This is a genomic window from Neoroseomonas lacus (assembly GCF_014644535.1).
GTDB classification, from domain to species: Bacteria; Pseudomonadota; Alphaproteobacteria; order Acetobacterales; family Acetobacteraceae; genus Neoroseomonas; species Neoroseomonas lacus.
This window is the reverse complement of the sequence record NZ_BMKW01000013.1, coordinates 112,224-167,462: the sequence shown is the minus strand read 5'-3', so window position 1 is coordinate 167,462 and position 55,239 is coordinate 112,224. Positions and strand designations below refer to the sequence as shown.

Below are 55,239 nucleotides of genomic sequence, written 5' to 3'. Positions count from 1 at the left end.
TTCGCGCCGGCCGGCATCCTCGACCAGCTCGCGCGGCTGCTGGCGGAACCCATGGGGCAGCGGCTAGGCCAGCCCATCGTGGTCGAGAACCGGCCTGGCGCCGGGGGCAATGTCGGCACCGCGCTTGCCGCCAGGGCGCGTGGTGATGCGCATGTGATCCTGGTGGGCAGCACGGGTCCGCTCGCCGTCTCGCCCATCACCGAGGCGCAGCTAGGTTACGACCCGCAGGCGGACCTCATCCCCATCACGCTGCTGAACTCAACGCCGCTGGTGCTCGTGGTGCGCGCGCAATCGCCGCATCGCGACGTCGCCGGCTTGGTCGCGGCGCTGAAGGCGGAGGGGCGCGAAGTGCTGTATCCGACGCCTGGCGTCGGCTCCCCTCAATTGCTGGCGCAAGAGGCGTTCCGTCAGGCCGCCGGCTTCATCGCCGCGCCGGTCCACTACCCAGGTAGCGCGCCTGCCATCATGGGGCTGATCGCCGGGGAATTCCCCTTCACCATCGAGAACCTGGTGCTGGTCGCCCCGCATGTCTCGGGCGGCACGTTGCGGGCGCTGGCGGTCACCAGCCTGACGCGCGCGCAAATGATGCCCACGGTGCCGACCATGGCGGAGCAGGGCTTTCCGGGCTTTTCCGCCGGCGGCTGGTATGGGTTGCTCTCGCCCGCGGGCGTTCCGGAGGAAGCGGTGATGGTGATCAACCGCGCCGCCGTCGCCGCCCTTGCCGAGCCCAATGTCGCGACCCGAATCAGCGCCATGGGCGGCCCGCCCATCGGCAGCACCCCGGCCGAATTCCAGGCCCATATCCGCGCCGAGACGGAACGCTGGCGCGGTGTTCTGGCGCGCGCGGCACCGGCGGCCGCGACACGCTGAACGCTCAGCCCGGCGCGTCGAGCCCCTTGGCGCGCAGCGCTGCCGGCGTGCAGACGCGTGCCACGGCGTCGAGCAGTGCTGTGCCGTTCGCCGCGCCAGTGAAGGCCGCGCCGGAGAACACCGCCACCGTCTGGGCGCCCTCGGGCAACGCCCCGACGATCTCGATGCCCGGGACTTCCATCAATTCGCTGATCTGCTGGAAGGCGATGGCCGCCTCGCCGTTCACCAGTTTTTCCGCGGTGAAGCCCTGCGGGATGACGATGGCCTTGGCGTTCACCTCGGCGGCGATGCCGAGCCGTTCGATCAGCCCGGCGAAGAAGATGCCGCTGGCACCGGCGCGCGAATAGCACAGCGAGGGCACCGACAGCAGCGTGCGTCGCAAGGCCTCGACGCTGCCGATATCCGGATGCGGCGCGCCGGCCTTCACGGCGAGGCCGACGCGCGAATGCGCCAATGGCCGCGCCGTCATGCCATCCAGCACGCCCTCGGCCGAGAGGGCGGCGACGGCTTCAGCGGTCAATACCGCGGCATCGGCGTGTTCACCGGCGCGGATGCGGGCCTCCAGCGCCTTGGTCGGCGCGAGTTCCACCTCCAGGCGAGCGCCGAGCGCGGCTTCGAGCGCCGGCGCGGCCTCCCGCAGCAGGCCGGCGAGGGCGAGGGTGGACATCAATCGTGGCATGGTTTCCTCCGGATCCGCAGCGTGGCGGCAAGCGCGCGCCGCGTCCACCGCCGCGCTTGACCTGGCCCGCCCTCCCGCGCGAGGTGACGGATGAACCCCGACACCGCAGGCCCGCCGATGACCCTTCGCTTCACCGAGATCAGTGCCCCCCGTCCGGACAGCGACAGCCTCGCCGCGCAGCATGATGCGATCGATACGCTGCTGGATGACGGGGACCGCGCCGCGGCGCTCGCCGCCTGGGACAAGGCGCGGCGGGACTACGAGACCTGGTCGTCCCTGGTGCATCTGACCTTCGCGCAGGACACCACGGATAAGGAGGCCGTTGCCGCGCGCGAATATGCCGATGCGCTGGCGCCCGAGGCGGCGACGCACGAGACCGCGCTGAAGCGGCGGCTGTTGGCCAACCCCGATCGCGCCGGGCTGGAGGCGCTGGCAGGTGCCCATGCCGTCGCGTTGTGGGAGACCGACATCACCGCCTTCGACCCCGCGATCGCCGCGGAGACGGAGGAGGAATCACGCCTCGGCGCCCGTTACACGGCGCTGCTTGCCGGCGCGAAGGTGAGCGTGCAAGCCAAGGAGGTGAACCTTTCCGGCCTCGCTCCTTTTGCCGAGGACCCGGACCGCAGCATCCGTCACGAGGCCGAGACCGCGCGCTGGGACTTCTTCGCCAGGAACGGCGAGGAACTGGATTCGATCTACGACCAGCTGGTGGGCCTGCGCACCGGCATGGCGCGCAAGCTCGGCGATGCGACCTTCACGCCGCTCGCCTATCGCCGCATGCGCCGGCTCGACTATGGCCCGGCCGATGTGGCTCGGTATCGCGAGAGCGTGGCGCGGCACGTCACGCCCTTGGTCGCGCGTATCCTCGAGGCGCGCCGTGCCACGCATGGCTGGGACAAGCTGCGCTACTGGGATGAATCGCTGATCGACGCCGCAGGCAATCCGAAGCCGGCCGGCGACCACGACATGCTGGTGATGGCGGCGCAGGAGATGTTCGCGCGCATGGATCCGCGCCTGTCGGGCTTCTACGCCATGATGCGCGAGGGCGGATTCATCGATCTGAAGAACCGTCCCGGCAAGGCCGGCGGCGGCTTCTGCACGTCATTCCCGAGCGTCGGCGCGCCCTTCATCTTTGCCAACTTCAACGGCACCCACAACGATATCGGCGTCTTCACGCATGAGATGGGCCACGCCTTCCAATGCTGGGAAAGCCGCAACCAGCCGGGCGTCGACTATCTGTGGCCGACCATGGAAGCGGCCGAGATCCATTCCATGGGCCTCGAATACCTGACGCATCCGCATATGGGGTTGCTGGTGGGGGACGCCGCGGCGGACCGGTATCGCGCCATGCACCTGGTTTCGGCGCTGTCCTTCCTGCCTTATGGCGTCTGCGTCGATCATTTCCAGCACGAGGTCTATGCCAACCCCGAGGCGACGCCGGCGGAACGCCACGCGATGTGGCAGCGGCTGGAAAAATTCTACATGCCGTGGACGGATTACGGCGACCTGGCCTATCCGGCGAAGGGCGGCCGCTGGCAGGCCAAGCAGCACATCTACAATTCGCCCTTCTACTACATCGACTACACGCTGGCGCTGTGCGTCGCGCTGCAGTTCTGGGTGTGGTCGCGGCGCGATCCGAAGGGGGCGCTCGATGCCTATGTCGCCCTGTGCGGACGGGGTGGATCGATGCCGTTCCAGGGGCTGGTGGCCTCGGCGGGGCTGACCTCGCCTTTCGCCGAGGGCGCGCTGGAGGCGGCGGTGGCGGAAGCAGCCGCGGTGCTGGGCCTGTAGCAACGATTTCGCAGAAATCGTCCGAAGGTGCAGTAACCTTCGGTTCCTGCCGGGGTGTTCGAGGGGCAGCGCCCCTCGGCCTTCCCTCACTCCGCCCGGATGTTGTTCTCCCGCACCACCTGCGTCCATTTCGTCCAATCCTCGGCGAGAACCTCGGCGAAGCGCTCCCGCCCGCCGCCGACCGGCTCGGCCCCGAAGCCGCGCACCCGGTCCACGACGTCTGGCTGGCGCAGGATGATCGCGAGTTCTTGGTTCATGCGGTCCAGGATCGCATCCGGCGTGCCCCGAGGCGCGAACATCCCGCCCCAGAAGCCCACGGCGTAACCCGGCAGGGTCTCCCCGAAGGTCGGCACCGTCGGGTAGATCGGCGAACGTTCCGCGCTGGTCACCGCGATCGCCCGCAGCGTGCCGGCCTCGAGCTGCGCGCGCGGGGTGAACAGCCCGTCATGGGCGACATCCACCTCGCCGCGGATCAGCGCGGTGATCGAGGGTTGGTTGCCGGTATAGGGCACCAGAGTCACCTCGATGCCGGTCTGGCGCATCAACAGGACCATGGCCAGGTGATTGATCGCGCCGGTGCCGGGGTGGGAGACGGTCAGCCGCCCCTGCCTTTCCCGCGCCAGGGCAATGAATTCCGGCACGGTGCGCGCCGGGAAATCGGGCCGGCAGATCAATGCCAGTGGGGAGGACTGCGCCAGCACCACGGGGGCGAGCGACTGCACTTGCTCGACCACCGGGGACCGGTTGACCAGGCCGCTGATCAGGGTCGAGGGCGAGGTGTAGAAGAAGGTCGTTCCATCGGGCGCCGACCGCGCGACGTGGTCCGCTGCGACCAGGGTGCTGCCGCCGGGCCGGTTCTCGACGATGAAGGTGCTGCCGGGAATGCGTTCCGTCAGCTTCTGGGCGAGCAGGCGCGCCATGATGTCGTTGGCGCCGCCGGCGGCGAAGCCGACGACGATGCGCACCGACCGCGACGGCCAGGCCTGCGCCTTGGCGCCACGTGCCGCGAGGATGACCGGCGCGGCCGCCATGATTGCCCGTCGCCCGATGCCCTGGACCATGCCTGTTTCCTTCCCACGTGAACCTTGGCGAAAGGTTAGAGGGTTTTGTTCCGGCGCGAAAACCGCGGCAATGCTTCGGCGGGACGCTGGTTGGCGACTGTACCGTCTGGACGGTTGAAAAAACCGTCCGGACGGTACACATTGGTTCGTCATGGACGCTCATGGCCCCGTTGCCCCACCCGACACACACACCCGCATCCTCGATGCGGTGGAACGCATCATCGTGCAGAAGGGCGTCACAGGCCTGACGCTGGAAGCCGCGGCGCGCGAGGCCGGTGTCTCCAAGGGCGGATTGCTCTATCATTTCGGCTCGAAGGAAGCGCTGCTGACCGGGCTGATGCAGCGGCTGACGGCATTCATCACGCAGGAATACGAAGCCGGCGTCGCGCGCCAGCCGGAAGGACCCGGCCGCATCGCCCGCGCGCAGATCGCCTGGGCCTTCGGCGAAAGCGATTGCTGCCCCGGCGAGGATCGCCACGACCGCGCCGCCGCGGTCTTCCTGGCGGTGTTCCACCACGACCCGGCGCTGCTCGACCCGATGCGCGCCGTGGTGGCGCGGATGAAAGCGGAACTGCTCGCCGACGGCACGCCGCATGGTGCCGCGATGGCGGTGATGACGGCGACGGACGGGCTGTTCATGGCCCACCTGTTCGGCCTCTATCGTCCGACCGAGGCCGACATTGCCGCTCTGCGCGCCACGCTCGATGCGCTGGTGGAGCAACGTCCGTGACCCGGCCTGGCCGTCTGTTGGTCGGCCTGCTGGTGCTGGCAACCGCCGCCGGCGGCTACGCCTGGCATGCCGGCAGCGTGCAATCGCCGCCCACCACGCCCGCCGTTGCGGCGTCCCTGGGGCCGATCGGCGTCGGCGCGCTTGGCCGGGTCGAGCCCGCCTCGCGCATCCGCGTGCTGACCCAGCCGGGCGGCATGGCCGTGACGCGGCTCGACCGGCTGCTGGCTGCGGAAGGGGATGTCGTCGCCGAGGGGCAGCTTCTCGCCGAATTCGCCGATGCCGCGCAGAAGGATGCCGGGGTTGCCCAGGCCGTGGCGGCGGTGGCGGAATACCGGGCGAGCCTCGACCGCATCCGCGCCGCCGGCCGGCCTTCCGAGATCGAGGCGCAGCGCGCCCGCATCGCCGCGCTGACGGCGCAGGAGGAACTCGCCCTGCGTGAGGCCGGCCGCGCCGACCGCCTGGTACCGACCGGCGCCGGCGCCGTCGCCCAGGCGGACCGCAATCGCGCCGTCGCGGTGCGCCTGACCGCCGAGCGCCGCCAGGCCGAGGCCGACCTCGACAGCCTGTTGTCCTCCCGCCCCGAGGATATCGCGCTCGCCGAAGCGCGCCTCGCCGCCGCCGAGGCCGCCCTGGCCAAGGCGCGGGCCGATGCCGAATTGTCCCGCGTCCGGGCGCCCTTCGCCGGCACCATCCTGCGCATCATCGCGCGGCCGGGCGACCAGGTCGGCAGTGACGGACTGCTCGAAATCGGCGACCTCACGCGCATGGACATCGTCGCCGATGTCTATGAGACCGACCTGCCCCGGCTGCGCCTCGGTGCGCCGGCCGAGGTAGTCGTCCCCGGCGAGGAGCGTCGCTTCACCGCCACGCTGCGTGAGATCGGCTGGACCGTGCGCCGCCAGACCCAGGCGAATACCGACCCGGTCGCCGCGGTGGACAGCCGCACGGTGGAGGTGCGCCTCGCACTGGACGAAGCGGGGGCGGAGGTGTTGCGCCGGCGGTCGAATATGCAGGTGCAGGTGGCTATCCGGCCATGAACGCGTTGACCAAGACGTCGTTGCTGCCCTGGGCGCCGGAGAAGACCGGCGAGGCCCCGCCCGCGCCGTCGCGTGTCGTCACGCCGGGCAAGGCGCCGAGGCCGGGGTTGGTCGAGGCGCTTTTCCTGCCGGCACGCCTCGCCTGGCGGCAGTTGCGGGCCGAACGTGCGCGGCTGTTCTCGGCCATTGCCGGCGTGATGTTCGCCGCGGTGCTGGTCTTCATGCAACTCGGCTTCCGCTCGGCCCTGTTCGACAGCGCGACCCGGCTGCTCACGGCGATGGAGTCCGAGCTGTTCCTGATGAACCCGCTCACCATCGCGAGCTTCCGCCCCGAACCATTGCCCCGGGTGCGCGCGCATCAGGCGCTGGCGTTGCCCGAGGTCGCGCAGGCCGTGCCCGTCTATCTCGCGCAATCCTCCTGGCGGAATCCGGAGGATGGCTCGCGCCGCGCCATCCAGATGATCGGCTTCGATGTTGGGGCCGGCGCCATGCATTTCGAAGGGCTCGGCGACATCGCGCCGGCGCTGCGGCGTGTCGATGCGGTGGGATTCGATACGCGCTCGCGTCCGGAGTTCGGTGATGTGGCGCGGCTATTCGCCGAGCGCGGAGCCTTCGACGTGCAGGTTGGCAACCGCATGGTGCAGATGGTCGGGCTGGTCAGCATCGGCCCATCCTTCGGGGCCGACGGCAACCTGGTGATGAATGAGGTGAACTTCCGCCGCATGGTGCGCGACCGCCAGGCGAGCAATACCGACCTGGTCGCCATCCGGCTGCGTCCCGGTGCCGATATCGCCGCCGCGCAGCAGCGCCTGCGGCAGATCCTGCCTGGTGACGTGCTGGTCCTGACCCATGCCGAGCTGGTGGCCCATGAACGACATTACTGGGAAACCGCCACCCCCATCGGCTTCATCTTCGCCTTCGGCTCGGTGATGGGGCTGATCGTCGGCATGGTGATCGTCTACCAGATCCTGTTTTCCGACATCGCCAACCACCTGCGCGAATACGCGACGCTGAAGGCGATAGGCTATTCGAATTTCTACCTCGCGCGGGTGGTGATGGCGGCGGCACTGATCCTCGCGCTGATCGGCTTCGTGCCCGGCGCGGCGCTGTCCACCTGGCTGTATGGCATCGTCGCCGACGCCACCTTCCTGCCGCTGGCGATGACGGTGGAACGCGCCGCCATGGTCTTCGCGCTGATCTTCGGCATGTGCGCGCTCGCCGGGCTGCTGGCGATGCGCAAGCTGCGCGATGCCAGCCCCGCCGACATGTTCTGATGGATCCGATCCACATCGACGGCCTGACTTTCGCCTATGGCGAGGGCGAGTTGCGCCGGCCGGTGCTGCGCGACGTCGGGCTGCGCGTGCATGGTGGGGAAGTCGTGCTGCTCACCGGCCCATCGGGGTCGGGCAAGACCACGCTGCTGACGTTGATCGGCGCGCTGCGCGGCATGCAGGAAGGGTCGTGCCGCGTGCTGGGCCATGAGTTGCTCGGTTCGCCGGAATGGGAACGCGTGGTGCTGCGCCGGTCGATCGGCTTCATCTTCCAGAACCACAATCTGCTCGGTTTCCTGACCGCACGGCAGAATGTGGCGATGAGCCTCGAACTTGATTCGACCATCCCCGAGGCCGAGCGGCTGGAGCGCGCCGGCGCGATGCTCGCCGCCGTCGGCCTGGCGGGGCATGCGGACAAGCCGCCCTCCAAGCTGTCGGGCGGGCAGCGCCAGCGCGTCGCCATCGCCCGCGCCCTGGTTGGTCATCCGGGCCTGGTGCTGGCCGACGAGCCGACCGCGGCGCTGGACAAGGTCACGGGCGGGGAGGTGGCGCATCTGTTGCGCGACATCGCCAAGTCCCGCGGCACGCCGATCCTGATGGTGACGCACGACCCGCGCATCCTCGATATCGCTGACAGGATCGTGACAATGGAGGATGGGCGGATCGTCGACAGCGTCCCTGCCTGACCGAGTCTTGATGCGCGTCAACATGCGGCGGCCCCGGCCGCGGCATGGTGCCGGCACCTGATCCGGAACCGTCGCGGCATGTCCCTCTCCTTCATCTCGCCCCCCGAACCTGAGTCGAACCGCAAGCTCGCTTACCTCGGGCTGGCGATCCTGCTCTATGTCGGCATGCTGCTGCTGCCCACGCCGGCCGGGCTGACGACCTCCGGCCAGGTCGCGCTCGGGCTTCTCGTGCTCGTCATCGTGCTGTGGATCAGCGAATGCGTGTCACCGGCCAACAGCGCGATCGTGTTGACCGGGGCGGCCGTGCTCGGGCTGATGGGCCATCCGTTGCGCGCCGGCGGGCCGCCGATGAGCTCGACCGCCGCGCTGTCCACAATGTTGACTGGCTTCTCCTCGACCGCCGTGCTGCTGGTGGCCGCCGCGCTGTTCCTCGCCGTGGCGCTGAAGCTGACCGGACTCGACCGGCGCGTGGCGCTGCTGGTGATGAGCAAGGTCGGCATCTCGCCGTCCCGCCTGATCCTCGGCGCCATGCTGGTCGGCTTCGTGCTGGCGCTGTTCATTCCCTCCGCCACCGCCCGTGTCGGCGCGGTGATCCCGATCATGGTGGGGGTGACCGCAGCCCTTGGCCTGCCGGTCGCCAGCAGCCTGGGCGCGACGCTGATGATCGTCACCGCTTCCGCCTGTTCGATCTTCAATATGGCGGTCAAGACCGGAGCGGCGCAGAACCTGATCAGCCTGAACTTCATGGAGCAGGCCTTCGGCCACACCATCAGCTGGGGCGGCTGGTTCGTCACCACGCTGCCTTTCACCCTGGGCATGTGCGTGGTGCTGTACATCGCCGCGATCCTGGTGCTGCGCCCGCAGGTGCCAGCCAAGGCCGAGGCCGAGGCGCGCCTCGCCGAGGAAGTGTCCAAGCTCGGCCCCATCACCGCGGCCGAGAAGCGGCTGATGGCGGTGGCCGTGCTGCTGCTCGCGTTGTGGTCCACCGAAGGCACGCTGCATCCCTTCGATACCGCCACCACCACCCAGATCGGCATCGCGCTCCTGCTGATGCCGCGCATCGGCGTCATGCACTGGTCGCAGGCGGAGAAGCTGGTGCCCTGGGGGACCATCATCCTGTTCGCCGCCGGCATCTCGCTCGGCACGCTGATGGCGACCACCGGGGCGGCGGCTTGGCTTGCGCAGGTCACGCTCGGCCAGTTGGGCCTTGGAGCGCTGCCAGTCTTCATGGTGGTGGGCGCGCTCTCGCTGTTCAGCATCGTGCTGCATCTGGGCTTTGCCTCGGCGACGGGCCTCGCCAGCACGCTGATCCCGATCATGATCGCCTTCGCCCAGACCCTGCCGGTCGGCCGCGAGGTCGCCTTCGGCATCGTGCTGATCCAGAGCTTCGTCGTCTCCTTCGGCTTCATCCTGCCGACCAACGCTCCGCAGAACATGCTCTGCTACGGCACCGGAGCCTTTACCATCGCGCAATTCGCCAAGGTGGGCGTGATCGTCACCGTCGCGGGCTGGCTGCTGATCATGCTGCTGTCGGCGACGCTGTGGCCGATGATGGGCGTGCTGTGACGTGGCCGGGGTCGTCGGCATTGTCGGCACCGGACTGGTCGGTGCCGCGGCAGGGTATCTGCTCGCCCTGACGCCGGGCGTGCGAGAGGTGGTGCTGACCGACCTCGACACCGCCCGCGCCACCAGTGAGGCCGCCGATATCGCCCATGCCGCCGCCTTCGGCAGCACCGCGCTGGTGCGCGCGGGCGGCTATGCGGACCTTGCCGGGGCGGATGTCGTGGTCATCACCGCGGGGGTCAGCCTCAAGCCGGGGCAGACGCGGCTTGACCTGCTGGCGACCAATGCGCGCATCGTCAGCGGCATCATCGAGCGGGTGCTGGCCGTTGCGCCGGAGGCCGTGCTGCTCTTCGCGACGAACCCCGTCGACGTGATGCCGGCACTTGCCGTACGGCGCTTCGGCCTGCCGCCGGGGCGGGCCATCGGCACCGGCTGCGCGCTGGATTCGGCGCGCTTCCGCGACCGGTTGGCGCGCCAATTCGGGGTCGCGCCGCAATCCATGCATGCCTATGTCCTCGGCGAACACGGCGATTCCGAAGTGCTGCACTGGTCGGGCGTGCATGTCGCGGCGATGCCGCTGGCGCGCTTCGCCGAACAGGTCGGCGCGCCGATCACGCCGGCACTTCAGGCCAGGATCTCGAAGGAGGTCCGCAGCTCCGCCTATCGCATCAAGGAAGGCAAGGGCGTCTCCAATTTCGGCATCGGCGGCTGCATCGCGCGGCTGACCCAGGCCTTGGTGAATGGCGAGCAGACAATCTTCACCGTCTCCACCTTCATGGAGGAAGCGCTGGGCGTGCCGGACACCTGCATCTCGTTGCCGCATGTGCTGGGCGCGCGCGGCGCTTCGGCATCCATGATGCCGCCGCTGGATGCGGTGGAGACCGTCGCGCTGCGGCACAGCGCGACGGTGATCCGCGAGGCGATCGGCGCGGCGCTGGCGGGGTGATGATGTGGCGGAGGGGCGCCGACTGCCCCTCCGCCCTTACCGGAGCGCCTGCGGCAGGGTCAGCGCGATCTGCGGGAAGGCGATCAGCAGCGCGATCATCACCAGCAGCGTGCCGACGAAGGGCGCCGACCCGAGGATGACATCCTTCACCGGCCCTCGCTCCCGCACGCCCTGCACGACGAACAGGTTGAAGCCGACCGGCGGGGTGATCAGCGCGGTCTCCAGCAGCAGCATCATCATCACGCCGAACCACACCGGGTCGAGCCCGAGGCTGAGCACCACCGGCATCACCAGCGGCACGGTCGCGACCATCATGGACAGCGTCTCCATGAACATGCCGAGCACGAAGTAGAAGATGACGATGGCGATGATGGTCTGGGTTGGTGTCAGGCCCAGATTGCCGATCACCTCCGTCACCATCCGGCCCAGCCCGATCGAGCCGATGATGAAGTTGAGGAAATAGGCGGCGATCAGGATCAGCATGATCATCGCCGTGGTGCGCATGGTGCCTTCGAACACCGCGCGCAGCATCGCCCAGGACAGCGCATCGCGCCACCAGGCCAGCACGAAGGCCACCAGCACGCCGAGCGCCGCGCTTTCCGTCGCCGTGGCCAGGCCGGCATAGATCGACCCGATCACCGACCCGAACAGCAGCAGCGGTGGCACCAGGTCGGGCAGCGCGGCGATGCGCTCGCCCCAGGTCACGCGGCGCTTCTGCCCGCCCCAGGCTGGCCGCACCACACAGGCGATGACCACCGTCGCCATGAACAGCACCGCCAGGATCGCCCCGGGCAGGATGCCCGCCAGGTAGATCTGCGGGATCGAGGTGTCGGTCAGCGCCGCATAGATGATCATCGGGATCGATGGCGGGATCAGGATGCCGAGCGTCCCGCCCGCCGCGATGGTGCCGAGGAACAGGCGCTCATTGTATCCCTGCACCTTGATCTGGCCGACCGCGACGGTGCCGATCGTCGCCGCGGTGGCGACCGACGAGCCAGAGATCGCCGCGAACAGCGTACAGGTGCCGATATTGGCGTGCATCAGCCCGCCCGGCAGCCAGCCGAGCCAGCGCGCCATCGCGTCGTACATGCGCTCGGCGATGCCTGAGCGCAGCATCACCTCCCCCAGCATCACAAAGAGCGGGATGGAGAACAGCACGACGTCGGTCGACACGCCCCAGGCGCTGTCGCCCAGGACGCGGCGCAGCGGCAGGAAGGAATAGAGCACGTCGAGCGACAGCCCGAGCCCCATCAGCGCGGCGGCCACCGGCAGCGACAAGGCCAGCAGCCCGACCAGGATGCCGATTGCGACGCCGATCATGCGGCACCGCCGCCGGCGCGGATCGCCTGCTGGGCGGCGCGCTCGTCGGCGAGTTCCTCGGCCGCGGTCTTGGTGCCAAGCAAGTGCTGCACACCCATCGCGTCGCCCCGCACCATCAGGATAAGTGCCCGCAGCATCAGCAGGATCGAGACCAGCGCGAACCAGGCGAGCCCGGCGAACCACAGCCCCTGCGGATAGGAGAGCGGCGTGTTCAACTGCGTCAGCGCCCGCGCGCCGAGCGACCAGGACTGCGCGAAGACGCGCCAGCTCTGCATCGCCAGGAAGGAGGCGAGCGAGACCATCGCCGCCATCGCGAGCAGGTCGAAAGCCGCCGCCACGCGCACCGGCAGCAGCGTGTAGAGCGTGTCGATCCGCACATGCGCGCGGTCGAGCAGCGCCAGGGCGAAGGCGAAGGCGCTGGACACCGCCAGCGCATAGCCCGACAGCTCATCCGAGCCGCCGATGGTGAAGGAGAAGCCGGCGCGCAGGAGCACATCCACCGATACGATTACGGCGGCGAGCACGACGAGCCCGCCGCCGAACCAGGCCCCGGCACGGCTGATTGCCGTGGCGAGGACAATCAGCCCTTGCATGCGTCCACTGACCTCACAGACGGTCGAGCGGAATGCGCAGATTCACGATCGGCCCGACCGTGGCGTTCCAGCGCTCGGCGCAGGGGCGCCCGCAGCGACGGCCCCAGGCGGTCAGCACCGTCTCGTTCAGGATCTGGGTGCGGCGCGCCTGGTCGGAAGCGGGCACCGGTACCAGCGTCATGTGCCCCGGGCGACCCATGGTGCAGTCCGGCCGGCCGATGTTGCAGGCGATGCCCTGGTCCGTGGCGCGGTTCATCAGCGTCCACAGGTCGTTCTCCATCGTGCCGAACTGCGTCGTGAAGAACTGCTGCACCGCCGGTGGGAAGCGGTTCCAGGCATCGCGGTTCACCGCCTGGAAGGCGATCGACCAGCCGGCATTCAGCGTGAACAGATGCGTCGTCACCTCCGGCCAGCCGGCGGCGTTGCCTGACAGCGTGCCGGTCAGGCCGCAATCGACCACGCGACGCTGCATGGCGGGCACCACCTCGGGGAAGGGAATGGTGACGGCGGCCGCGCCCACCGCGCGAACGAAGTCGCCCTGGGTGATGTTGAAGACGCGCACGCGCTTGCCGCGCAGGTCCTCGAGGCTGGTGATCGGCGTGTTGCACCAGTAGACGATGGACGGGTTCGGGAACAGCGCCAGCAGACGCGCGTTGAACTTGCGCTCCATCGCTTCGGCCATCACCGGCCGCCAGGCCTCGCAGGCACGCCGGGCGGTCTCAATGTCATCGACCATGCCGGCCAGGTCGCAGCCTTCGAACACCGGATCGTCGCCGGCCATCTTCGAGATGTCGGAGGAGGCGAAATCCGTCACACCCTGCTGCAGCACGCGCAGGATCTGGAAGTCGCGGACGCCGACGGTGTCCTGATTGGCGTATTCGGCGGTGATGCGCCCGCCCGAGGCTTCCGGAATCCGTTGCGTCCAGAAGGGACGCTCAACCTCATGCACCTGCAGCAGGTTGGAGAAGTATCCGACGACGCGCACGCGCGTCTGCGGCAATTCCTGCGCCTCGGCGGGACGCGGCGCGATCAGGCTGGTGCCGGCCGCCAGGATGGCGGCGGCGAGAATTGGTCCCAGACGCATTGTTTCATCCTCCGTGACGCGCGATCTGACGCCGCACGCTTTTGCAGGTCACAAGAAGATCACGCGGCGCGCGACGAAGTCAAACCGCCCCCGGGTCAATTGCTGCCACCATCCACCACGAAGTGCTGGGCGGTCACCATCGCGCTGTCATCTGCGGCGAGCCACAGCACCATGCGCGCGATGTCGTCCGGCAACAGCCTTCCCTTCAGGCATTGGTTGGCCTGGCTGCGCGCCTCGGATTCCGGCGTGACCCACAGCGCGATCTGCCGCTCGGTGTAGATCCAGCCCGGCACGACCTCGTTCACTCGGATGCGGTCCGGGCCGAGGTCGCGGGCGAGACCGCGCGTCAGCCCGCGCACCGCCGCCTTCGCCGTGGTGTAGGCCGGCATGCCGCCGGTGCGGTTCATCCAGGAGATGGAGCCGAGATTGATGATCGACCCGCCGCCGGCGCGGCGCATCATCGGCACCACCGCCTGCGCGCAGAAGAACTGGTGGCGCAGGTTGGTCGCCATGCGTTCGTCCCAGTAGTCGGGCTCCACCGTTTCCAGGGCGTGGCGGTCGTCGCGCGCCGCGTTGTTGACCAGCACGGTGATGTCGCCGAGCCGCCCCGCCGCTTCGGCCACGGCCGCGCGCAGGGCGACGATGTCGCGCAGGTCGCAGGGGATGAACAGCGCGCCGGTCTCGGCGGCGACCTTCGCGCCGCCTGTCGCGTCGAAGTCGAGGAAGGCCACGCGCGCGCCCTGCTGTGCGAAGCGCGCAACGGTGACGGCACCGATGCCGCCGGCGCCCCCGGTGATGAGAACGACGCGGCCCATGAGGCTCGGGTAGCGGGCGAATTGCTCGGTCATGGCGTTTCTCTCTGTTGTGGCACCGACGAAGGCTGGGATGGACGTCAGGATGATTGACAGTGCTGCGGTGCAACAGCGACCATCACGGCGGGAGATCCATTAAACGGAGAGGCTTTCATCATGGTCAAACGAGGCCTTGCGGCCGCGTGCGCGATGCTGTGCGCAACTTTTGCGGGCAGCGCCCTGGCGCAGAACAGTATCCCGAGCCCGACGCTGGATGCCGTCCGTGCGCGGGGGCAACTGGTCTGCGGCATCAACACCGGCGTTGCCGGCTTTGCCCTGCCCGACAGCCGCGGCGTGTGGCAGGGGCTCGATGTCGAGATGTGCCGCGGCTTGGCCGTAGCCATCTTCAACGACGTCTCGAAGGTTCGCTTCGTGCCGCTGTCCTCGTCCACGCGCTTCACGGCGCTGGGCGCGGGGGAGGTCGACGTGCTGTTCCGCACCTCGACACAGACGATGCTGCGCGACACCACGCTCGGCCTGCGCCATGTCACTACCTATTTCTATGACGGCCACGGCTTCATGGTGCGCGCCGCCGCCGGCGTCACGCATGCGCGCGACATGAACGGCGCGACGATCTGCCTGCTCCAGGGCACGACGAACGAACAGGTGACGGCGGATTACTTCCGGTCGATCAACGTGCCATTCCAGCCGGTGATCTTCGAACGCGGCGACCAGGCCCAGGCGGCGCTGCTCGCCGGCCGCTGCGATGCCTATGGCACGGATGCCTCCTCGCTCGCGGCGATGCGATCCACCATGCCGACACCGGCGGATTGGACGGTGCTGCCTGAACGGTTCTCGAAGGAGCCGTACTCAGCCTATATCCGCCGGGGTGACGACAATTGGTTCGATATCGTGCGCTGGTACACCACCGCGGTGATCGAGGCGGAGGAACAGGGCCTGACGCGCGCCAATGTCGAGCAGATGCGCACCAGTTCCACCAACCCGAACACGCGCCGCCTGCTGGGCGTCACGCCGGAACTCGCCCAGTCCATCAAGCTGGACCCGGCCTGGGCGTTCAACGTGATCCGCACGGTCGGCAATTACGGCGAGATATACAACCGCACCATGGGCCCCGACACACCGGTCGGCCTGCCGCGCGGGCCGAACAATATCTGGACGCAGGGTGGGCTGCTCTACGCCCTGCCGATGCGTTGAAACGAAGGGCGGGGCCGTCTCGCGCGGCCCCACCCCCGTGACGCCGGGATGACGGCGTTGACAGAGCCCTGACCCTGCGGCGACGATCCGCTCCCAAAAGTCAGACAACAGGAAGGGCATGTCATCATGTTGAGACGGAGCGTTGCGGTCGCATTGGCCGCCTTCTGTGCGGCCTTCGCCGGTGCCGCGTCGGCGCAGACCAATATCCCGAGCCCGACACTCGATGCGGTTCGCGCCCGCGGTACGCTCAACTGCGGCATCCATACCGGCGTCGCCGGCTTCGCCTCGCCCGACAGCCGCGGCGTCTGGCAGGGCTTCGATGTCGACATGTGCCGCGGCCTTGCGGCGGCGATCTTCAATGATCCGGCGAAGGTGCGCTTCATCCCGCTGTCCTCGTCGACGCGCTTCACCGCGCTGGGGTCGGGCGAGATCGACGTGCTGTTCCGCACCTCGACCCAGACCATGCTGCGCGACACCACGCTCGGCCTGCGCCACGTCACGACGTACTTCTATGACGGCCACGGCTTCATGGTGCGCGCCAATGCGGGCGTGCAACGCGTGCGCGACATGGGCGGTGCCACCATCTGCCTGATCCAGGGCACGACGAATGAACAGGTGACGGCGGACTACTTCCGCTCGGTCAATGTGCCGTTCCAGCCGGTGGTGTTCGAGCGTACGGACCAGGCAGCCGCCGCGTTGGTCGCCGGGCGTTGCGACAGCTTCGGCACCGATGCCTCCCAGCTTGCCGGCGTGCGCGCCTCGATGCCCAATCCGAGCGAGTGGACCATCCTGTCGGAGCGTTTCTCCAAGGAACCCTACGGCGCCTATGTCCGCCGTGGCGACGACAACTGGTATGACATCGTCCGCTGGTACACGACGGCGATCATCGAGGCGGAGGAGCAGGGCGTCACCCGCGCCAATGCCGAACAGATGCGCGCCAGCTCGGTCAACCCGAATACGCGCCGCCTGCTGGGCGTGACGCCGGAACTCGGCCAGTCGATCAAGCTCGACCCGCTCTGGGCCTACAACGCGATCCGCGCGGTCGGCAATTATGGCGAGGTCTACGAACGCACCATGGGGGAAGCCACGCCGGTGTCGCTGCCGCGTGGTCCGAACAACCTTTGGACGAATGGTGGCCTGCTCTACGCGCTGCCGATGCGTTGACCGCATCGGGCGGGGGGTTACCCCTCCCGCCCCTTGCGCGGCTCCGGCCGCCAGTCGGGCGGTGCCAGCTCGAATCCCGCGAAGTCGAAGGCGGGGCTCACCGTGCACCCCACCAGCGTCCAGCGCCCGAGCGAGACCGCCGCCTGCCACCACCCCTTCGGCACCATCGCAAACGGACGCTGATGCTGTGTCATGTCGGGGCCGAGATGCACCGCCTGCGCATCATGCCCGTCCGCCGAGATCGACAGCGCCAGCGGCCCGCCGGCATACCAATGCCAGGCCTCCGCGGCATCGACGCGGTGCCAATGGCTGAACTCATCGGCCGCCAGTAGAAAGTAGATCGCCGTCCCGGCGCCGCGTGACCCGTCCGCCGGGGCATCGCGCCAGATCTCGCGAAAATGCCCGCCTTCCGGATGCGGCTGCAGCTCCAGCGCGGCAATGACCTGCGCGGCCGTCACCGATGGGTCGCGCAGGTCCAGCATCAGCCGACCGGCACCGTCTGCGCCAGCGGCGGCAGTTCGGACACCGCGGCGAACCAAGCGGCGAGCGCCGGACGCGTCTCCCGCCACGGCTCATGCGCGAAGCGGAAATCGAGATAGCCGAGCGCACAACCCACCGCGATCGCGCCGATATCCGACAGGCCCTGCGGTGGTGCCTTCTCCAGCACGTCGAGCGCACGATCGACCGCCGCCTTCTGCCGCACATCGACGGCGCGGCGCGCGTCATCCTGCGGATGCGGCATGTTCATCCGCCGCGTCAGCGCGGCATCGAGGATGCCGTCGGCGGCCGCATGCATGACCTGCGCGGCCAGCCGTGCCGCGCTGCCGGTTGGTGGGAAGAGCGGCGCCGCATCGCCCAGCGTGTCGAGATATTCGCAGATCACCGGGCTGTCATAGACCGCCACGCCGTCATCGGTGACCAGCGCCGGCACCTTGGACAGCGGATTGTCAGCCAGCAGTTCGGGCGACGAGGCATAGGGGTTGGCCGGGACCGTCTCGATCCGCCCGGCGATGCCACGCGCGATGGCGCAGGCCATCACCTTGCGGACATAGGGGCTGGTCGCGGCGTGGTGCAGCTTCATCGGGCATTCCTTGGCCGGGTGTTCAACGGAAATTGTCCTTGGCGCTGCGGATGCGCGCGAGGGCCTCGACATCCTTCGCCCGCAGGAAGGGATTGGTCTCGAGTTCCTGGCCAATCGTCGTCGGCACCGTGGCGCGGCCCTCGGCACGCTGCGCGGTGGCTTGCTCGGCCCGCGCCCGCAGCGCCGCATTCTCCGGCTCCACCGTCAGGGCGAAGCGGGCGTTGCTCACCGTGTATTCATGGCCGCAGCAGACTAGCGTCTCGGGCGGCAGCCCCGCGAGCAGCCGCAGGCTGGCGAACATGTCCGCTGCTGTACCTTCCAGCAATCGCCCGCAGCCGAGCGAGAACAGCGTGTCGCCGCACAGCAGAATGCCGCAGTCGGGGAAGTGATAGGCGATATGCCCGAGCGTATGCCCGTCGCTCGCCAACACCTTGACGGGCACGCCCAGCACATCGGCCGTCTGGCCGGGCTCCACCACGATGTCGAGGGCGGGGAGGCGATGCGCATCCGCCTTCGCCCCCATCACCTTCGACCCGTAGCGCGCCACCAACGCCGCCACGCCATCGACATGGTCGCCATGGTGATGCGTCAACAGGATCAGGTCGAGCTTGCTGCCCGCCGCCTCGACCGCCGCGACCACCGGACCTGCCTCCCCAGGGTCGCAGACCGCCAGCCGCCCATCGGGGGCGCGCAGCAACCAGATGTAGTTGTCGGACAGGGCGGGCAGGGCGGTAACGGTAAGTGGCATGGCCGGCATATCTCCTGGCAGGCGCGGCAGGGCATCCCACGCGGCGCTTCTCTCCCCTATATCCCCCGCATGACTGGAGAGGTCCACGGCTTCGCCGCCTTCTATGCGTCCCCCGCCGGGGCGGTGGCCGCGCGCCTGCTGGCCCAACGGCTGCGAGTGCTGTGGCCGTCGCTGCGTGGCCAGGCGGTGCTCGGCATTGGCCACACCGCGCCCTACCTGGCGCTGTGGTCGGTCGAGGCCAGCCGCAGCATCGCCCTCTCCCCCGCGCCTCTCGCCGGCGACGTCGCCCCCGGTATCGGTGCTCCGCTGGTCGCGGAAGAAGCTGCCATGCCCTTCCCGGACCTGTCCTTCGATCGGATCCTGCTGATCCACGGGCTCGAGATCACCGAGAACGCCCGCCGCCTGCTGCGCGAGGTCTGGCGTGTGCTCAAGGATGACGGGCGGCTGCTGGTGGTGGCGCCGAATCGGCGCGGGCTGTGGGCGCATGCCGAGCACACCCCCTTCGGCCACGGCCAGCCCTATTCCCCCGGCCAGGTGACGCGACTGCTGGAACGACACCTGTTCCGCGTCGAACGGCGCGATTCGGCGCTTTACATGCCACCCTACGCGCCCTTCCTGCGCGCCGGCGGGGCATGGGAGGCCGCGGGGCGGGCGGTCTGGCCGGCACGCCATGCCGGGCTCGCCATCGTCGAGGCGCGCAAGGACCTGTTGGCGGCGTCGCCGGCCGGGAAAGTGGCGGTGGGGCGGCAGGTGGTGCCGGCCTGACAGCGCGCACCGGAGAGAGGTCTTGCCCCGCCGGACGTCCTCCAAAGGTCGCCAGTCCTTGCCCGATCAGGCGCCCAGCAACGCCGCCGTTCGCCCCAACACCTTCGCCTCGTCGAACTTCTCCAGCGCCATCGCCTGCCCGGCCGCGCCCATCCTCGCCCGTAGCGCCGCGTCGCTGGCGAGCCGCGACAATGCCGCCGCCAGGGGTGCATCGGTCATCGGCGGCACCAGGAATCCGGTCTCCCCGTCCCGCACCTGTTCGCGCGGCCCGCGGATGTCTGTCGCCACTACGGGCAGGCCGGTCAGCATCGCCTCGATGATCGACATGGGCAGGCCCTCAAAATGCGAGGGCAGGCAGAACACGTCCGATGCCGCGAGGATCGCCGCGATGTCATGGCGGTAGCCCAGCCGCTTCACCCGGCGCGGCCCCAGCGTGGCCTCCGCCCGGGCGAAGTGGGGGTCGAGGTCCTCGCCGTGGTCGGAGGCGAGGCGTTCGCCCACCACCCAGAGCACGGCGTTGTCCGGGGTGGCTTCCATGGCGCGGAGCAGTTCGGGGTGGCCTTTGTGACGCACCAGGCGGGAGACGGCGGTGATGACGCAGTCGCCCTCCGAGGCGCCGAGTTCGGCGCGGATCGCGGCGCGGGCAGTCGGGTCGGGGTGGAAGATGGCCGGGCTGCGGCCGTTCAGCACGGCGGTCGCGTGGGGGTGGATGCCAAGGCGGCGGGCGTCGGCGGCTTCTTCCTCGCTGACGGTCAGGAAGGTTTCGGTGACACGACCGCCGAGGCGTTCGAGCTGCAGCGAGAGGGATTTCCGCCACCACGGCCCCGGCTGGTTGAACAGAAAGCCGTGGCAGGTATAGGCGATGTGCGGCACGCCGGCGGCGCGCGCCGCGAGCCGCCCGAGCAGCCCGCTGATCGGCATATGGGCGTGGACCAGGTCGAATTTCTCGCGCCGGAAGAAGTCGTACAGGGCGTGGAAGGCGCGTGCCTGCGGGATGGGGTTGAGGCTGCGGGCGAGCGGCAGGGCCTCAATGCGGAAGCCTTCGGCACGCGGTGCGTCGAGCAGCGGGCCCTCGGCGCAGACGCCGACGACCTCATGGCCGCGACCGCGCAGTTCGCGCATCAGCGGCAGCAGGAAGTGGCGCAGGGAGAAGTCCACATTCGTCAGTTCGCAGATTTTCACGCAGGTCCTCGCCGACGCCAGAGAGGGGCGGTGCCCCTGACCCCACCCAAGGCACAAGGCCCTTTGGAATCCCCTACCCGGTGTGCTGCACCAAGCGCCGCCTGCTTCGCCTCAATACAGGGTTGGCGCAAGGTCCCCGCTGTGGAGCGCCGGCACCAAGTCGAGGTGTCCAGAGGCCCTTAGGCCTTTGGTGGGGAGAGGTCCGGAGAGGGGCAAAGCCCCTCTCTGGCCCAGCCACCGCGTCAGCCAACCACCTCGATCGCCGTCATCCCCGCGCCCAACAGCCGCCGCAGATCGGCCTCCGGCAGCGCCACGCACCCTTCGGTCGGCGCCAGCCCAGGCCGCGCGAGATGCAGGAAGATCGCGCTGCCCCGTCCTCGCACCACTGGCGCGTCGTTCCAGCCGAGCACGCCGATGACGTCATACACCGCATCCTCGCGCCACAGCGTCTCGTGCCGGGCCTCGTGGGGCAGGCGGATGTGGGTGTTGTAGTCGCGATGCGTCGGGTCGTCGCACCAGCCGTCATTCGGGGCGATCGGTTCGGCCGGCAGGCTGGTCACGGGCCGCGCGCCACGATCGGCGCGCCACAGGATGCGCCGGATCGGCAGCAGGCCGGTTGGGGTCGCGCCGTCGCCTTCCTGCTTGTTGGCGCGGATGCCGCCCTGGCCGAGCGCGCAGCGCAGCGTCTGCCCCTGGAAGCGCAGCAATCCGTCCGCCGTGACGCGGGCAATGCCGCTCATTCCGGCAGCAGGTGGCCGAACCGCCGCGCCTTGGTCTTGAGGTAGCCGTCATTCACCCCGTTCGGGTCGAAGACATGGGCTTCTCGGCCCAGCACCTCAATGCCGCAGGCGGTCAGGCCGGCCACCTTGTCGGGGTTGTTGGTCAACAGCCGGATGCTCTCGACCCCGATCGCGCGCAGCATGGTGGCGGCGACCAAGAAGTTGCGCTCATCGGCGCCATAACCCAGCGCCCGATTGGCATCGAGCGTGTCGAGCCCCTCATCCTGCAGGGTATAGGCGCGCAGCTTGTTCACCAGGCCGATGCCGCGGCCTTCCTGCGCCAGGTAGAGTAGCACCCCGCCGGCCGGGTCCTGCACCATGCGGCCGATGGCGCCGCGCAGTTGCGGGCCGCAATCGCAGCGCAGGCTGCCCAGCAGGTCACCGGTGAAACATTCGGAATGGACACGGACCAGCGGCGCACCGCCCTCCGCGGCGGTCTTCTCCGGAGTGCCAATCAGGATGGCCAGATGCTCGATGCCGCCATCGGCGGCACGAAAGGCGACGATTCGGGCCTCGGGCGCGTCCTCGAGCGGCACGCGCGCCTCGGCGACCCGTTTCAGCGACGTCGCCGCGGTGGCCGGATAGGCCAGAACCTCGGCGGCATCGACGCTCAGCAGTGACAGGCGGCCGGCGGCAGCCTCGATCGCCGGCGCGGCGACGAGGGCCGGCAGCAGCCGGCCGAGTTTGGCCAGCGCGATGGCCGCCTGGGCGAGCGGCGGCACCGCCACGCGTTCCGGCAAGTCGGGCAGCAGCCGTTCGGCGGTCGGGTCGGCCAGGCTGCGCAGCACCTCAGGCGCGGTCAGCCCCGGTGGCAGGCGCAGCGCGACGGCGGCGGCTTCATCCTCGGTCGCATGGGGGACCGGGCGATGCAGCACCGCGGCAGCCCGTGCCGGGGCAAGCAGCAGGACCGGCGCGCAGCGCGCGACGTCCGAGAGTTCGGCCAGCCCCAGGGCGCCGACGGTCTCCGCCGCCGCGACGATGAGGCAGCCTTCCGGGCCACGCAGCAGGACCGGCGTGCCCCGCCGCAACTCGGCCATGGCCCGATGCACATGCCGCAGGGCCGGGACCCGTGGGTCGCCGGTCACGTCGGACATGGGTTCGGTGGCAAGGCTGCCGTTTGGCATCATGGATTGGCGTTCCGTCGTTGGATCGATGGCACACCCGGAATATGGCGCACCGAAGGCGGTACTTCGATCCCTGGATGTGGTACGTTGCGCCAACTCGTCCAGATACGTGAAGTCTCAATCACAGATGCGCGATTTCGCGCCTCATGCCAGCTGGGCGCTGGCACAACGGTGGCCGACAGTTCATTAGGACCACTAATACTTTGCAGTTTCGCCGGGGGACGGGGAGACTGGCAACAGATGAGGGGACAGACTGGAATGGCAGGGCCGCGTCCTGTTCTAATTGTTGAGGACGATGCGGCGCTCGCCGCAACCCTCACCGACCAGTTGGCACTGGATGCTGAATTTGAACCGTCCGTGGTCGGGCGATTGTCGGAAGCAGAAGCGTTGCTGGCAACGCCCGGGGTCCATTTCGACCTTGTGCTGCTCGACCTCACCCTGCCGGATGGCGACGGGCGGGAATTCTGCATACGGGCGCGGCGAGGCGGCTTTCGCATGCCGATCATCATGCTGACCGGATCGGATAGCGAGGCGGATATTGTCAGCGGCCTCGATGCCGGGGCGAATGACTACATCGCCAAGCCGTTTCGGTTGGCGGAACTTCTCGCGCGCATCCGGGTTCAGCTGCGGGTCTATGACAGCAGCGAGGACGCAATCTTCCAGGTTGGGCCCTATCTGTTCCGCCCCGCCGCCAAGCAGCTCCATGACCCGGCCAACGGCAAGCGTCTTCGCCTGACGGAGAAGGAGGCGGCGATCCTGAAATACCTGTATCGCGCCGGCGGCAAGCCCGTGCCGCGCCAGATCCTGCTGAACGAGGTCTGGGGCTACAACAGCAACGTCACGACCCATACGCTCGAGACGCATATCTACAGGCTGCGGCAGAAGATCGAGCCCAACCCGGCCGAGACGCGCATCCTGGTGACGGAAACCGGCGGCTACCGGCTGGAGCTGGCACCCCCGGCCGAGGGCGCCTGAGCGTCACGTCTGTCCCGGCAGCGGTACCGCCCAGAACCACCACCGCCGCGCCTCGACGCGGCGGCGGATCGCCGGGCTGATCCCGATCAGCACGATTCCGATCGAGAAAAGGCACCAGATGGCCGGTGCCTCGTTGCTGCTGCCGGTCAGCTGCCAGGCCAGGATGGGGCCGACCAGCGCGTGGAACACCACGAAGCGCCAGGACCCATAGAGCACCGGCAGCAGGAAGACCGTGATCATGTAGGTCGGGAAAACCGTGCCCAGCCGCGGAACATTGGCGAGCGGGGCGAGCATGTCGTTGACCGGAATCTGCCAACCGATGTGCCATTCCCCGCTGATGGTGCATAGCGGCGACCCGCAAAGCGCCGAGCCCGCTTGGCATGTCCCCGCCCAGTCGAAGGGATAGAGCTGCAACAGCATCACCACCGCCGAGGCGCCGCAGCAGATGAAGGTCGCCATGCGTACCCGCGCCCGCACCGTTTGCGGCACCAATTCCATGGCGAAGGCGTTGATGAAGAACGGCTGGAAGACGATGTGCAGGTAAGCCAGCAGGGAACTCACCTGGTTCACCGGGCTGCTGCATTGGTCGACCGTCGCGTAGCCCGCGACCTGCAGCGCCTCCATCAGGGTGAAGTAGGCGAGGGTGGCCGGTATCGCCGCGGGTTCGCCGCGGCGGATCGTGACTGTGGTCGCGACGGCGCCGATGCCGACCATCGAGACGGTCGCTTCCATGGACCAGCACATTCGCGCGAGCACCCCCCCCCGGCCCGGTCGGCGGGCTGCCGGCCGAAGTATGCGGCCTTGCGCGCCCGCAAGTCACGAAGGGCCGCCTGCCGGTGGGATCGCGCCGGCCCGGAACGGCAGCGGGCGCGAAGGTTGCCCCTCGCGCCCGCGCAGACCCGTCGAAGGTTGGAGGGATCAGTTGATCCGCTCGCCGTGCAACGTCACGTCGAGGCCTTCGCGTTCCTCTTCCTCGGTCACCCGCAGCCCGACGATGACGTCGACGATCTTGAGGATGATGAAGGTCGCCACCGCCGTGAAGACGAGGGTCGCGCCCACCGCCGTGCACTGCTTGATGAACTGTTCCATCGAGCCGCCCGAGCCGTCCGGCGCCGCCGGGGTCGCCGAGAGCGGCCCATAGGCGAGGAAGCCGACCAGCAGCGCGCCGACGATGCCGCAGATGCCGTGCACGCCGAAGGCGTCCAGGCTGTCGTCATAGCCGAGCGCATGCTTGAGGGCCGTCGCCCCCCAGAAGCCGGCCACGCCAGCCACCAGGCCGATGATCAGCCCCGAGCCCGGTAGCACGAAGCCAGCCGCCGGGGTGATGGCGACCAGGCCCGCCACCGCGCCGGATATCGCGCCCAGCACCGAAGGTTTGCCCTTGGTCATCCATTCGATGATCACCCAGGACAGCGTCGCCGCGCCGGCAGCGATCTGCGTCACCAGCATCGCCATGCCCGCGCGGCCACCGCCCGAGGACAGCGCCGAGCCGGCATTGAAGCCGAACCAGCCCACCCACAGCAGCGAGGCGCCGATCACGGCGAGGCCCAGGTTGAAGGGCGACATGTTCTCGCTGCCGTAGCCGATGCGCTTGCCGAGCACGAGGGCGGCCACCAGGCCGGCGACGCCGGCATTGATGTGCACCACCGTGCCGCCGGCGAAGTCGAGCGCGCCGAGCGCGAACAGCCAGCCATTCGGATGCCAGACCCAATGCGCGATCGGCGCATAGACCAGCAGCGACCACAGCGTGACGAACAGCACCAGGGCCGAGAACTTCATGCGGTCCGCCACCGCGCCGGTGATCAGCGCGGCGGTGATGATCGCGAAGGTCATCTGGAACATCAGGAAGACGCTTTCGGGGATGGTCATCGCCACCGCCGCGTCGCCCGTGCCCAGCGTGAACGGCTTGTCCCAGTTCTCCGCGATGCCCGTGAGCATCACGCGGGAGAAGTCGCCGAAATACTCGCCGCCCTCGCCGAAGGCGATCGAATAGCCAGCCACCATCCACAGCACCGTGACCAGCGCGGTGATGAAGAAGGACTGCATCATGGTGGCGAGCACGTTCTTCTTGCGGACCATGCCCGCATAGAACAGTGCCACGCCCGGCACCGTCATCATCAACACCAGGGCGGTGGAGGTCAGCATCCAGGCGGCATCGCCCGTATCCACCTTGGGGGCTTCCTGCGCCATCGCGGGCATCGCCGCGACCAGCAGGGCCGCGGCGAGCCCGCCGCGCGCGAACATGCGCTTCACCTTGTTTGTGTCCTTTCCGTGCATGGTCGCCGGCCTCACAGGGCCGAGTTGTCGGACTCGCCCGTGCGGATGCGCAGGGCGCGCTCCACATCCAGGACGAAGATCTTGCCGTCGCCGATCTTGCCGGTGCGCGCGGTCGTGGCGATCGCCTCGACCACGGCGTCGGCGAGCTCGGCCGGTACGGCGACCTCGATCTTCACCTTGGGCAGGAAGCTCACATGGTATTCGGCCCCGCGGTAGATTTCGGTCTGGCCTTTTTGCCGGCCGAATCCCTTGACCTCGGTTACCGTCAGCCCCTGGACGCCGAGCGGGGTGAGCGCTTCGCGCACCTCATCCAGCTTGAAGGGTTTGATCACAGCCATAACTAGTTTCATGACGCCGTCCTGTTCCCTCTCTGCGGCGGACCCGGTCATGACTTCCAAGACCCGTGCCACAGGCGGAATCAGCCGTAGCGCCGGGATGGGGGCGATGCTGCGACGTCAAGTGCGCATAATTCATGCAACAGCACAAAAGCGGAGCATGCTGGCAGCCGGACCGTTCGGCCCTAGATTGAGCGCATGACAACACCCCTCGAAGTCGAGGTCTGCATCCTCGGCGCCGGCCCCGTTGGCGCCACCCTGGCCGCCGCCCTTGCCGATGGTGGCGTGCGCGCCGCGGTGGTCGATGCCGCGCCGCTGCCGCCGATGGAAATGCCGGCCTTCGACGGCCGCGCCTATGCGATCGCGTTGACCTCCCGCCGGCTGCTCGATGCCGCGGGGGTCTGGGAAAACCTGCCCGAGGAGCCTTGCCCGATCCTCGGAATCCAGGTCGCCGACGGCCGCCCCGGCGAACATGCCTCGCCGCTGTCGCTGCATTTCGACCATGCCGAGCTCGGCGGCGAGCCCTTTGGATGGATGGTCGAGGCGCGCTCGCTGCGCGTCGCTCTCAATGCCCGGCTGCCTTCATTGCCCGAATTGTCGGTCTTCGCGCCCGCCACCGCCACGGTGGAGCGAAGTGCTGAAAAAGTCAGCATCCGCCTGTCGAGCGGGCAGGAGATCCGGGCGCGTCTCGTCGTCGGTGCCGAGGGGCGGCAGTCGCCCCTGCGCCAGGCGGCCGGCATCCCGGTGACGCGGCTCGACTATCACTGCCTCGGCATTGTCGGCGCGGTCGCGCATGAGAGGCCGCACCACAATCAGGCGGTGGAGCAGTTCCTGCCCCATGGGCCCTTCGCCCAATTGCCCATGCAGGGCATCCCGGGCCACCCGCATGTCAGCGCCATCGTCTGGACCGAGCGGACGGCGGTGGCCAAGCGCTGCCTCGCGCTCGACGATGCGGCCTATGGGCGGCAGATTGCCGCGCGGATCGGTGACCGGCTGGGTGCGGTGACGCCGATCGGCCGGCGCTGGTCCTATCCGCTGAGCGCCATGCATGCCGCCCGCTATACAGCCGAACGGCTGGCGCTGGTGGGTGACGCCGCGCATGGCATTCACCCGATCGCCGGGCAGGGGCTGAACCTCGGCTTCCGCGACGTCGCCGCCCTCGCCGAGATGGTGGTCGCTGCGGTGCGGGCCGGGGAGGATCCGGGCGGACCGGCGCTGCTGGCGCGCTACCAGGCGGCGCGGCGGCCCGACAGTCTTGTGATGCTCGGCGCGACACATGTGCTGGAGCGGCTGTTCACCTCGCCGCTGCCGCCGGTGCGGCTGGCGCGACGGCTCGGTATCGCGGCGGTGGACCGATTGCCGGGACTCAAGCGCTTCTTCGCGGCGCGGGCGATGGGCTTGGCGAGCGCGTCGCTGTCCTGATGCCGATGCCCGATGGCAGCCCTGCACGTCGCTCCTGCAGCGCCTTGTATCTTGAAACCAACGACATGAGCCTTTGACTCATGCCGTTGGCATAGTCGGAAAGCGCTCTAATCCAGCCGGATATTGGCCCGCTGGATGATGCCCTGGAACAGCGCGCGCTGTTCCGCGAGATAGGTGTTGAACGCGGCGCCCGTGCGCGGGATCGGCTCGACGCTGATGCTCTCGAAGCGGGCGCGGATCTCGGGCTGGGCCATCGCCGCGACCACCTCGGCGGCGAGCCGCTCGACGATCGGCTCCGGCAGGTGGCCCGGACCCATCAACCCGACCCAGGCACCGGCATCGAAGCCGGCCAACGCCCCCGGCTGGCGGGCGAAGGGTTCGACGCCAGGCGCCAGTGAGCTGCCGGCCGACAGCGAGATGCCGAGCGCCCGTAGCGCGCCCTGGCGCACCAGCGGGTTGGTCGCGGCCATCGTCTCGATGCTGTAGTTGATCTGCCCGCCCATCAGCGCCGTCATCGAGGGCGAGCTGCCGGCGAACGGCACATGCAGCGCCTCGATCCCGGCGGCGGCATTGAACGCCTCGATGATCAGATGTGCGGTCGCCGCGGTGCCTGACGACCCGAAGGTGTAGTGCCCTGGTCGTGCCCGCAGCAGGGCGATGAATTCCTGGATGTTCTGCGCGGGGAAATCGGGTTTCACCACCAGCAGATAGGGCGACACGCCGAACATCGCGATCGGCGTCAGGTCACGCGTGGGGTCATAGGGCAGGCGCTGCAACAACGGCGCGATGGTGATCGGCCCGGAGGACCCGGCGAGCAGCGTGTAGCCATCCGGCGCGGCCTTGGCGACCACGTCGGAGCCGATGCTACCACCGGCGCCTGCCCGGTTTTCAGGCACGACCGGTTGGCCGAGGCGCTCCTGCAGGCGTTGGGCGATCACCCGGCCGGCGAGGTCGGTGGCTTGGCCCGGTGGCCACGGAATGACGAGGCGGATCGGCCGGCTTGGCCAGGGCGCCTGTGACTGGGCGGCGGCGAGGCCAGGCAGGCAGCAGGCAATGAGAGCAAGCGCGAGGCGTAGCGCCTTCGGCATCCGGACGTTCCTTCCTGAACAGGGTTGGCCGGCGGTTATCCCGCCTGGTTGACATCATCTCAGCACGTTTTGCCGCGCTTCGCGATGGGGGCAAACCCGGCGCGGGGCACTCGCCATAGGCTGCGCCCCGCGCGCCGCGTCAGCACGCGTCTCTAAAACAGGCGCGATCCTTCGAAAAATAGGCGCCGATGATCGTCTCGGCCTTTGGTCGCAGCAAGCCGGGATGGTGTGCCGCCGCCGTGTCGTGTGCCGCTTGGCTGGCTACTGCGGCCCTCGTGCCACAAGTTTCGGGCGCGGCCCGTCCTCCAGCGCATGGGTGGCGAGGATCGCTTCCCGCACCCGGGCACGGACCACCTTGCCCTGGGCGTTGCGCGGCAGTTCGGGCAGCGTCAGCCAGGCGCGCGGATGCTTGTGCCGCGCCAGGGCGGCGATGCGCGTCGCGGCCTCCTCCTGCCAACCCGGCGGCGGGTTCTCGGCGACGGCGACGATCACCTCCCCCCAGTAATCCGAGGCCAGGCCGAGCACGCAGATCGCCCGTCCGGCCGCCGCGCCGTCCAGCACCGTCTCGATCTCACCCGGGTGGATGCGGTAGCCGCCCGATTTCATGACATCCGCCGCCCGGCCCGACAGGTGCAGCCGCCCGCGCAAGTCGATCGCACCGAGGTCCCCGGTGCGGTGCCAAGCCCCTGGCGGCCGGGCGGCGAAGCCCGCGCCGCTGATTGTGCCGGCATTCATGTGCCGCCCGCGCAGCCATATCTCGCCCGGCTCCAGCGCCGGCAGTGGCGCGCCCTCCTCGTCGCGGATGGACACCTCCACCCCCGGCGCCGGCCAGCCGAGGCAGGCGCCGAGGCCCTGGTCCTCGGCCGCCATTAATTCGGCCACCTCCGGCGCTTCCAGCACGGTGATCGGGTTGAAGCACTCGCTCATGCCATAGGTGATGCGCACCACCGGGCCGAAGGCCTCCGCCGCCCGCTGCCACAAGCCGCGCGACAGAGTCGAGGTGCCGGTGAAGATGCAGCGCACCCCCTCGAATCGCCGACCGGGAAACAGCGAGAGGATCTTCGCCAGCACCGTCGGCGGCGCGAAGATGGCCGACGGACCGGCTTCGAGGATCGGTGCGATCGCCTCGGCGCGAACGCCATCCTGCAGCACCACCTCGGCCCCCTGTTCCAGCCAGGCGGCGGCGATCAGCGAGGCACCATGCACATACGGCGTCATCAGCAGGATGCGGTCGCCGCGGCCGGGGGTGAAAGGCAGCACGGCGCGCTGCAGCAGATGCGCGGTCCAGCGGCCACCATGGGTATGCACGATCGCCTTGGGTCGGCCCGTGGTGCCCGAGGTGAAGATCAGCCGCCCCCAGGCATCGGCCGGCACCGGTGGCAGGGCCACGGGCGCGGGGTCCGGGGCGATCGCCTCGATCGGCCAGGGCTCGAAGCCGAGCGCCGCCAGCCGTTCCGCCTGCGCGGCCGGGGCGAGGATACGGCGGAAGCCGGTCAACTCGGCGAACCAGAGGATTTCGGTATCGGTGGAATGGGCGTTGACCGGCACCTCGGCAGCGCCGGCGATCGTCACGCCATAGCTGACCCAGGGCGCCTCCACCCCATTCGGCACCAGGGTCGCCACCGGCGCCCCAGGCACGACGCCCGCCGCGCGCAGCCGGTGCGCCAGCGCATGCGCCCGCGCGGCCAGCGTGGCGAAGCTCATCGATTGCAGGCCATCAGTCACGGCAACGCGGTCGCCAAAGCGGGCCGCGATGGTGAGCAGGTCGTTCGACCAGGCGATTCCATCCCTCATGGGGCGGAGGGTCGGCGCCACAGGCCGAAGCGTCAAACCGAGGCGGAAAAGGTCGAGGGGCGCTGCCCCTCGAGCACCCCCGGCAGGAAACTCAGTTTCCTGCACCTTCGTCCGATTTCTGCGAAATCGACGGTCTTGCTCCGCGTGCGGTTCGCTGGCCGGATGCGCGACAACACACAAGGAAGGAACGCTCATGGATCCGCTCAGCCCCGAACTCCTGCCCGCCGGCATCCGGTCGCGCATGGTGCCGGGTATCAACGGCCTGACCATGCATGTGCTGGAAGCCGGCGAGGCCGGCCGGCCCGTGTTGCTGTTGCTGCACGGCTTTCCCGAGCTCGCCGTCTCCTGGCGGCGCGTGATGGTTCCCTTGGCCGAGGCGGGGTTTCACGTCATCGCGCCGGATCAGCGCGGCTATGGCCGCACCATCGGCTGGTCGGACGCCTATGACACCGACCTCAGGCCCTTCGCGATGCTCAACCTGGTGCGCGACCAACTCGCCCTGCTGAAGACGCTTGGCGTGCCGGCCGTCCATGCCGTGATCGGGCATGATTTCGGCTCCCCCGTCGCGGCGCACTGCGCGCTGGTGCGGCCGGACGTGTTCCGCCGCGTCGCGCTGATGAGCGCGCCCTTCGCCGGCCCGCCCGCCCTCGGTTCATCCGACCGCGCGCCGGCGGCCGACATCGCGCAGGCGCTCGCCGCTCTGCCGCGGCCGCGCAAGCACTACCATTGGTACTACGCGACCCGCCCGGCGAATGGCGACATGATCGCCCCGCCACAGGGCCTGCACGCTTTCCTGCGCGCCTATTACCACCACAAATCGGGCGACTGGGCGGGCAATGACGTCTTCCCGCTGAAGGGCTGGACGGCCGAGGAACTCGCCAAGCTGCCCACCTACTATGTGATGGATGCCGCCGAGACGATGCCGCAGACGGTGGCGCATGAAATGCCCTCCGCCGACCACATCGCCGCCTGCACATGGCTGACCGAGGCTGACCTCGCGGTCTATGCTGCCGAATACGGACGCAGCGGTTTTCAGGGCGGGCTGAACGGCTACCGCACGCGCTTCCTCGGCACGAACATGGAAATGGAGGCCTTCGCCGGCCGCCGGATCGAGGTGCCGGCGACCTTCATCGGCGGCGCGCGGGACTGGGGCGTGCAGCAGTCACCGGGCGCGCTGCACAAGATGGAAACCGAGGCCACCGCCGATTGGCGCGGCACGCATCTGGTGGCCGGCGCCGGGCACTGGGTCCAACAGGAACGGCCAGTGGAGACCGTGCGGCTGCTGCTCGACTTCCTGCGGTAGCGAGGCGACGCCCGGCACCGGGGCATTCCCCAATCACCCAGTGCCGGACAGATCCTCGTACAGGGCCTGGGCCTCCGCCGCCGGCCCGCGCCGTTCGGCGAGCGCGACTACCCGCCACACGGCGATGCGCCCGGTTTCGCCGCGTCCCTGGGCGATGGTCAGCACATCGCCCGGGCGCACCCGGGCATGCGGCTTGTCGGTCGGCAGGCGGTTGATGCGCACTACGCCGGCTTCGACCAGCTTGGCGCAATCAGCGCGCGTCTTGCGCAGACGCGCGCACCACAGCCAGGCATCGAGGCGTTGTGCCTCGCGCCCGTCCGCCACCATGTCAGTCCTTCTTCAGCAGATTGGCCAGGACGGCAAAGGGGCTGTCCGGGCGCGGCATGGAAGGTAGCTGCACGCGTTCCTCGCGCGGGCGACGCGGGCGGTCGCGGTCACGGTCGCCCTGGTAGGGCTTGCCACCCTGGCGCTGGTCGTTGCGCGGCGGGCGTTGGTCCTGGCGCGGCGGGCGCTGGTCCTGCCTGGGCGGGCGCGCGTCCTGGCGCGGCGCCTCGGCGGTCCCGGCCTCGGCGGGCGCGGCACCCTCGGCGACGGGCGCGGCATCCGGGCGCGGACCGCGGCGGTCGTCACGCCGCGGGCCACGCTGCTGCTCGTCCCGCTTAGGGCCGCGCTGGTCGTCGCGGCGGGGGCCACGCTGTTCATCGCGACGCGGGCCGCGATGGTGTTCCTGGCGCGGCGGCCGGGCATGGGCGATGCGCGCCGGGGCAGGCGGGCCGAAGGCGGTCTCCTCCAGCACTTCGGCAGGCATCAGGCGGAAGCCCATGGCGTCCAGCACCGGGCCGAGCATCTCGCCCTTGATGCCGAGCCGGCTCGCCAAGTCGACCGGCAGCATGGCCGGCGCGCGGCGCGTCAGATGGCCGATCTCGCCGGCGATGCGTTCCGCCACGTCCAACCGCAGCAACACCGGGCCGGCCGGCAGCCAGCCCATTGTCTCGGCGAAGCCGCGCGGCCAGTCCTCGCGCACCGGGATGGCGATGAGGCCGCCACCGGGCAGCTTCGGGGCCTCGATCCCACGCAGTAGCGACCAGAGCTGGGCGCGCAACGCCATCGCCTTGGGCTTCATCGCCTCTGGCACGAACAGCGCGTAACGCCCGGCGCGGATGCCGATGGCCTTCAGCTTCTGGCGCAGATCCGGGCGAATCTCCGGGTCGGTCCGACCCATCGCCAAGCCGAGTTCCTCGCGCAGCCGGAAGGCCGGGCCGCGCAGGGTGTTGTCCTCGGCGGCCTTGCCTTCGGCGGTGAAAATGGCGCCGAGTTCGCGCTTGATCAGCGCCTCCAGCCAGGTCGCCAGCCGCTCGCGGATGCGTTCGCGCTGCGCGCCGTCGAGGAATTCGCTCGCCAGCACCTCGACCTGCGGCTTGGAAGGCTCGGAGCCCGGCTTCAGCTTCGCCACCTCGGCGATGTCGCCGAGGCCCGCCGGCATGTTCGGCGCGTGGGAATAGGCCCAGGTGATCTTGTGCGAGGGCGTCAGCGCGAAGGCGTCGTCCTTCGCCGCTTCCAGCATGGCGACGCGGCGCGGGATCTCGGCGACCAGCGCACGACGGGCAGCGCGCAGGACGACGCGGCGCTCCTCCTCATCCACCGTCTCGGAATCGGGCTCGAAGGCGAAGCCCTTCACATGGCCGACCGGATGACCCTCGACCACCACCTCGCCACGACGGGTGACGGCGGAGAGCAGTTCCTCCTCGGTGTCGTCCATCTTGCGGATCAGGTGGGCGGCGCGGCGGTCGACGAAACGCGCCGTCAGCGTCTCATGCAGCGCGTCGGAGACCATGTCCTCCGCACGCCGGGCATCGGCCTGCAGCGACGGGGCGTCGTCGATCCAGTCATTGCGCGCGGCGATGTAGGCCCAGACGCGAATCGCGGTGATCCGCGCCATCAGCGTGTCGAGGTCGCCATCGGTGCGTTCGAGCACCGCCAGCGAGGAGGACACCCAGTCCTTCGGCAGCTTGCCGTCGCGCGCCAGATGCGTGAACAGCTTGCTGCACAGTGCGGTGTGGCTGTCATCGGCCAGCTTGCGGAAATCCGGCACCTGGCAGGCTTCCCACAGCAGCCGCACGCGCGACATGGTGTCGGCGAGGCCGCGCACCTCGACATCGCGCGACAGGGCTTCGAGGGTGATGTGGTCGACCGCGTCATGCCCCTTGGCGAGGCCCGCCTGCGGCGGATTCATCGCCAGGCTACCGAGCAGCCCGTCGATCGAAGTGAAGTCGAGGTCCGAATTGCGCCAGGCGAGCTGGGCGATCGGCTCGAAGGCGTGGGTCTCGACCGCGGCGACGATCTCGTCCGGCATGGCGGGGCATTCGGCGGTGGTGCCGAAGCTGCCATCCTTCATGCCGCGCCCGGCGCGGCCGGCGATCTGCGCGACTTCCTGCGCGGTCAGCGGCCGCGGTTGCTGGCCGTCGAACTTCGACAGGGCGGCGAAGGCGACATGGTCGACATCCATGTTCAGCCCCATCCCGATCGCATCGGTGGCGACCAGGAAATCGACTTCGCGATTCTGGTACAACGCGACCTGCGCATTGCGCGTGCGTGGGGAAAGCCGCCCCATCACGACGGCGCAGCCGCCACGACGGCGGCGCACCGCTTCGGCGATCGCGTAAACTTCCTGTGCAGAGAAGGCGACGATCGCCGAACGCGCCGGCAGCCGCGTCAGCTTTGCTGGACCTGCATAGGTCAACTGCGACAGGCGCGGGCGGGTCTCGATCTCGGCGCGCGGCACCAAGCGGCGCAGCAGCGGCGCGATGGTCTCGGCACCGAGAAACATCGTCTCGACCATGCCGCGCGCATGCAACAGCCGGTCGGTGAAGACGTGTCCGCGGTCAGGGTCCGCGCAGAGCTGGATCTCGTCGATGGCAAGGAATTCGACCGGGCGGTCGAGCGGCATCGCCTCGACCGTGCAGGCGAACCACTTCGCCTCGGGGGGGACGATCTTCTCCTCCCCCGTGATCAGCGCGACGAGCTTCTCGCCCTTTTGAGCGACCATGCGGTCGTAATTCTCGCGCGCCAGCAGGCGCAGCGGGAATCCGATGATGCCCGACGAATGAGCCAGCAGGCGCTCGATGGCGAGATGCGTCTTGCCGGTATTGGTTGGGCCGAGGACGGCCCGGACCCGAGGTTCGAACATAGCGCGCAGATATTCCGAGTGGGGGGCGGACTTCCGTCGCATGGGAGGCGGCTCTTGTCCATGGCGGGGGCGTCCGGCATGGCTTTCGCGTGACATCTTCTGCCCCGCGTTTCGGCCTGTTGTTCATCGCCCAATTCGGCGCGGTGGGCGTGATGATGCCGTTCATCCCGCCGCTGATGGCCGGTGCGGGGCTCTCCGCTGGGGAGATTGCTGGCGTGCTCGCGACCGGTTCGGCGATGCGGCTGGTCTCGGGGCCGGTCGGCGGGCGCGTGGCGGATGCGCTGGGGCAGCCGCGGGCGGTGATGGCCGGCGGGGCGATGATCGCGGCGCTGGCATCCTGCCTGTACGGCCTGGCGCAGGGGCTGCCCGGCTTTCTTGCGGCGAGTCTGCTGCTGTCCTTCGGCTACGCCGCGGTGGTGCCGCTCGGCGATGCCATGGCGCTGCGCGCGGCGCGCGAGGAAGGCTGGGATTACGGCAGGGTCCGCGCGCTGGGCTCGGTAGCCTTCATCGCCACCGCGAGCGGCGGTGGCTGGCTGGTCGAACGCACCGGGGCGGGCAGCGCGGCCTGGCTGCTGGCCGCGGCCATGGCGGCCTCGGCGGTTGCGGCGCTGATGCTGCCGGCGCGTTCGGGTACGGCGCGGCGTGGCGGCGGCGCCTTTCGCGCGGTGGCGGCGTTGACCGCCTTCCGGCGGATACTGTTGGTCGCGGCGCTGATCCAGGGGAGCCACGCCGCCTATTACGCCTTCGGGTCGATCCATTGGGCCCAGTCGGGCGTCTCGGGGACGGCGATCGGGTTGCTCTGGGCGTGGTCGGTGGTGGCCGAGGTTGCCCTGTTCGCCTGGGGGCGTGGGGTGGCGGACCGGCTCGGCGCGCGCGGGCTGGCGATGCTGGCGGCCGGAGCGGGACTGCTGCGCTGGGGCATTACCGCCGAGACGGTGGCCCTGCCGGCGCTGGTCATGGCGCAGGCCCTGCATGCGCTCACCTTTGGGGCGATGCATCTCGCGACCATGCGGGTGATGCAGCAGGCCATCCCGCATGCGGTGGCGGGGACGGCGCAAACGCTGCTCGCCGCCGGGATCGGGGCGGTGATGATGATGGCGACGCTGACGGCCGGACAGGGATACGACGCCTTCGGCCCGGCGGTGTTCTGGGGCATGGCGGGGATGTGTGGAGTTGCGATCCTGGCCCTCCTGCGGCTGCCACGGGAGGATCGGTCCTGATGCACAATGCCGCGCTCCGCTGCGCGCCCGCACCCGTGCTGAGGTCTTGCGCGGCGTAGCCGGACCATCGGTCCTTGCGTCCCGGGCTTTACCGCACCCAGACTTCCGTCTCATCGGACGGGTAAGCCCATGCAACGCAGAACCATTGTCGCCGCCACTACAGCGGCGGGGCTGATCGCCGCGCGCCCACCGGCGGCGCAGGCCGCTGGCGCACCCCCGGCCAGCCTTGATGCATTGCTGGCGCCCTATCTGTCCCGCTTCGCCCTGCCCGCGCTCGGTGCGGCGGTGGTGAAGGATGGGCGGATCATCGCCGCGGGGACGGTCGGCACCAGGCGTGCCAACGCGCAGGTCCCTGTCACCCTGACAGACCGCTTCCATATCGGTTCCTGCACCAAGGCGATGACGGCGCTGCTCGCCGGCGTGCTGGTCGATGCCGGCCGGATCGGCTGGAACACCACGATCGGGCAGACCTTCCCCAATTTGCGGCTCGGGATGGATGATGGGCTCGCCGGCGTGACGCTGGAACAGTTGCTGTCCCACATCGGCGGCATTCCGACGGACAGCGAAGACCTGCTGAAGGTGGTTCTCGATTCGCAACGGCTGGAGGGGGTGAACCTCGACGCCATGAGACGCTGGATAATCGGCCAATGGCGCGCTCGGCCGCTGGCCTGGCCTGCCGGCACGACCTTCGCCTATTCGAACCTCGGCTACATCATCGCTGGCGCCATGCTCGAATCCGCCGGGACCGCGACCTGGGAGGAACTGGTCTCGACGCGGATCTTCGACGCGCTGGGCCTCACGACGGCCGGCATCGGGCCGCAATCGAGCAGGGGGCGGGTGGATGCCCCGCTCGGCCATGAGATCCGGCAGGACGGCACGCTGAAGCCGATCCTGGCGGGGCCGAATGGGGATGCGCAGCCGGTCATCGGTCCGGTCGGCGGCGTGCACCTGTCGATCCTCGACTTCGCGACCTGGGCCGGCTGGCACGCCGGCGCCGGGCGGCGTGGGCCGGTGCTGGTCACGCCTGATACGCTGCGCCGGCTGCACACGAAGGTCATCGACATACCGCCGGACCCCAATGCCCCACCCGGCACGCCGGCCGCGGTCGGATACGGCTTTGGCTGGGTCTACGGCACGCTTCCCTACACGCATGGCACGGTCATGCTGCACACCGGCTCGAATGGGCTGAACAAGGCGAAGGTGTTGGTGCAGCCCGACAAGGATTTCGCCATGGTGGTCGCGACCAATCGCGACGATGCCCACTCGGATGAGGCGCTGACGGCACTGCAGGAAGCGCTGTACCGGGCCCACGCAACGCCAGGCTGAGGCCCACAACGAAGAAGCGCGCGACCCTCACGGTTCGCGCGCCCTCAACAACCAGACACATGACCCGATGCCACGCATCGGGGCGCAAGCGCGCCCAGACGCTCAGAGACCGGTTGAAAAGCCCGGCACCGGCCCGCACCCCCACCCGGCCACCCATTCCAGGATACTGACGTGGGTGGCCGGGTTGGGGGTGCGGGCCGGTGCCGGACCTCAACATGCGCCTCCTGGCGCATTTTCAAACGGTCTCTCAGCCGTCGCCAAGGCGGCAATGCGTCGCGCGGCGACCGGGCGCCCGGATGGGCGCGCCGGCGCCTGAGGCCAAACAGAACACTCAGCGGCCCATCGCGTGGGCCGCGGACATCAGGCCGCCTTCGCCATCCCGCGCAGCACGTAGTGCAGGATGCCGCCGTTCTTGTAGTACTCGACCTCATCGGCGGTATCGACGCGGCACATCACCTGCGTCGTCACCTTGGTGCCGTCGGCGCGGGTGATGACCACATCCATCATCATGCGCGGGGAGAGGTTCTCCACGCCCATGATGTCGATGGTCTCGTCGCCGGTCAGGCCCAGGGTCTGGCGGGTCTCGCCTTCCTTGAAGACCAGCGGCAGCACGCCCATGCCGACCAGGTTCGAGCGGTGGATGCGCTCGAAGCTCTCGGCGATGACCGCCTTCACGCCCAGCAGGAAGGTGCCCTTCGCCGCCCAGTCGCGCGACGAACCGGTGCCGTATTCCTTGCCGCCGATGACCACCAGCGGCACGCCCTCGGCCTTGTACTTCATCGCCACGTCGTAGATCGGCGCCACAGTGCCCGAGGGGTAGTGCTTGGACACACCGCCTTCGACGCCGGGCACCATCTCGTTCTTGATGCGGATATTGGCGAAGGTGCCACGCATCATGACCTGGTGGTTGCCGCGCCGCGCGCCGTAGGAGTTGAAGTCATCCTGCCGCACCTGGTGCTCCAGCAGGTATTCACCCGCCGGCGAGGCCTTCTTGATCGAACCGGCCGGGGAGATGTGGTCGGTCGTAATGGAATCCGCGAGTTCGGCCAGGATGCGCGCACCCTTGATCGAGGAGACGGCGGCCGGCTCCATCGTCATGCCCTCGAAGTACGGAGGGTTCTGCACGTAGGTGGAGCCCGAGTTCCAGCGATAGGTGTCGCTGTCCGCATCGACGCGGATTGCCTGCCACTGCTGCGGGCCCTTGAACACGTCGCCGTAGCGTTCCTGGAACATCTCGCGCGTGACGACGGCATGCACCGTGTCGGCGACTTCCTTCTGCGTCGGCCAGATGTCCTTCAGGTACACTGGCTTGCCATCGGTGCCGTTGGCGATCGGCTCCTTCGTCAGGTCCTTCTTCACCGTGCCGGCGAGCGCATACGCGACCACCAGCGGCGGGGAGGCGAGGTAGTTCGCGCGCACATTGGCATGCACGCGGCCTTCGAAGTTGCGGTTGCCCGACAGCACCGAGGTCACGACGAGCTTGTTGTTCTCAATGGCGTCCACGATCGGCTCGGCCAGCGGGCCGGAATTGCCGATGCAGGTGGTGCAGCCATAGCCAACGGTCTGGAAGCCGAGCGCATCCAGGTCCTTCGACAGGCCGGACTTGTCGAGATACTCGGTCACCACCTGCGAACCCGGGGCGAGCGAGGTCTTCACCCACGGCTTCGCCGTCAGCCCCTTCTCCACCGCCTTCTTCGCCACGAGGCCGGCGGCCACGAGGACATAGGGGTTGGAGGTGTTGGTGCAGGAGGTGATCGCCGCGATCACCACGTCGCCGTGGCCGAGGTCGTAATTCGCCCCGGCGACCGGCACGCGCAGCTCGGCTTTGTCGCCCGGCACGCCCATGGTGCCCGCGGCGAGGTCCTTGCCGAAGGCGCCGGCAACGTTGGACAGCGCGAGGCGGTCCTGCGGCCGCTTCGGCCCGGCCATGGAGGGTTCGACCGTCGAGAGGTCGAGTTCCAGCATGTCGGTGAACACGGGGTCCGGCATGCCCTTCTCGTGGAACATGCCCTGCGCCTTGAGGTAGTCGCGCGCCAGGTTGATGCGGTGCTCGTCGCGGCCGGACAGACGCAGATATTCAAGCGTCACGTCGTCGACCGGGAAGAAGCCGCAGGTCGCGCCGTATTCCGGCGCCATGTTGCCGATGGTGGCGCGGTCGGCGAGTGCCAGGTTGTCGAGACCGGGGCCGAAGAATTCGACGAACTTGCCGACCACGCCCTTCTTGCGCAGCATCTGCGTGACGGTCAGCACCAGGTCGGTGGCCGTCATGCCTTCCTTCAGCGTGCCGGTCAGCTTGAAGCCGATGACATCGGGGATGAGCATGGCGATCGGCTGGCCGAGCATGGCCGCCTCGGCCTCGATGCCGCCCACGCCCCAGCCGAGCACGCCGAGGCCATTGACCATCGTGGTGTGGCTGTCGGTGCCGTAGCAACTGTCGGGGAAGGCGAAGACCTCGCCGGTGTCGGTCGCGGTCCAAACGACCTGCGCGAGGTATTCCAGGTTCACCTGGTGGCAGATGCCGGTACCCGGCGGGACGACGCGGAAATTGTCGAAGGCTTCCTGGCCCCAGCGGAGGAACTCGTAGCGCTCGCCATTGCGCTCGAACTCGACATCCACGTTCTTCTGCAGGGCCGAGGCGGAACCGGAGTAGTCCACCATCACCGAATGGTCGATGACGAGGTCCACGGGCACCAGCGGGTTCACTTTGCGCGGGTCGCCGCCAAGCTTCAGCAGCGCGTCGCGCATCGCGGCGAGGTCGACCACCGCGGGCACGCCGGTGAAGTCCTGCAGCAGGATGCGGGCCGGGCGGAACGGCACTTCCTTGGTCGAGCGGCCCTCCTTCACCCATTCCGCGATCTTCTTCGCGTCGTCGACGGTGTAGGAGCGGCCATCTTCGCAGCGCAGCACGTTCTCGAGCAGCACCTTGAGGCTGTAGGGCAGGCGCGAGATGTCGCCGATGCTCTTGGCCGCCTCGGGCAGGCTGAAGTAGTGATAGGTCTTGCCGTCCACCGCTAGGGTGCGGCGGGTCTTCAGGCTGTCCTGCCCGATCATCCGCATGGTTGGGTGCCCTTCTCGATCCGAGGCCGCGGTTCGCGGCCGCACAAACGCGCGGTTTAAAGCATGACGGCCGGAAACGGTCCATGGATTGGGGGCGGGATTGGCTGAACAGGGCGAAACGGTGCTCGAAGCGCGCGACCTCGCCTGCCTGCGCGGGGAGCGCGTGGTCTTCGCCGGCCTGTCCTTCACCATCCCCGCCGGCGCGGCGCTGCTGCTGACCGGGGCCAATGGCGCCGGCAAATCCACCCTGCTGCGCATGCTCGCCGGGCTGCTGCGCCCGGCCGAGGGCGCGGTGGTCTGGTCAGGGACGGATATCGCCGCCGACCCGCCCGCCCATGCCGCCCGGCTGCGCTATCTGTCCCACCAGGATGCGCTGAAGCCGGCGCTGACCGTGGCTGAGAACCTCGCCTTCTTCGCCGGGCTGTGGGGCGGGGCGGTGGGCTCGGCGCTGGAGGCGGTGGCGCTTGGCGGGCTCGCCGAGCTGCCGGCGCGGGTGTTGTCCTCGGGCCAGAAGCGACGGCTGGCGCTGGCGCGGCTGGCCCTGGCGCCGGCGCCGCTGTGGCTGCTGGACGAACCGACCACGGGGCTCGATGCCGCCTCGGTCGAACGGCTGGGGCCGCTGCTGGAGGCGCATCGGGCGGCGGGCGGCATCGTCGTCGCCGCGACGCATATCCCGCTGCCACTGCCCGATGCGCGGGAGTTGCGGTTGTGAGGGCCTTCGCCGCCCTGTTGGCGCGCGAGATACGCCTCGCCCTGCGCCACCCGGCCGACACGCTGGCGGCGGTGCTGTTCTTCGTGCTGGTCGCGTCGCTGTTCCCCTTCGGTGTCGGCCCGGCGCCGGAGACGCTGGCGCGGCTCGCCCCCGGGGCTCTGTTCGCCGCCGCGCTGCTGGCGGCGCTGCTGCCGCTCGACCGGCTGTTCGGGGCGGATGCGGAGGATGGCACGCTTGACCAGTTGCTGCTGTCGGGGCTACCGCGCGCGGGCATCGCGGCGGCCAAGGCGCTGGGGCATTGGATCACCACCGGCCTGCCGCTGCTGGCCGCGACACCGGTCGCCGCCGCCATGCTGAACCTGCCGGTCGAGGCCTGGGGCGCGGCGCTGGCGGCGCTGGCGCTGGCCACCGCGCTGCTGTCGCTGCTCGGCACGGTGGGGGCGGCGCTGACGCTCGGCGCGCGGCGCGGCGGCGTGCTGCTGCCGTTGCTGGTGCTGCCGCTGGCGATTCCGGCGGTGATCTTCGGCGCTGCGGCGATCGAAGCCGCCGCCGCGGGGCTTTCGCCCGCGCCATTCCTGTTGCTGCTCGGCGCCGGGGTGTCGCTGGCGCTGCCGCTGGCACCGCTGGCGGCCGGAGCGGCGTTGACGAGCGAATAGCTCGACGGTGCTGCGAGGCCGGATCGCCGCAACGTCATCGATGCCGGCATGCCGCGCATCGCGCCGCGCCCGCCCCTGCCAGCCAGCGCCTGGCGCGGGGCCAGCATCGGCTTGGCGGTGAAGTGCCGCACCGACGATGCAGGATCCTTGTTGGGCCCGATGGATGCTTCGCTGGTTACTGGCGCGCCGAGCGGTCATGGCGCGCCCGGTCGAACGGCACGGGCCTGACGCTGCGCCGCCGCCGCAACTGGCCGGGACCGGTCGGAAGCGTCCACGCGCCGATACATCACGCAATGGTGATAATGCCGGAATGCGTGTGACGGGGCGCCCGCGCGGTTCGAGCTGCGCCGGCGATACACGCCAGGCGTGAAAGCGCCACCTCTTTTCCATTGATTCGCTCGGCTCCGAAACGGCCGCGCGGCTGCGCAATCTTCGTTGGATGTCTCTGCATCAGTTCGAGCATGGGTGCACGCCGCACAACCGTGGCGTGTCTCAATAATCATTTAAATCTGATTTACAGATGAAAATTGCACGAATTTGTGAGTATATGGCGCGAAGAAAAGCGGCAACAAGCGCACTACGTCTCATTTATCGTTAATTGACGCGGATCAATGTCTTGTCCTGAAATTCGATACGATCGCATGATTGCCGGTCCTGCCGTCTCGGCGGTCCGCCGGTCCGCCGCGCGGCTCGCCCGGCGGCTGTGGCAGGCGAGCCAACGCGGCGTGAGGCTGACACGACGCGACGCCGCCGCGATGCCGGCATCCGTGCCTGCGGCCATTGCCGGCATCCGGCCATCGGGGGGCGCGTCGACGCTCCCGTCGCCGGGGGGCGTGGCGCAGGCCACTGCCCGTGCGCCGCGCCCGGCTACACGACCGGTCGCTCCCAAGCGCCCAGCGGGCAGCCCGGGCCGACCATCCCGCGCGCCGGCCGCAGCCGGTTCGCACGTCGCGTTTCACCTGATCACCCTGCCGCGCCCGAGCGCGGCGGGTCTTCGCCATTTCCACCCCGATCGCCGCTCGGCTGCCGCCGGCGCGGCCTGTCCTTGAGGAGACGCGCCTGATGGCTAACGTTGTTGGTACCACCGGATCGGACACGCTCAGCTCGAACAGCACCGGCAGTCTGACGAACACCACGAACAATGCCGACGTGATCTACGGCGACACCCAGCTCGCCTCGGGTGCCGACGCCACGACCATTGGCAGCGCCGACTACATCGACGCACGCGGCGGCAATGACCTCGTCTACGGGCAGGGCGGCAACGACAGCATCCGCGGCAATGACGGGAATGACACCATCTTCGGCGGTGTCGGCAACGACACGATCCGAGGCGAGGACAACAACGACTCGCTGCTCGGTGGTGCCGGCAATGACTCGATCACCGGTGATTCAGGCAACGACACGGTCGAGGGCGGCGCCGGCGCCGACACCATGACCAGCGGCTCGGGCACCGACGAACTCTCCTATGCCTCCGATACGGCGGGCGTGACGGTCAGCCTGGTCGACGGCACCGCCTCGGGCGGCGACGCGCAGGGCGACAGCATCGTCGCCAACGACTTCGAGAACCTGCGTGGCGGCTCGGGCAACGACAACCTGACCGGTAGCAGCGACGTCGACAACGTGCTGTGGGGCGGCGGCGGCAACGACACCATCAACACCAACTACGGCGACACCGCCTTTGGCGAGTCCGGCAACGACCTGCTGGTCGGCAGTTCCAACGCCGGCCGCGTTGACGGCGTCGACTTCCTGGACGGCGGTGAGGGCAACGACACCATCCTCGGCAATGGCGATGCCGACACCATCTTCGGCGGCGCGGGCAACGACAGCATCGTCGGCGGCGCCAATGCCGAGACGATCGACGCCGGTGCCGACAACGACACCGTCGTCGCCACGCTCGGCAGTGACAGCATCCTCGCCGGCACCGGCACCGACCTGCTCGACTACACGGGCATCACAGGCCCGGTCACCGTCAACCTGGCGACCGAAAGAGGCACCGGCGGCGCCGGCACCGACACCATCAAGGGCTTCGAGAACGTCAATGGCGGCTCGGGCGCAGACAGCATCCTCGGCTCGACGGGTGCCAACAGCCTCTTTGGCGGTGCCGGCAACGCGAACGACACGCTGAACGGCGGCGATGGCAACGACAGCCTCAATGGCGGTGCCGGCAATGACAGCCTGATCGGCGGCAACGGCACCGACCTTGCTGACTACAGCGGCGCGACGTCCAACGTCACCGTGGCGCTCGACAGCATCGGCAGCGGCACAGGCACTGGCGGGACTGATGTCGGCACCGACAGCCTGACCGGCATGGAGAACGTCACCGGCGGGACGGGCAATGACCTGATCACCGGCGGCGTCGGCGGCACGCTCGCCAATGTCTTCGACGGCGGCGGCGGCAACGACACCCTGCTTGGCGGCGGCGGCAACGACACGCTGATCGGCGGCTCGGGTAATGACTGGGCGTCCTATGCGGGTGCGACCGGTGGCGTGACCGTCGCGATCGACGGCGCGGGCAATGGCTCCTCCTCGGGCGCGGCCGGCACTGACAGCCTGTCGGGTGTCGAGAACCTGCTCGGCAGCTCGAACGCGGACAGCCTCATCGGCGGTTCCTCGGCGAACTTCATCGACGGCGGCGCCGGCGGCGACACCATCGTCGGTGGCGGCGGCGCGGACAGCCTGGCCGGCGGTGCGGGCAATGACAGCCTGGTCGGCGGCTCGGACAACGAGACTATCGACGGCGGGACGGAAAACGACACGGTGGTCGGCTCGGCCGGCAATGACAGCCTGGTCGGCGGCAGCGGCATTAACACGCTGGACTATTCCGGCTCGAACGTGCCGGTCTTCCTGAACCTCAGCGGCGGCAACGACACCGTCGATGACGGCCAGGGCGGCACCGACACCATCTCCGGTTTCGGCAACTACGTCCTGGGTGACGGCAACGACACGGTGCTCGCCGGCAGCGGGGACGACACAATCGACCTTGGCGACGGCAACGACAGCTATTCCTGGAGCGAGGGCGGCGGCAATGACACCATCTATCTGGGCGGTGGCTCGGATACGATCCACCTCGAACACTGGCGCCCCGGGTCGGAAAACCCCTGGACCGTGTCCGGCGGCGGCGACGACACCACGCCGACCATCTTCACCAATGGCGACGGGGATGAACTGACCGTCTACGGCTATTCGTCGGACGACTACGTCATCAACTGCTTCGCCCCGGGCACGCGCATCGCGACCGCCCGCGGCGAAGTGGCGGTGGAGAACCTGCGCGCCGGTGATCTGGTGGTGACCGCCCATGGCGGCGCGCCACTGCAGCCGCTGGTCTGGGTTGGCCGTAGCCATGTGAACGTCGCGCGCCAGCGGGACCGCTCCAAGGCCGCGCCGATCCTGATCAAGGCCGATGCGCTGGCCGATGGTGTGCCGTTCCGCGACCTGCGCGTCAGCCCCGAGCACGCCATCTTCCTCGATGGCCGACTGGTGCCGGCGCGGCTGCTGGTGAACGACACCACCATCGTGCAGGAGCTGTGGGTGCGTGAGGTCACCTACTACCATGTCGAGTTGGCGAGCCACGGCCTTGTGGTCTCCGAAGGCGCGGTGACCGAAACCTACTTCGACGATGGCAACCGGCATCTGTTCGACAACACGAAGGTCACCGCCCTGGTGGTCGACTTCGAGGCGAAGCGCGGCAATGGCAGCTACGCCGCCACCGCCTGCGCGCCGCTGCTGGAGGAGGGCGCCCCGGCGCTCGCTGTCATCCGCGCACGCATCTCGGCTCGCGCTGAGCAGGCGCCGCGCCTTACCCAGCGCGGCTGACATGCCGACGGGACGGGGGTGGCCGGCGCCATCCCCGCCCGCTGCATCCAGGTCGGGCCTCGTGTCACAGATGTGAGGCAGCCCAAGAACCGGGAATGAGCCGCGAGCTTGATAGGCCTCCGGTCCGTGCCGGAGGCGTATCTGCCTGAAATGCCCGGATTGCCGGATCGTGCCCAAACCAGCGCGTTGATGGCGCAACCCTACACAAGATATTGAGGCGAGTTCGTCAAAAGACCGCTACCGCTGGTCGCTGGCGGCCATCAGGGCGAAATCCTATGACTTCGGCATCATGTCCCGGCCCATGTCCATGCGTCGCGTCGGTGATGATCTGACCGGCCGCCGCCAGGAGGGCGCCGCCGTGTCCGCTATTTGGAAAGGACACGTCGCCCATGGGGGACGCACAGAGCATCGGGCCTGAGGACGTCATCATCACGCTTCGCCCCGCAGCCGGCGGCGCCAGCACCATCGAGATTGATCGCTTGCAGGACGGTTCCTACCGCGCCACGCATCGCGCCGGCCTCGGGTCGCTCGAGTTGTGCCGGACCGACAATCTGGAAAGGCTACTGCGCCAGTTGAATCAGGCGCTCGTGACCGGCACGCGATCCGGCTACGTCGCCGCCGTGCGCAATCTGCACGACCTGGAGCAGATCAGGCGCGCCTGAGAATCCGGTTTCGAACGCGTCTGTTGGGTCATTCCGGTGGGCGGCAGCGGCCGATGCCCAGGCCCGGCCAGCCGTGCGGCAACATGATGCGGTCAGAGCCGGATGCGGCCCGCCGGCAATCTCGCGAAAGCCAGGCAAACCGGCTGTTTGCGCCCGGTGTCCGAGGGCCTGATGGGGCGGATGCCAGCGGTCGAAGCACTCGGCCGTTGGCATGAGGCGCCGAACCAGACGACGTTGCACTATTCCGCGCGGCGCGGTCGCGCCAGCAGGCGCGCCATTGCCTCCGGCACCGTGATCCGTTCGGCCACCAGGTCGGCCACCGCCTCGCAGATCGGCAATTCCACCCCAGCCGCCGCGGCGCGCGCGACAATGGCCGGCGCGGTCGTCACGCCCTCGGTCACGCCGGCGCGGCCCGCCAGCACCGAGGCCAGGCTATCCCCCCGCCCCAAGGCCAGGCCGAGCGACATGTTGCGGCTGCCCGGCCCGGCGCAGGTCAGCATCAGGTCGCCAAGCCCCGTCAGGCCCGCCGCCGTCTCCGCCCGCCCGCCCAGCGCGACCGCCAGGCGCGACAACTCGGCGAGCCCCCGGGTGACCAGCGCGGCGCGGGCATTCTCCCCCAGGCCGGCCCCGATCACCGCGCCCGCCGCGATGGCGATGACATTCTTCGCCGCCCCGCCGACCTCCGCGCCGATCGGGTCCTCTCCGCCATAAAGCCGGAAGGCGGCGGAGGAGAGCAGCGCCAGCCCGGACTCCCGCAACGACGCGTCGGCGGCGGCGACCACCGCGGCGGCGGGCAGGCCGCGCGCCACCTCATGCGCGAAATTCGGCCCCGACAGCACGCCTGCCGGCACGCCCGGCCGCAGCGCCGCCACCACCTCCAGCGGCAGTCGCAGGCTGCCGGCCTCGACACCCTTGCAACAGGCCAGCAATGGCACCGCCCTCACCGGCATGGCCGACAACACACCGGCCAGCGCCTGCGCCGGCACCACCAGCAAGGCGAGGGCAGCCCCGTTAAGCGCGACATTCGCATCGGCGGTAACCGTCACTGCCGCGGGCAGCGTGATACCGGGCAGGTAGCGGGCATTCTCGCGCGTCGCGGCGATCGCGGCGGCCACAGCCGGGTCGCGCGCCCACAGGGTGACGCGCCGGCCGGCACGGGCGGCCTGGATGGCCAGCGCGGTGCCCCAGGCGCCGGCACCGAGGATGGCGATTGTCTTGGTCATGGACTGCATCCGACATGGAGGGGCGCCGCCCCTCCAAACCACCCCGCCAAAGGCCTAAGGGCCTCTGGACACCTCAATTTGGCGCTGGGCGCGGCGCGCGTGCCGGGAAGGCTGCGGTTGAACTCCGCCACAAGCGGCCATCCTTTGGGTGCGACCTGTTGCGATGCCATGCCTTGGCATGAGGGCTTGCCGCGAAAGGAGGTGCCGGGATCCGAAAGCCCGGCACGGCGGCGAACACGTTCAACCCTGGCGCCAGGTATTGGTTTCCAAAGGCCCTGAGGCCTTTGGTGGGGAGAGGTCCGGAGAGGGGCAAAGCCCTTCACCGCGCGCCCATCGCCTCTCATTCCGCCACCACCCGCGTCACCGCCACCCCTGCCCCGGCCTCGTGCTCCAACCCCGCCAGCAGCGCTGAGAGCACGCCTCGTGCCGCCGCCTCGAAGCCGAAGGGTGCCTTCACCACCAGCAACCCGCTGCCGTTCAACCGCCGGGGATCGATCGGCTCGCGCAACCACATCTCGGTGGCGATCACGTCCCGCACCCCGGCGCCGCGCAACGCGTCATGGAAGTCGCGCACCGGCGCGCGGTGTTTCACCGGATACCAGGCGGCAATCATCCCGGCACGGAACCGCCGCTGCAACTCCACGATCCCGGCGGTGAGGCGATCAAACTCGTCCTCCGCCTCGAAGGGCGGGTCGAGCAGCACCAGGCCACGGCGCTCCGGGAAGGGTGTCAGGGCGCGGATCGCCTCATAGGCGTCGCGCCGATGCACCGCCACTTGGCGGTCCCGCGCGAACAGCGCGCGGAGCGCGGCATGGTCCTCCGGGTGCAATTCGCAGCAGGCGAGCCGGTCCTGCGGCCGCAGCGCCGCGCGGATCAGCGCCGGGGAGCCTGGATAACGCGCCGGAAACCCCTGCGCCGCCAACGCCGCGATGAAGGGGGCGAGCGGCCCCTCGGTGATCCCCTGCAGCCGCAGCGCGCCACGCGCAGCCTCGCCGGTTCGCGCTGCCTCATCGGCCGCGAGGTCATAGAGGCCGCGCCCGGCATGGGTGTCGAGCACCGCGAAGGGCGCCTCCTTGCGTCGCAGCGCGTCGAGCAAAAGCAGCAGCAGCGCGTGCTTCAGGCAGTCAGCGTGGTTGCCGGCGTGGAAGGCGTGACGGTAATTCATCCAGCCCCGGTCATGGCCCGGCGGGCGCGCGGGCGCAACCGCATCGCCACAGACTGGCCGCATCGGCGCGACAACTGGGCGCCCAAGCGGGCAGGGATGGTGCGGCCCGCCTTCTGGCAGCAGCGCGCAAACCGGTGGGTGATCGTCGCGGCCCTGTTCTGGGCCGTTTCATGAATCCGGCACCCTCCCAAATGCACCTCTGGAGGGGGCGCCGCCGGATGGTGCCGCGCATGGGAACGCGCGCCGTGGCGCATTCCCGCGCGCACACTAAGCTGCGATCGATCGATCGGGAGACATCACGATGTTGCCACGCCGCCCCCTGCTTGCCGCCCTGCTCGCCGCGCCGGCCATCGCCCGTGCCCAGGCGCCTTATCCATCGCATCCGGTGCGCGTCGTCGTGCCCTTCGGCGCCGGTGGTGTGATCGACGTGGTGGCGCGCATCCTGTCCGAGCCGCTGTCGCGCAAACTGGGGCAGGCGATTGTCATCGAGAACACGCCCGGCGCCGGCAGCACGATCGGCGCGCGCAACGTCACCCGCGCGCCCGCGGATGGCTATACGCTGCTGCTGAACGGCGCGGCGCATAGCGTCATCCCGGCACTGTTCCCCGATTCCGGCATCGATCCCGTCGCCGATTTCGCGCCGATCGCGCTGCTGGGCGAGCAGCCCTTCATTGTCGCGGTGAATCCGGCGGTGCCGGCGACCGATATCCCGAGCCTGCTCGCCTGGCTGCGCAGCCGTAACGGCGAGGCGACCTTCGCGACTACCGGCATCGGCGCGGCCTCCCATCTCGCGGGGGAATTGCTGAAGAAGCTCGCCGGGGTGGATTTCACCATCGTGCAGTATCGCGGCACGCCGGCGGCGGTGACGGATTTCATCGCCGGCCGGGTGGAGTTCATGATCGACAGCCAGACGCTGCTCGCACCGCTGATGCAGGATAATCGCGCGCGCGGCTTGGCCGTGACGACGGCACGGCGGTCGCGCCTGGTACCAGACCTGCCGACGATGCAGGAAGCCGGCGTGGCGGGGTACGAGACCTCGTCCTGGCAGGCGCTCTATGCGCCGGCATCGACACCCCCGGCCATCGTCGCGCGGCTGAGCGCGGCGACACTCGAGGTGCTGGCCGATCCGGCGGTGCAGGAGCGCTTTGCGCAGCGCGGCGTCGAACCGCGCCCCGGCGATGCGGCGGCGTTGCGCGGCTTCCTGAAGGCGGAGATGGACCGCTGGCTGCCGATCCTGAACACGACCGGCGCTCGCGCGGGATGATGGGCGGTTGATGCGGGCGCCCAACGTCTCGGCGTCGTCGTTCACGGTGCGCGGTGGGGCGCATCGTCGGGCGGCCGATTGGATTTGCATTCGGAGGAGGGAACGCGCATATCCCCTCCGTCACCTCGTCCGGTCCGCATCTCGGACCTGCTCTCCGTGCCTTCCCTATGGTTGAGCCGCAGCGATGGCTGGCCCGTCGCGCACCGTGCGCGCCGGCATTTCCGCCGCGCAATGTCGTGTGGCGGCAACGCTCAACCCGGAGACATCGGCATGAGCATCGGTACCGTTAAGTGGTTCAACGCGACCAAGGGCTACGGCTTCATTCAGCCGGAAGACGGCAGCAAGGACGTGTTCGTGCACATCAGCGACGTGCAGCGTTCCGGCCTGAACGGCCTCAATGAAGGCGACAAGGTCGAGTTCGAGCTGCAGCGCGGGCAGCAGGGCAAGATTTCGGCGGGCAACCTCCGCCTCGCCTGAGACTTCCAAGGGGCGGCCTTCGGGTCGCCCTTTCCATCTCTGACACGCGGAGAAACGCCGTGGCGCGAAAGCCCAATTACGGCCAACAGCGTGCCGACGTGAGCCGGTCGAAGCAGGCCAAGAAGGAAGCGAAGCTGCGCGAACGCGAAGAAGCGGTCGCCAAGCGCAAGGCCTCCGGACTGGACGATGACGAGCCCGAGAACACCGAGGCCGAGGAACCCGCGCGGGACTGACGCGCGGAGGAGAGACAGACATGGCCGCCAAACCAGGCAGCAAAGCCAACTTCGTGCTGTTCGACGTTTTCTATGAAGACGGCAGCCGCCGCTCGAACCGCAAGGTTCCCGCGGAGATCCTCGGTGGGCTCGACGGCGATGAGCCGGCCCGTAAGGTCATCGAGGAACAGGACAACGAAATCGCGAAGGCGTCCGGCCGTGCCGCGCTGGCGATCTCGCAGCTCGTCCGCGTCGACGGCAAGCGCAAGTAGTCGGCTCGGGGGAGGGTCGTCCTCCCCCCCGCCGGTGAGCGTCGCTTCAGCTCTTCGGGGCCTCCGCCCCTCTGGCCATCATGATCATTCCGCGGCGCGCGCCTGATTGGCCACCAGCGGCACGATCCCCGGCAAGGCCGAGCCCTCCCACAGCTGTGCCAGAAGCGCCTTGGCCTGGGCCGCCCCCACCGCATCGGACGTCAGTTCCAGGAACTTGTCGGAGAGGTCCTGATCCGTCAGCGGCGCGTCGGGGTCACCCTTGCGCGTATGCTGGTGGCGGTTCAGCACGCGGCCATCCTTCAGCGTGATCGCCACCTTGGCCGAGCGCTTCGCCGGGAAGGCAGCGGCGCATTCGGCGTCGAGCGCCACCGTCACCTTGCCCATCAGCGCGCGGATCGCCGGGTCGGACAGCCGCGCGGGCTCAAACGCCGCCAGCCGCACGCCGCCATGAAGCAGCATCGTCGCGACGGTGAACTGGGTCGAGAAGCGGCAATCCTGCTCGGTCTGCGCGGTCGGCCGGTCGCATACATCCTTCGTCGCCTTGTAGCCGCCGACGGCGATCGAGACGACGTCCTCCGGCTTGAAGCCCACTTCAAGATGCAGATCGCGCACCGCATCGAGCGCGGCGAAGATATGCCCGCAGCAACCATGATTCTTGAAGGTCATGTCGGTGATGGCGAAGGGCTGGCCGATCTTCGCCAGCGACTTGTCCCACTTGCCGGTGTCCTCGCTGGTCGCGGCTGCGAAACCAGCGGGGCCATGCAGCACATCGAGCGCCCCGGTCATCCCCTTTGCCGCTGCCATCGCGGCCAGCGCGCCGGCCTCGGCCGCATGGCCCGGATGCAGCGGCTTCGACATGCCTTCGCCACGGAAGGCCTGCTGCAGCCCGCCGGCCATGGTCGCCGCGGTGGCGATGGCATGCGCCGTGCGGGTCGCGTCGCAATCCAGTAGCACGGCGACCGAAGCCGCTGCGCCAAAGGTGCCGACCGTGCCGGTCGTATGCCAGAAATTGTAATGCGACGGCTGCACCGCGAGGCCGATGCGGCAGGACACTTCATAGCCCGCAGCCATCGCGCGCAGCAGCGCTTCCATATCCGTCCCGCGCGCTTGCGCGGCGGCCAGCGCCGCCGCGATGGTCGGGCAGCCCGGGTGATAGACGGCGTAGCGATAGATGTCGTCGAACTCGACGGTATGCGACGCCGTGCCGTTGAGCAGCGCGGCATGGCGCACCGGCACGCGGCGGCCGGTCACGTAGCAGACCGCGCCGCCACCGCCGCGCGTCTCGTCCTCCAGCGCGGCGGACATCAGCGTCGCCGGTTCGCGCCAGGCGCCGGCGAGCAGGGCGGCGAACCAATCCACCAGGGCGCGCCGCGCATGATGCGCGACCTCGGCCTCGAGCGGGCGGGCCCTCCAAGTGGCGGCATGGTCGGCAAGGACGAGAAGCGGATTCGTCATGGTCGTGCTGCTCACGCGTTGCCGCGGAGCACCTCCTTGTTGATGACGACGTCGGGGTCGAGCTGGCCCTTGAGATGGGCGAAGATGCTCTCGGCGCAGGACAGCCCCATGCGCCGCGTGGATTGTTCGGTCGCCGCCGCGGAATGGGGCGAGACGACGACGTTGGGGAAGTCGAGGAAGGGAAGCTTGGTCGTCACCGGCTCCTCCCAGAACACATCCATGCCGACGGCGCCGAGATGGCCGGATTTCAGCGCATTGGTCAGCGCCGCCTCATCCACCAGCGTGCCGCGCGCGGTGTTGATATAGGCGGCACCCGGCTTCATCGCCGCGAAGAAGGTGGCGTTTACCATCCCGCGCGTCTCGGTGTTGGACGGGCAATGGGTGGTGACGATATCGGCGGCGGCCAGGCCTTCATGGAGCAGCTTCACCGGCTTGAACCCTGCACCCTTGATGGTGTTCTGCGGAATATAGGGGTCGTGGACCAGCACCTCCATCCCGAAGGCCTGGCACAGCCGCGCGACGCGCCCGCCGATCCGCCCGAATCCCACCACCAGCACCGTCAGCCCGGCGAGGTCGAGCGTGCGCAGCGACGGCTTCGGCCCCCAGTCGAGCGATTTGGTGTTGCGGTCGTAGTCGATGGTGCGCCGCGCCGTGGTCAGCATCAGCATCATCGCGTGCTCGGCGACCGAGACGGCGTTCGCATCCGGCGTGACCGTCAGCGGAATGCCGCGTTCGGTCAGCGCCTCGACATCCACCGCGTCATAACCCACGCCGTGCCGCGCGCAGATCTGCAGCATCGGCGCATTGGCGAGGAAGGCGCGGTCGATCTTCGTCGCGCGGACGATGATGGCATCGGCGGTCTTCATCGGCTCCGCCAGGGTCTCGGGCGTGACCGGGTCGAGCAGGGTGATGGTGTAGCCCGGCTCGGCGCGCAGCCGGGCCATGGCGTCGGGGTGAAGCGGGCGCAGGCAGACGACGTGCGGCATGGCGATTCCTATTCGACGGTGGCGCCGGAGATGCGGACAAGCTCCGCCCATTTCGGGATCTCGGCGGCGATGAAGGTGGCGAAGACCTCGGGCGTGGAGCCGACCGGCTCGCTGCCCTGCTGGGCGAGCTTCGTGCGCATGTCGTCCGTGCGCATCGCCTCCGCGATGGCCGCGGAGATCCGCAGCACGGCGGCCGGTGGCGTGCCGGCAGGCGCGAAGATGCCGTTCCACAGCGCCACCTCGAAGCCGGGGATGGTCTCGGCGATGGTCGGGACATCCGGCAGGAGCGAAGAACGTCGCGCGGTGGTAACCGCAATGGCGCGCAGCCGGCCGGCCTGGACATGGGCGACGACCTCGACCAGCGGCGCTGCCATCGCCTGGATCTTGCCGCCGAGCAGGTCGGTGACCGCTGGCGCACCGCCGCGATAGGAGACGTGCGTGACGTCGATCTCGGCCTTCGAGGCGATCATCGCCGCCGACAGATGCTGCGACGTGCCCGAGCCGGCATTGCCGAAATTGAGAGCGCCCGGCTGCGCCTTGGCGAGGGCGATCAGTGCCGGCAGGTCATGCGCCGGGACATCGGGATGCACCACCAGCAGGTTCGGGATGAAGGCGACCTGGCTGACCGGCGCGAAGTCCCGCAGCGGCTGGTAGGGCAGGTTGCGGTACAGCGCGACATTGGTGGCGTGGGTGGAACTGGTGCCCAGCAACAGCGTATGGCCGTCCGGCGCGGCCCGCGCCACGGCCTCGGAACCGATATTGCCGGCGGCGCCCGGGCGATTCTCGACCACCACGGGCTGGCCAAGCGCGGGGGCGATCGCCGCGGCCACCAGCCGCGCCGTGACATCGGAACTGCCGCCCGGCGCATAGGGAACGACGAGGCGAATGGGCCGGTCGGGCGTCCAGGACCCCTGGGCGAAGACCGGGCGCGTGGCCCCAAGGGCGGCGATCCCGGCGATCAGGCTGCGGCGATTCATGCGTCTGCTCCCTGTTGCTTGGCACCGGTCTTCGCCGGTTCACGTCATGACAGGGGGGCTTTCGCCCCCCTTCGGCGTCAGAGCTGGTGATGCGCCGCCGGGCCGAGGATGGCCTCGCGCATGCGGTTCTGGATGATCGAGCCGTCGCGCGGCGGCAGCACCAGCTTGTGGCTGCTGGCGTCGATCTTCACCACGGCGAAGAACGGGCCCTCGCCGGCATGGATCGCGGCGCGCAGAGCGGGCACTTCCTCCGGCTTGATGACGAACATCGTGTGCTTGAAGCCGGCACCCTTGGCCATCGCCACCAGGTCGACACCGTATTTGGTGGCGGTCTCCTGCATGCCGGTCTCGCCGTAATGCTCATTGTCCTGCACCACGATGGACAGGTTCTTCGGCTTCTTCACCGCGATGGTCGCGAGCGCGCCGATTCCCATCAGCATCTCGCCATCACCGGTGATCACCAGCACCTTGCGGTCCGGCTGAGCGAGCGCGAGGCCGAGGCCGATCATCGCCGCCGCCCCCATGCCGCCCCACAGCGGCAGGTTCAGCGGATGGTCGCCCACCGCCGTGATGTCCCAGCAGGGTGCGCCAAGGCCGGCGATGACGGCGAGGTCGCCGCGGTCGGCAAGCAGGGCGCGCGTCATCTCGCGCCGGTCGATCTTTCCGGATTCAGCCAGCATCGTCTCAGTCCTTCCCGAAGGTCTTGGCACCGATGACGCGCTGGCCGATCAGCGTCGCGGTCGGGCGGAAGGTGTTGAAGGCCATGCGGATGGTTGCATCCACGGTCGGCGCGATGTCCTCGGGCGTGTCGGCGCGCTTGACCAGCGTGCCCATGGCTTCGAGCACCGCCTGGGTGGCATTGCCCATCGGGATCTGCGCCGGGTTGAACTCGCCGAAATCG

At 69.2% G+C, this 55,239-nt stretch carries 52 protein-coding genes (2 of these 52 running past the window's edge); 24 read left to right on the top strand and 28 right to left on the bottom strand.

The window, feature by feature from the left end:
- On the top strand, positions 1-870 hold the 3' portion of the coding sequence (locus IEY36_RS24010) for a Bug family tripartite tricarboxylate transporter substrate binding protein (protein ID WP_188971645.1). Its footprint begins 105 nt before the window's first position; 870 of the gene's 975 nt are visible here — the last part of the coding sequence; the start codon falls outside the window, past its left edge; its stop codon occupies positions 868-870.
- A gap of 4 nt (positions 871-874) precedes the next feature.
- Here the strand turns inward: IEY36_RS24010 and IEY36_RS24005 are convergent, their stop codons facing one another.
- The gene (locus IEY36_RS24005) at positions 875-1,537 is read right to left on the bottom strand and encodes a substrate-binding domain-containing protein (RefSeq protein WP_188971643.1); all 663 of its coding nucleotides are present in this window, start codon (positions 1,535-1,537) and stop codon (positions 875-877) included.
- A 129-nt stretch (positions 1,538-1,666) separates the two neighbouring features.
- On the opposite strand from IEY36_RS24005, the gene IEY36_RS24000 reads away from it, so the two are divergent.
- Positions 1,667-3,340: a M3 family oligoendopeptidase gene (locus tag IEY36_RS24000; protein WP_188971641.1), complete on the top strand. Its 1,674-nt coding sequence runs from the start codon at positions 1,667-1,669 to the stop codon at positions 3,338-3,340.
- Between the two features lie 86 nt (positions 3,341-3,426).
- On the opposite strand, the gene IEY36_RS23995 is transcribed toward IEY36_RS24000, so the two are convergent.
- Complete coding sequence (locus IEY36_RS23995) at positions 3,427-4,401, bottom strand: Bug family tripartite tricarboxylate transporter substrate binding protein (RefSeq protein WP_188971639.1); 975 nt, start codon at positions 4,399-4,401, stop codon at positions 3,427-3,429.
- A 151-nt stretch (positions 4,402-4,552) separates the two neighbouring features.
- On the opposite strand from IEY36_RS23995, the gene IEY36_RS23990 reads away from it, so the two are divergent.
- The 6 genes from IEY36_RS23990 (at position 4,553) to IEY36_RS23965 (ending at position 10,634) form a co-directional block, all read left to right on the top strand.
- On the top strand, positions 4,553-5,131 hold the full coding sequence (locus IEY36_RS23990) for a TetR/AcrR family transcriptional regulator (protein ID WP_188971637.1): 579 nt from the start codon (positions 4,553-4,555) through the stop codon (positions 5,129-5,131).
- Positions 5,128-6,168, top strand: a complete 1,041-nt coding sequence (locus IEY36_RS23985; protein ID WP_188971635.1) for an efflux RND transporter periplasmic adaptor subunit — start codon at positions 5,128-5,130, stop codon at positions 6,166-6,168. The genes IEY36_RS23990 and IEY36_RS23985 overlap by 4 nt, the downstream gene beginning before the upstream one ends.
- Complete coding sequence (devC, locus tag IEY36_RS23980) at positions 6,165-7,442, top strand: ABC transporter permease DevC (protein ID WP_188971633.1); 1,278 nt, start codon at positions 6,165-6,167, stop codon at positions 7,440-7,442. Before IEY36_RS23985 ends, devC begins: the two co-directional genes overlap by 4 nt.
- Positions 7,442-8,125 (top strand): ATP-binding cassette domain-containing protein, encoded by a 684-nt coding sequence (locus IEY36_RS23975; protein ID WP_188971631.1) that lies wholly within the window; start codon positions 7,442-7,444, stop codon positions 8,123-8,125. The genes devC and IEY36_RS23975 overlap by 1 nt, the downstream gene beginning before the upstream one ends.
- 78 nt (positions 8,126-8,203) lie before the next feature.
- The gene (locus tag IEY36_RS23970) at positions 8,204-9,691 is read left to right on the top strand and encodes an SLC13 family permease (protein ID WP_188971629.1); all 1,488 of its coding nucleotides are present in this window, start codon (positions 8,204-8,206) and stop codon (positions 9,689-9,691) included.
- Between the two features lies 1 nt (position 9,692).
- On the top strand, positions 9,693-10,634 hold the full coding sequence (locus IEY36_RS23965; RefSeq protein ID WP_188971627.1) for a lactate/malate family dehydrogenase: 942 nt from the start codon (positions 9,693-9,695) through the stop codon (positions 10,632-10,634).
- A 36-nt stretch (positions 10,635-10,670) separates the two neighbouring features.
- Here the strand turns inward: IEY36_RS23965 and IEY36_RS23960 are convergent, their stop codons facing one another.
- The 4 genes from IEY36_RS23960 to IEY36_RS23945 form a co-directional block, all read right to left on the bottom strand.
- Positions 10,671-11,954 (bottom strand): TRAP transporter large permease, encoded by a 1,284-nt coding sequence (locus IEY36_RS23960; RefSeq protein WP_188971625.1) that lies wholly within the window; start codon positions 11,952-11,954, stop codon positions 10,671-10,673.
- Positions 11,951-12,547, bottom strand: coding sequence for a TRAP transporter small permease subunit (locus tag IEY36_RS23955; protein ID WP_188971623.1), 597 nt, complete (start codon positions 12,545-12,547; stop codon positions 11,951-11,953). Before IEY36_RS23955 ends, IEY36_RS23960 begins: the two co-directional genes overlap by 4 nt.
- Positions 12,548-12,560: 13 nt before the next feature.
- On the bottom strand, positions 12,561-13,631 hold the full coding sequence (locus tag IEY36_RS23950; RefSeq protein WP_188971621.1) for a TRAP transporter substrate-binding protein: 1,071 nt from the start codon (positions 13,629-13,631) through the stop codon (positions 12,561-12,563).
- A 95-nt stretch (positions 13,632-13,726) separates the two neighbouring features.
- On the bottom strand, positions 13,727-14,479 hold the full coding sequence (locus tag IEY36_RS23945; protein WP_188971619.1) for an SDR family NAD(P)-dependent oxidoreductase: 753 nt from the start codon (positions 14,477-14,479) through the stop codon (positions 13,727-13,729).
- A 153-nt stretch (positions 14,480-14,632) separates the two neighbouring features.
- Between IEY36_RS23945 and IEY36_RS23940 the strand changes: the two genes are divergently transcribed.
- Positions 14,633-15,637, top strand: a complete 1,005-nt coding sequence (locus tag IEY36_RS23940; protein ID WP_188971617.1) for an amino acid ABC transporter substrate-binding protein — start codon at positions 14,633-14,635, stop codon at positions 15,635-15,637.
- 126 nt (positions 15,638-15,763) lie between these two features.
- On the top strand, positions 15,764-16,801 hold the full coding sequence (locus IEY36_RS23935; protein ID WP_188971616.1) for an amino acid ABC transporter substrate-binding protein: 1,038 nt from the start codon (positions 15,764-15,766) through the stop codon (positions 16,799-16,801).
- 17 nt (positions 16,802-16,818) lie between these two features.
- Here the strand turns inward: IEY36_RS23935 and IEY36_RS23930 are convergent, their stop codons facing one another.
- Genes IEY36_RS23930 through gloB form a run of 3 tightly spaced genes read right to left on the bottom strand, consistent with a single transcriptional unit; the run spans position 16,819 to position 18,630 of the window.
- Positions 16,819-17,283, bottom strand: a complete 465-nt coding sequence (locus IEY36_RS23930) for a cupin domain-containing protein (protein ID WP_188971614.1) — start codon at positions 17,281-17,283, stop codon at positions 16,819-16,821.
- Positions 17,283-17,882, bottom strand: a complete 600-nt coding sequence (locus IEY36_RS23925) for a glutathione S-transferase N-terminal domain-containing protein (RefSeq protein ID WP_188971612.1) — start codon at positions 17,880-17,882, stop codon at positions 17,283-17,285. Before IEY36_RS23925 ends, IEY36_RS23930 begins: the two co-directional genes overlap by 1 nt.
- Positions 17,883-17,904: 22 nt before the next feature.
- A complete protein-coding gene (gene gloB / locus IEY36_RS23920; protein WP_188971610.1) occupies positions 17,905-18,630 on the bottom strand; it encodes a hydroxyacylglutathione hydrolase in 726 nt (241 codons plus the stop codon).
- 69 nt (positions 18,631-18,699) lie between these two features.
- Here gloB and IEY36_RS23915 point away from each other — a divergent pair, with 69 nt between their 5' ends.
- Positions 18,700-19,395: a methyltransferase domain-containing protein gene (locus IEY36_RS23915; protein ID WP_188971606.1), complete on the top strand. Its 696-nt coding sequence runs from the start codon at positions 18,700-18,702 to the stop codon at positions 19,393-19,395.
- A gap of 66 nt (positions 19,396-19,461) precedes the next feature.
- Here the strand turns inward: IEY36_RS23915 and IEY36_RS23910 are convergent, their stop codons facing one another.
- From IEY36_RS23910 to IEY36_RS23900, 3 genes are all read right to left on the bottom strand, one after another.
- The gene (locus IEY36_RS23910) at positions 19,462-20,577 is read right to left on the bottom strand and encodes a glycosyltransferase family 4 protein (protein WP_188971604.1); all 1,116 of its coding nucleotides are present in this window, start codon (positions 20,575-20,577) and stop codon (positions 19,462-19,464) included.
- 242 nt (positions 20,578-20,819) lie between these two features.
- Positions 20,820-21,317: a L,D-transpeptidase family protein gene (locus tag IEY36_RS23905; protein ID WP_188971602.1), complete on the bottom strand. Its 498-nt coding sequence runs from the start codon at positions 21,315-21,317 to the stop codon at positions 20,820-20,822.
- Complete coding sequence (locus IEY36_RS23900) at positions 21,314-22,483, bottom strand: GTP cyclohydrolase II (protein ID WP_456307059.1); 1,170 nt, start codon at positions 22,481-22,483, stop codon at positions 21,314-21,316. Before IEY36_RS23900 ends, IEY36_RS23905 begins: the two co-directional genes overlap by 4 nt.
- A gap of 255 nt (positions 22,484-22,738) precedes the next feature.
- On the opposite strand from IEY36_RS23900, the gene IEY36_RS23895 reads away from it, so the two are divergent.
- Positions 22,739-23,455, top strand: a complete 717-nt coding sequence (locus tag IEY36_RS23895) for a response regulator transcription factor (protein WP_188971600.1) — start codon at positions 22,739-22,741, stop codon at positions 23,453-23,455.
- A 3-nt stretch (positions 23,456-23,458) separates the two neighbouring features.
- Here the strand turns inward: IEY36_RS23895 and IEY36_RS23890 are convergent, their stop codons facing one another.
- The 3 genes from IEY36_RS23890 to IEY36_RS23880 form a co-directional block, all read right to left on the bottom strand.
- Entirely contained in the window at positions 23,459-24,187 is a 729-nt protein-coding gene (locus IEY36_RS23890; protein WP_229681538.1) for a DUF5765 domain-containing protein, read from the bottom strand.
- Positions 24,188-24,373: 186 nt separating this feature from the next.
- Positions 24,374-25,699, bottom strand: coding sequence for an ammonium transporter (locus tag IEY36_RS23885; protein ID WP_268238184.1), 1,326 nt, complete (start codon positions 25,697-25,699; stop codon positions 24,374-24,376).
- 44 nt (positions 25,700-25,743) lie between these two features.
- Complete coding sequence (locus IEY36_RS23880; RefSeq protein WP_188971707.1) at positions 25,744-26,082, bottom strand: P-II family nitrogen regulator; 339 nt, start codon at positions 26,080-26,082, stop codon at positions 25,744-25,746.
- Positions 26,083-26,265: 183 nt separating this feature from the next.
- On the opposite strand from IEY36_RS23880, the gene IEY36_RS23875 reads away from it, so the two are divergent.
- Complete coding sequence (locus tag IEY36_RS23875; RefSeq protein ID WP_188971593.1) at positions 26,266-27,489, top strand: UbiH/UbiF/VisC/COQ6 family ubiquinone biosynthesis hydroxylase; 1,224 nt, start codon at positions 26,266-26,268, stop codon at positions 27,487-27,489.
- A gap of 107 nt (positions 27,490-27,596) precedes the next feature.
- Here the strand turns inward: IEY36_RS23875 and IEY36_RS23870 are convergent, their stop codons facing one another.
- Both IEY36_RS23870 and IEY36_RS23865 read right to left on the bottom strand, forming a co-directional pair.
- Complete coding sequence (locus IEY36_RS23870; RefSeq protein ID WP_188971591.1) at positions 27,597-28,577, bottom strand: Bug family tripartite tricarboxylate transporter substrate binding protein; 981 nt, start codon at positions 28,575-28,577, stop codon at positions 27,597-27,599.
- Positions 28,578-28,838: 261 nt separating this feature from the next.
- Entirely contained in the window at positions 28,839-30,371 is a 1,533-nt protein-coding gene (locus IEY36_RS23865; protein ID WP_188971589.1) for a class I adenylate-forming enzyme family protein, read from the bottom strand.
- A 193-nt stretch (positions 30,372-30,564) separates the two neighbouring features.
- On the opposite strand from IEY36_RS23865, the gene IEY36_RS23860 reads away from it, so the two are divergent.
- Positions 30,565-31,674, top strand: a complete 1,110-nt coding sequence (locus IEY36_RS23860; RefSeq protein ID WP_188971587.1) for an alpha/beta fold hydrolase — start codon at positions 30,565-30,567, stop codon at positions 31,672-31,674.
- A gap of 33 nt (positions 31,675-31,707) precedes the next feature.
- On the opposite strand, the gene IEY36_RS23855 is transcribed toward IEY36_RS23860, so the two are convergent.
- On the bottom strand, positions 31,708-32,001 hold the full coding sequence (locus IEY36_RS23855; protein ID WP_188971585.1) for an RNA-binding S4 domain-containing protein: 294 nt from the start codon (positions 31,999-32,001) through the stop codon (positions 31,708-31,710).
- Between the two features lies 1 nt (position 32,002).
- Positions 32,003-34,903, bottom strand: a complete 2,901-nt coding sequence (locus tag IEY36_RS23850) for a helicase-related protein (protein ID WP_456307058.1) — start codon at positions 34,901-34,903, stop codon at positions 32,003-32,005.
- Between the two features lie 47 nt (positions 34,904-34,950).
- Between IEY36_RS23850 and IEY36_RS23845 the strand changes: the two genes are divergently transcribed.
- Both IEY36_RS23845 and IEY36_RS23840 read left to right on the top strand, forming a co-directional pair.
- Positions 34,951-36,081 (top strand): MFS transporter, encoded by a 1,131-nt coding sequence (locus IEY36_RS23845; protein WP_188971581.1) that lies wholly within the window; start codon positions 34,951-34,953, stop codon positions 36,079-36,081.
- 129 nt (positions 36,082-36,210) lie between these two features.
- Positions 36,211-37,407, top strand: coding sequence for a serine hydrolase domain-containing protein (locus IEY36_RS23840; protein WP_188971579.1), 1,197 nt, complete (start codon positions 36,211-36,213; stop codon positions 37,405-37,407).
- A 360-nt stretch (positions 37,408-37,767) separates the two neighbouring features.
- Here the strand turns inward: IEY36_RS23840 and acnA are convergent, their stop codons facing one another.
- Complete coding sequence (gene acnA, locus IEY36_RS23835; RefSeq protein WP_188971578.1) at positions 37,768-40,464, bottom strand: aconitate hydratase AcnA; 2,697 nt, start codon at positions 40,462-40,464, stop codon at positions 37,768-37,770.
- Positions 40,465-40,564: 100 nt separating this feature from the next.
- Here acnA and ccmA point away from each other — a divergent pair, with 100 nt between their 5' ends.
- Together ccmA and ccmB are read left to right on the top strand one after the other, a co-directional pair.
- Positions 40,565-41,176, top strand: coding sequence for a heme ABC exporter ATP-binding protein CcmA (ccmA, locus tag IEY36_RS23830; protein WP_229681537.1), 612 nt, complete (start codon positions 40,565-40,567; stop codon positions 41,174-41,176).
- Positions 41,173-41,832 (top strand): heme exporter protein CcmB, encoded by a 660-nt coding sequence (gene ccmB, locus IEY36_RS23825; RefSeq protein WP_188971576.1) that lies wholly within the window; start codon positions 41,173-41,175, stop codon positions 41,830-41,832. The genes ccmA and ccmB overlap by 4 nt, the downstream gene beginning before the upstream one ends.
- 286 nt (positions 41,833-42,118) lie before the next feature.
- Here the strand turns inward: ccmB and IEY36_RS23820 are convergent, their stop codons facing one another.
- Positions 42,119-42,295 (bottom strand): hypothetical protein, encoded by a 177-nt coding sequence (locus IEY36_RS23820; RefSeq protein WP_188971574.1) that lies wholly within the window; start codon positions 42,293-42,295, stop codon positions 42,119-42,121.
- Between the two features lie 599 nt (positions 42,296-42,894).
- Between IEY36_RS23820 and IEY36_RS23815 the strand changes: the two genes are divergently transcribed.
- Positions 42,895-45,645 (top strand): Hint domain-containing protein, encoded by a 2,751-nt coding sequence (locus IEY36_RS23815; protein WP_188971572.1) that lies wholly within the window; start codon positions 42,895-42,897, stop codon positions 45,643-45,645.
- 389 nt (positions 45,646-46,034) lie between these two features.
- On the top strand, positions 46,035-46,307 hold the full coding sequence (locus tag IEY36_RS23810) for a hypothetical protein (RefSeq protein WP_188971570.1): 273 nt from the start codon (positions 46,035-46,037) through the stop codon (positions 46,305-46,307).
- A gap of 239 nt (positions 46,308-46,546) precedes the next feature.
- Here IEY36_RS23810 and IEY36_RS23805 read toward each other — a convergent pair whose 3' ends face one another.
- Positions 46,547-47,539, bottom strand: coding sequence for an NAD(P)H-dependent glycerol-3-phosphate dehydrogenase (locus IEY36_RS23805; protein ID WP_373290344.1), 993 nt, complete (start codon positions 47,537-47,539; stop codon positions 46,547-46,549).
- 331 nt (positions 47,540-47,870) lie between these two features.
- A complete protein-coding gene (locus IEY36_RS23800; RefSeq protein WP_188971565.1) occupies positions 47,871-48,695 on the bottom strand; it encodes a 23S rRNA (adenine(2030)-N(6))-methyltransferase RlmJ in 825 nt (274 codons plus the stop codon).
- A gap of 301 nt (positions 48,696-48,996) precedes the next feature.
- On the opposite strand from IEY36_RS23800, the gene IEY36_RS23795 reads away from it, so the two are divergent.
- The 4 genes from IEY36_RS23795 to IEY36_RS23780 all read left to right on the top strand — a co-directional run bounded on the left by IEY36_RS23795 (position 48,997) and on the right by IEY36_RS23780 (position 50,920).
- Positions 48,997-49,959 carry a tripartite tricarboxylate transporter substrate binding protein gene (locus IEY36_RS23795; RefSeq protein ID WP_188971563.1) on the top strand — a complete coding sequence of 321 codons (963 nt, stop codon included), beginning with the start codon at positions 48,997-48,999 and terminating at the stop codon, positions 49,957-49,959.
- A gap of 270 nt (positions 49,960-50,229) precedes the next feature.
- Complete coding sequence (locus IEY36_RS23790; protein ID WP_168043352.1) at positions 50,230-50,436, top strand: cold-shock protein; 207 nt, start codon at positions 50,230-50,232, stop codon at positions 50,434-50,436.
- A 59-nt stretch (positions 50,437-50,495) separates the two neighbouring features.
- Entirely contained in the window at positions 50,496-50,669 is a 174-nt protein-coding gene (locus IEY36_RS23785) for a hypothetical protein (RefSeq protein WP_188971561.1), read from the top strand.
- 20 nt (positions 50,670-50,689) lie between these two features.
- A complete protein-coding gene (locus IEY36_RS23780; protein ID WP_188971558.1) occupies positions 50,690-50,920 on the top strand; it encodes a hypothetical protein in 231 nt (76 codons plus the stop codon).
- An 84-nt stretch (positions 50,921-51,004) separates the two neighbouring features.
- On the opposite strand, the gene IEY36_RS23775 is transcribed toward IEY36_RS23780, so the two are convergent.
- The 5 genes from IEY36_RS23775 to IEY36_RS23755 all read right to left on the bottom strand — a co-directional run.
- The gene (locus IEY36_RS23775; protein ID WP_188971556.1) at positions 51,005-52,375 is read right to left on the bottom strand and encodes an MmgE/PrpD family protein; all 1,371 of its coding nucleotides are present in this window, start codon (positions 52,373-52,375) and stop codon (positions 51,005-51,007) included.
- Positions 52,376-52,386: 11 nt separating this feature from the next.
- On the bottom strand, positions 52,387-53,361 hold the full coding sequence (locus IEY36_RS23770; RefSeq protein WP_188971554.1) for a hydroxyacid dehydrogenase: 975 nt from the start codon (positions 53,359-53,361) through the stop codon (positions 52,387-52,389).
- An 8-nt stretch (positions 53,362-53,369) separates the two neighbouring features.
- Positions 53,370-54,338, bottom strand: a complete 969-nt coding sequence (locus tag IEY36_RS23765) for a Bug family tripartite tricarboxylate transporter substrate binding protein (protein WP_188971552.1) — start codon at positions 54,336-54,338, stop codon at positions 53,370-53,372.
- Positions 54,339-54,415: 77 nt separating this feature from the next.
- Positions 54,416-55,018, bottom strand: a complete 603-nt coding sequence (locus IEY36_RS23760) for a thiamine pyrophosphate-dependent enzyme (protein WP_229681536.1) — start codon at positions 55,016-55,018, stop codon at positions 54,416-54,418.
- A gap of 4 nt (positions 55,019-55,022) precedes the next feature.
- Positions 55,023-55,239, bottom strand: partial view of a thiamine pyrophosphate-binding protein gene (locus IEY36_RS23755; protein WP_188971550.1) — the final stretch only. It continues 335 nt past the right edge of the window; the window shows 217 of its 552 coding nt (coding positions 336-552); its start codon lies off the right edge, out of view; it ends in the stop codon at positions 55,023-55,025.

What these genes read in the sequence shown, in the direction of transcription:
- IEY36_RS24005 (WP_188971643.1), bottom strand. Translation starts at nt 1,537, where the DNA reads ATGTCCACCCTCGCCCTCGCCGGCCTGCTGCGGGAGGCCGCGCCGGCG.
- IEY36_RS24000 (WP_188971641.1), top strand. Translation starts at nt 1,667, where the DNA reads ATGACCCTTCGCTTCACCGAGATCAGTGCCCCCCGTCCGGACAGCGAC.
- IEY36_RS23995 (WP_188971639.1), bottom strand. Translation starts at nt 4,401, where the DNA reads ATGGTCCAGGGCATCGGGCGACGGGCAATCATGGCGGCCGCGCCGGTC.
- IEY36_RS23990 (WP_188971637.1), top strand. Translation starts at nt 4,553, where the DNA reads ATGGACGCTCATGGCCCCGTTGCCCCACCCGACACACACACCCGCATC.
- devC (WP_188971633.1), top strand. Translation starts at nt 6,165, where the DNA reads ATGAACGCGTTGACCAAGACGTCGTTGCTGCCCTGGGCGCCGGAGAAG.
- IEY36_RS23975 (WP_188971631.1), top strand. Translation starts at nt 7,442, where the DNA reads ATGGATCCGATCCACATCGACGGCCTGACTTTCGCCTATGGCGAGGGC.
- IEY36_RS23970 (WP_188971629.1), top strand. Translation starts at nt 8,204, where the DNA reads ATGTCCCTCTCCTTCATCTCGCCCCCCGAACCTGAGTCGAACCGCAAG.
- IEY36_RS23960 (WP_188971625.1), bottom strand. Translation starts at nt 11,954, where the DNA reads ATGATCGGCGTCGCAATCGGCATCCTGGTCGGGCTGCTGGCCTTGTCG.
- IEY36_RS23955 (WP_188971623.1), bottom strand. Translation starts at nt 12,547, where the DNA reads ATGCAAGGGCTGATTGTCCTCGCCACGGCAATCAGCCGTGCCGGGGCC.
- IEY36_RS23950 (WP_188971621.1), bottom strand. Translation starts at nt 13,631, where the DNA reads ATGCGTCTGGGACCAATTCTCGCCGCCGCCATCCTGGCGGCCGGCACC.
- IEY36_RS23945 (WP_188971619.1), bottom strand. Translation starts at nt 14,479, where the DNA reads ATGACCGAGCAATTCGCCCGCTACCCGAGCCTCATGGGCCGCGTCGTT.
- IEY36_RS23940 (WP_188971617.1), top strand. Translation starts at nt 14,633, where the DNA reads ATGCTGTGCGCAACTTTTGCGGGCAGCGCCCTGGCGCAGAACAGTATC.
- IEY36_RS23935 (WP_188971616.1), top strand. Translation starts at nt 15,764, where the DNA reads ATGTTGAGACGGAGCGTTGCGGTCGCATTGGCCGCCTTCTGTGCGGCC.
- IEY36_RS23930 (WP_188971614.1), bottom strand. Translation starts at nt 17,283, where the DNA reads ATGCTGGACCTGCGCGACCCATCGGTGACGGCCGCGCAGGTCATTGCC.
- IEY36_RS23925 (WP_188971612.1), bottom strand. Translation starts at nt 17,882, where the DNA reads ATGAAGCTGCACCACGCCGCGACCAGCCCCTATGTCCGCAAGGTGATG.
- gloB (WP_188971610.1), bottom strand. Translation starts at nt 18,630, where the DNA reads ATGCCACTTACCGTTACCGCCCTGCCCGCCCTGTCCGACAACTACATC.
- IEY36_RS23915 (WP_188971606.1), top strand. Translation starts at nt 18,700, where the DNA reads ATGACTGGAGAGGTCCACGGCTTCGCCGCCTTCTATGCGTCCCCCGCC.
- IEY36_RS23905 (WP_188971602.1), bottom strand. Translation starts at nt 21,317, where the DNA reads ATGAGCGGCATTGCCCGCGTCACGGCGGACGGATTGCTGCGCTTCCAG.
- IEY36_RS23900 (WP_456307059.1), bottom strand. Translation starts at nt 22,483, where the DNA reads ATGATGCCAAACGGCAGCCTTGCCACCGAACCCATGTCCGACGTGACC.
- IEY36_RS23895 (WP_188971600.1), top strand. Translation starts at nt 22,739, where the DNA reads ATGGCAGGGCCGCGTCCTGTTCTAATTGTTGAGGACGATGCGGCGCTC.
- IEY36_RS23890 (WP_229681538.1), bottom strand. Translation starts at nt 24,187, where the DNA reads ATGGAAGCGACCGTCTCGATGGTCGGCATCGGCGCCGTCGCGACCACA.
- IEY36_RS23885 (WP_268238184.1), bottom strand. Translation starts at nt 25,699, where the DNA reads ATGTTCGCGCGCGGCGGGCTCGCCGCGGCCCTGCTGGTCGCGGCGATG.
- IEY36_RS23880 (WP_188971707.1), bottom strand. Translation starts at nt 26,082, where the DNA reads ATGAAACTAGTTATGGCTGTGATCAAACCCTTCAAGCTGGATGAGGTG.
- IEY36_RS23875 (WP_188971593.1), top strand. Translation starts at nt 26,266, where the DNA reads ATGACAACACCCCTCGAAGTCGAGGTCTGCATCCTCGGCGCCGGCCCC.
- IEY36_RS23870 (WP_188971591.1), bottom strand. Translation starts at nt 28,577, where the DNA reads ATGCCGAAGGCGCTACGCCTCGCGCTTGCTCTCATTGCCTGCTGCCTG.
- IEY36_RS23865 (WP_188971589.1), bottom strand. Translation starts at nt 30,371, where the DNA reads ATGAGGGATGGAATCGCCTGGTCGAACGACCTGCTCACCATCGCGGCC.
- IEY36_RS23860 (WP_188971587.1), top strand. Translation starts at nt 30,565, where the DNA reads ATGGATCCGCTCAGCCCCGAACTCCTGCCCGCCGGCATCCGGTCGCGC.
- IEY36_RS23855 (WP_188971585.1), bottom strand. Translation starts at nt 32,001, where the DNA reads ATGGTGGCGGACGGGCGCGAGGCACAACGCCTCGATGCCTGGCTGTGG.
- IEY36_RS23850 (WP_456307058.1), bottom strand. Translation starts at nt 34,903, where the DNA reads ATGCGACGGAAGTCCGCCCCCCACTCGGAATATCTGCGCGCTATGTTC.
- IEY36_RS23840 (WP_188971579.1), top strand. Translation starts at nt 36,211, where the DNA reads ATGCAACGCAGAACCATTGTCGCCGCCACTACAGCGGCGGGGCTGATC.
- acnA (WP_188971578.1), bottom strand. Translation starts at nt 40,464, where the DNA reads ATGCGGATGATCGGGCAGGACAGCCTGAAGACCCGCCGCACCCTAGCG.
- IEY36_RS23820 (WP_188971574.1), bottom strand. Translation starts at nt 42,295, where the DNA reads ATGCTCGAACTGATGCAGAGACATCCAACGAAGATTGCGCAGCCGCGC.
- IEY36_RS23815 (WP_188971572.1), top strand. Translation starts at nt 42,895, where the DNA reads ATGGCTAACGTTGTTGGTACCACCGGATCGGACACGCTCAGCTCGAAC.
- IEY36_RS23810 (WP_188971570.1), top strand. Translation starts at nt 46,035, where the DNA reads ATGGGGGACGCACAGAGCATCGGGCCTGAGGACGTCATCATCACGCTT.
- IEY36_RS23805 (WP_373290344.1), bottom strand. Translation starts at nt 47,539, where the DNA reads ATGCAGTCCATGACCAAGACAATCGCCATCCTCGGTGCCGGCGCCTGG.
- IEY36_RS23800 (WP_188971565.1), bottom strand. Translation starts at nt 48,695, where the DNA reads ATGAATTACCGTCACGCCTTCCACGCCGGCAACCACGCTGACTGCCTG.
- IEY36_RS23795 (WP_188971563.1), top strand. Translation starts at nt 48,997, where the DNA reads ATGTTGCCACGCCGCCCCCTGCTTGCCGCCCTGCTCGCCGCGCCGGCC.
- IEY36_RS23790 (WP_168043352.1), top strand. Translation starts at nt 50,230, where the DNA reads ATGAGCATCGGTACCGTTAAGTGGTTCAACGCGACCAAGGGCTACGGC.
- IEY36_RS23780 (WP_188971558.1), top strand. Translation starts at nt 50,690, where the DNA reads ATGGCCGCCAAACCAGGCAGCAAAGCCAACTTCGTGCTGTTCGACGTT.
- IEY36_RS23775 (WP_188971556.1), bottom strand. Translation starts at nt 52,375, where the DNA reads ATGACGAATCCGCTTCTCGTCCTTGCCGACCATGCCGCCACTTGGAGG.
- IEY36_RS23770 (WP_188971554.1), bottom strand. Translation starts at nt 53,361, where the DNA reads ATGCCGCACGTCGTCTGCCTGCGCCCGCTTCACCCCGACGCCATGGCC.
- IEY36_RS23765 (WP_188971552.1), bottom strand. Translation starts at nt 54,338, where the DNA reads ATGAATCGCCGCAGCCTGATCGCCGGGATCGCCGCCCTTGGGGCCACG.
- IEY36_RS23760 (WP_229681536.1), bottom strand. Translation starts at nt 55,018, where the DNA reads ATGCTGGCTGAATCCGGAAAGATCGACCGGCGCGAGATGACGCGCGCC.